The 55,768-nt window shown below is 55.8% G+C and carries 60 protein-coding genes and 1 riboswitch (2 of these 61 cut by a window edge); of the genes, 26 read left to right on the plus strand and 34 right to left on the minus strand.

Annotation, left to right across the window (positions count from 1 at the left end; all coding sequences use genetic code 11):
* The 3 genes from NP590_RS02550 to ppdK all read left to right on the plus strand — a co-directional run.
* Positions 1-868 carry the 3' portion of a M35 family metalloendopeptidase gene (locus NP590_RS02550; RefSeq protein ID WP_256600617.1) on the plus strand. 149 nt of this gene lie to the left of the window's left edge, so only the last 868 of its 1,017 coding nucleotides appear in the window; its start codon lies off the left edge, out of view; the stop codon is at positions 866-868.
* 35 nt (positions 869-903) lie between these two features.
* Positions 904-1,386, plus strand: a complete 483-nt coding sequence (locus NP590_RS02555; protein WP_256600618.1) for a hypothetical protein — start codon at positions 904-906, stop codon at positions 1,384-1,386.
* Positions 1,387-1,484: 98 nt separating this feature from the next.
* On the plus strand, positions 1,485-4,220 hold the full coding sequence (ppdK, locus tag NP590_RS02560; RefSeq protein ID WP_256600619.1) for a pyruvate, phosphate dikinase: 2,736 nt from the start codon (positions 1,485-1,487) through the stop codon (positions 4,218-4,220).
* A gap of 39 nt (positions 4,221-4,259) precedes the next feature.
* On the opposite strand, the gene NP590_RS02565 is transcribed toward ppdK, so the two are convergent.
* Complete coding sequence (locus NP590_RS02565) at positions 4,260-5,510, minus strand: diguanylate cyclase (protein ID WP_256600621.1); 1,251 nt, start codon at positions 5,508-5,510, stop codon at positions 4,260-4,262.
* Positions 5,511-5,746: 236 nt separating this feature from the next.
* On the opposite strand from NP590_RS02565, the gene NP590_RS02570 reads away from it, so the two are divergent.
* The 5 genes from NP590_RS02570 to NP590_RS02590 all read left to right on the plus strand — a co-directional run bounded on the left by NP590_RS02570 (position 5,747) and on the right by NP590_RS02590 (position 10,017).
* Complete coding sequence (locus tag NP590_RS02570; RefSeq protein WP_256600623.1) at positions 5,747-6,235, plus strand: transcriptional repressor; 489 nt, start codon at positions 5,747-5,749, stop codon at positions 6,233-6,235.
* Positions 6,236-6,388: 153 nt separating this feature from the next.
* Positions 6,389-8,395 (plus strand): BRCT domain-containing protein, encoded by a 2,007-nt coding sequence (locus tag NP590_RS02575; RefSeq protein ID WP_504222741.1) that lies wholly within the window; start codon positions 6,389-6,391, stop codon positions 8,393-8,395.
* Complete coding sequence (gene thiD / locus NP590_RS02580; protein WP_256600624.1) at positions 8,392-9,177, plus strand: bifunctional hydroxymethylpyrimidine kinase/phosphomethylpyrimidine kinase; 786 nt, start codon at positions 8,392-8,394, stop codon at positions 9,175-9,177. The genes NP590_RS02575 and thiD overlap by 4 nt, the downstream gene beginning before the upstream one ends.
* On the plus strand, positions 9,174-9,791 hold the full coding sequence (gene thiE, locus NP590_RS02585; protein ID WP_256600625.1) for a thiamine phosphate synthase: 618 nt from the start codon (positions 9,174-9,176) through the stop codon (positions 9,789-9,791). The genes thiD and thiE overlap by 4 nt, the downstream gene beginning before the upstream one ends.
* A gap of 16 nt (positions 9,792-9,807) precedes the next feature.
* Positions 9,808-10,017, plus strand: coding sequence for a dodecin (locus NP590_RS02590; RefSeq protein WP_256600626.1), 210 nt, complete (start codon positions 9,808-9,810; stop codon positions 10,015-10,017).
* A gap of 177 nt (positions 10,018-10,194) precedes the next feature.
* Here NP590_RS02590 and NP590_RS02595 read toward each other — a convergent pair whose 3' ends face one another.
* From NP590_RS02595 to NP590_RS02660, 14 genes are all read right to left on the minus strand, one after another.
* On the minus strand, positions 10,195-10,554 hold the full coding sequence (locus NP590_RS02595) for a (2Fe-2S) ferredoxin domain-containing protein (RefSeq protein WP_256600627.1): 360 nt from the start codon (positions 10,552-10,554) through the stop codon (positions 10,195-10,197).
* Positions 10,544-11,905, minus strand: a complete 1,362-nt coding sequence (gene cobJ, locus NP590_RS02600; RefSeq protein ID WP_256600629.1) for a precorrin-3B C(17)-methyltransferase — start codon at positions 11,903-11,905, stop codon at positions 10,544-10,546. Before cobJ ends, NP590_RS02595 begins: the two co-directional genes overlap by 11 nt.
* Entirely contained in the window at positions 11,902-12,294 is a 393-nt protein-coding gene (locus NP590_RS02605; RefSeq protein WP_256600630.1) for a cobalamin biosynthesis protein, read from the minus strand. The genes cobJ and NP590_RS02605 overlap by 4 nt, the downstream gene beginning before the upstream one ends.
* The gene (locus NP590_RS02610) at positions 12,291-13,025 is read right to left on the minus strand and encodes a cobalamin biosynthesis central domain-containing protein (RefSeq protein ID WP_256600633.1); all 735 of its coding nucleotides are present in this window, start codon (positions 13,023-13,025) and stop codon (positions 12,291-12,293) included. Before NP590_RS02610 ends, NP590_RS02605 begins: the two co-directional genes overlap by 4 nt.
* Positions 13,018-13,794, minus strand: coding sequence for a precorrin-2 C(20)-methyltransferase (gene cobI / locus NP590_RS02615; RefSeq protein ID WP_256600635.1), 777 nt, complete (start codon positions 13,792-13,794; stop codon positions 13,018-13,020). The genes NP590_RS02610 and cobI overlap by 8 nt, the downstream gene beginning before the upstream one ends.
* 347 nt (positions 13,795-14,141) lie before the next feature.
* A complete protein-coding gene (gene cbiE, locus NP590_RS02620) occupies positions 14,142-15,446 on the minus strand; it encodes a precorrin-6y C5,15-methyltransferase (decarboxylating) subunit CbiE (RefSeq protein ID WP_256600636.1) in 1,305 nt (434 codons plus the stop codon).
* A gap of 2 nt (positions 15,447-15,448) precedes the next feature.
* Positions 15,449-16,552, minus strand: coding sequence for a cobalt-precorrin-5B (C(1))-methyltransferase (locus NP590_RS02625; RefSeq protein WP_256600637.1), 1,104 nt, complete (start codon positions 16,550-16,552; stop codon positions 15,449-15,451).
* Positions 16,553-16,641: 89 nt separating this feature from the next.
* Positions 16,642-17,310 (minus strand): precorrin-8X methylmutase, encoded by a 669-nt coding sequence (locus NP590_RS02630; protein WP_256600638.1) that lies wholly within the window; start codon positions 17,308-17,310, stop codon positions 16,642-16,644.
* A gap of 6 nt (positions 17,311-17,316) precedes the next feature.
* Positions 17,317-18,138 carry a sirohydrochlorin chelatase gene (locus NP590_RS02635; RefSeq protein WP_256600639.1) on the minus strand — a complete coding sequence of 274 codons (822 nt, stop codon included), beginning with the start codon at positions 18,136-18,138 and terminating at the stop codon, positions 17,317-17,319.
* Between the two features lie 2 nt (positions 18,139-18,140).
* The gene (gene cobM / locus NP590_RS02640; protein ID WP_256600641.1) at positions 18,141-18,950 is read right to left on the minus strand and encodes a precorrin-4 C(11)-methyltransferase; all 810 of its coding nucleotides are present in this window, start codon (positions 18,948-18,950) and stop codon (positions 18,141-18,143) included.
* Positions 18,947-20,248 carry a cobyrinic acid a,c-diamide synthase CobB gene (locus NP590_RS02645; RefSeq protein WP_371927219.1) on the minus strand — a complete coding sequence of 434 codons (1,302 nt, stop codon included), beginning with the start codon at positions 20,246-20,248 and terminating at the stop codon, positions 18,947-18,949. Before NP590_RS02645 ends, cobM begins: the two co-directional genes overlap by 4 nt.
* Positions 20,245-20,895 carry a CbtA family protein gene (locus NP590_RS02650; protein WP_256600642.1) on the minus strand — a complete coding sequence of 217 codons (651 nt, stop codon included), beginning with the start codon at positions 20,893-20,895 and terminating at the stop codon, positions 20,245-20,247. Before NP590_RS02650 ends, NP590_RS02645 begins: the two co-directional genes overlap by 4 nt.
* Position 20,896: 1 nt before the next feature.
* Complete coding sequence (locus tag NP590_RS02655) at positions 20,897-21,073, minus strand: CbtB domain-containing protein (RefSeq protein ID WP_256600643.1); 177 nt, start codon at positions 21,071-21,073, stop codon at positions 20,897-20,899.
* A gap of 88 nt (positions 21,074-21,161) precedes the next feature.
* A riboswitch (cobalamin riboswitch) is annotated at positions 21,162-21,290 on the minus strand.
* A gap of 99 nt (positions 21,291-21,389) precedes the next feature.
* On the minus strand, positions 21,390-22,439 hold the full coding sequence (locus tag NP590_RS02660) for a hypothetical protein (protein WP_256600644.1): 1,050 nt from the start codon (positions 22,437-22,439) through the stop codon (positions 21,390-21,392).
* Between the two features lie 153 nt (positions 22,440-22,592).
* On the opposite strand from NP590_RS02660, the gene NP590_RS02665 reads away from it, so the two are divergent.
* Positions 22,593-23,015, plus strand: a complete 423-nt coding sequence (locus NP590_RS02665) for an HIT domain-containing protein (RefSeq protein WP_256600645.1) — start codon at positions 22,593-22,595, stop codon at positions 23,013-23,015.
* On the opposite strand, the gene NP590_RS02670 is transcribed toward NP590_RS02665, so the two are convergent.
* Positions 23,004-23,399, minus strand: coding sequence for a flagellar basal body-associated FliL family protein (locus NP590_RS02670; RefSeq protein ID WP_256600646.1), 396 nt, complete (start codon positions 23,397-23,399; stop codon positions 23,004-23,006). The genes NP590_RS02665 and NP590_RS02670 overlap by 12 nt on opposite strands.
* Before the next feature lie 94 nt (positions 23,400-23,493).
* Here NP590_RS02670 and nagZ point away from each other — a divergent pair, with 94 nt between their 5' ends.
* The 3 genes from nagZ to NP590_RS02685 are packed head-to-tail and all read left to right on the plus strand — an operon-like array spanning position 23,494 to position 25,770.
* Positions 23,494-24,483 carry a beta-N-acetylhexosaminidase gene (nagZ, locus tag NP590_RS02675; RefSeq protein ID WP_256600703.1) on the plus strand — a complete coding sequence of 330 codons (990 nt, stop codon included), beginning with the start codon at positions 23,494-23,496 and terminating at the stop codon, positions 24,481-24,483.
* Positions 24,476-25,021 (plus strand): hypoxanthine-guanine phosphoribosyltransferase, encoded by a 546-nt coding sequence (locus tag NP590_RS02680; RefSeq protein ID WP_256600647.1) that lies wholly within the window; start codon positions 24,476-24,478, stop codon positions 25,019-25,021. Before nagZ ends, NP590_RS02680 begins: the two co-directional genes overlap by 8 nt.
* Positions 25,018-25,770 carry an S-methyl-5'-thioinosine phosphorylase gene (locus tag NP590_RS02685; RefSeq protein ID WP_256600648.1) on the plus strand — a complete coding sequence of 251 codons (753 nt, stop codon included), beginning with the start codon at positions 25,018-25,020 and terminating at the stop codon, positions 25,768-25,770. The genes NP590_RS02680 and NP590_RS02685 overlap by 4 nt, the downstream gene beginning before the upstream one ends.
* 131 nt (positions 25,771-25,901) lie before the next feature.
* On the opposite strand, the gene NP590_RS02690 is transcribed toward NP590_RS02685, so the two are convergent.
* Positions 25,902-26,096, minus strand: a complete 195-nt coding sequence (locus tag NP590_RS02690; RefSeq protein ID WP_256600649.1) for a hypothetical protein — start codon at positions 26,094-26,096, stop codon at positions 25,902-25,904.
* Between the two features lie 117 nt (positions 26,097-26,213).
* On the opposite strand from NP590_RS02690, the gene soxY reads away from it, so the two are divergent.
* Complete coding sequence (soxY, locus tag NP590_RS02695) at positions 26,214-26,672, plus strand: thiosulfate oxidation carrier protein SoxY (protein ID WP_256600650.1); 459 nt, start codon at positions 26,214-26,216, stop codon at positions 26,670-26,672.
* Positions 26,672-26,986 carry a thiosulfate oxidation carrier complex protein SoxZ gene (soxZ, locus tag NP590_RS02700; RefSeq protein WP_256600651.1) on the plus strand — a complete coding sequence of 105 codons (315 nt, stop codon included), beginning with the start codon at positions 26,672-26,674 and terminating at the stop codon, positions 26,984-26,986. The genes soxY and soxZ overlap by 1 nt, the downstream gene beginning before the upstream one ends.
* Positions 26,987-26,993: 7 nt before the next feature.
* Here the strand turns inward: soxZ and NP590_RS02705 are convergent, their stop codons facing one another.
* From NP590_RS02705 to NP590_RS02720, 4 genes are read right to left on the minus strand one after another with little or no spacing between them, the layout of a single operon-like run.
* Complete coding sequence (locus NP590_RS02705; RefSeq protein ID WP_256600652.1) at positions 26,994-27,953, minus strand: beta-ribofuranosylaminobenzene 5'-phosphate synthase family protein; 960 nt, start codon at positions 27,951-27,953, stop codon at positions 26,994-26,996.
* A 32-nt stretch (positions 27,954-27,985) separates the two neighbouring features.
* Positions 27,986-28,663: an HAD family hydrolase gene (locus NP590_RS02710; protein WP_256600654.1), complete on the minus strand. Its 678-nt coding sequence runs from the start codon at positions 28,661-28,663 to the stop codon at positions 27,986-27,988.
* Positions 28,663-29,592 (minus strand): hypothetical protein, encoded by a 930-nt coding sequence (locus NP590_RS02715; protein WP_256600655.1) that lies wholly within the window; start codon positions 29,590-29,592, stop codon positions 28,663-28,665. Before NP590_RS02715 ends, NP590_RS02710 begins: the two co-directional genes overlap by 1 nt.
* On the minus strand, positions 29,589-30,521 hold the full coding sequence (locus NP590_RS02720; RefSeq protein WP_256600656.1) for a GGDEF domain-containing response regulator: 933 nt from the start codon (positions 30,519-30,521) through the stop codon (positions 29,589-29,591). Before NP590_RS02720 ends, NP590_RS02715 begins: the two co-directional genes overlap by 4 nt.
* Positions 30,522-30,731: 210 nt before the next feature.
* Here NP590_RS02720 and NP590_RS02725 point away from each other — a divergent pair, with 210 nt between their 5' ends.
* The 3 genes from NP590_RS02725 to NP590_RS02735 all read left to right on the plus strand — a co-directional run bounded on the left by NP590_RS02725 (position 30,732) and on the right by NP590_RS02735 (position 34,564).
* Positions 30,732-32,285 carry a Re/Si-specific NAD(P)(+) transhydrogenase subunit alpha gene (locus NP590_RS02725; protein ID WP_256600658.1) on the plus strand — a complete coding sequence of 518 codons (1,554 nt, stop codon included), beginning with the start codon at positions 30,732-30,734 and terminating at the stop codon, positions 32,283-32,285.
* 12 nt (positions 32,286-32,297) lie between these two features.
* The gene (gene pntB, locus NP590_RS02730; RefSeq protein ID WP_256600659.1) at positions 32,298-33,734 is read left to right on the plus strand and encodes a Re/Si-specific NAD(P)(+) transhydrogenase subunit beta; all 1,437 of its coding nucleotides are present in this window, start codon (positions 32,298-32,300) and stop codon (positions 33,732-33,734) included.
* 110 nt (positions 33,735-33,844) lie between these two features.
* On the plus strand, positions 33,845-34,564 hold the full coding sequence (locus NP590_RS02735) for a glycoside hydrolase family protein (protein ID WP_256600660.1): 720 nt from the start codon (positions 33,845-33,847) through the stop codon (positions 34,562-34,564).
* Between the two features lie 101 nt (positions 34,565-34,665).
* Here NP590_RS02735 and NP590_RS02740 read toward each other — a convergent pair whose 3' ends face one another.
* The 5 genes from NP590_RS02740 to NP590_RS02760 form a co-directional block, all read right to left on the minus strand.
* A complete protein-coding gene (locus tag NP590_RS02740; protein WP_256600661.1) occupies positions 34,666-34,857 on the minus strand; it encodes a hypothetical protein in 192 nt (63 codons plus the stop codon).
* A 54-nt stretch (positions 34,858-34,911) separates the two neighbouring features.
* Positions 34,912-35,508 carry a PilZ domain-containing protein gene (locus NP590_RS02745; protein WP_256600662.1) on the minus strand — a complete coding sequence of 199 codons (597 nt, stop codon included), beginning with the start codon at positions 35,506-35,508 and terminating at the stop codon, positions 34,912-34,914.
* Between the two features lie 18 nt (positions 35,509-35,526).
* Entirely contained in the window at positions 35,527-36,405 is an 879-nt protein-coding gene (locus tag NP590_RS02750) for a MotB family protein (RefSeq protein ID WP_256600664.1), read from the minus strand.
* Between the two features lie 2 nt (positions 36,406-36,407).
* On the minus strand, positions 36,408-37,160 hold the full coding sequence (locus NP590_RS02755) for a MotA/TolQ/ExbB proton channel family protein (protein WP_256600667.1): 753 nt from the start codon (positions 37,158-37,160) through the stop codon (positions 36,408-36,410).
* A 177-nt stretch (positions 37,161-37,337) separates the two neighbouring features.
* A complete protein-coding gene (locus NP590_RS02760) occupies positions 37,338-38,567 on the minus strand; it encodes a dicarboxylate/amino acid:cation symporter (protein WP_256600668.1) in 1,230 nt (409 codons plus the stop codon).
* Between the two features lie 103 nt (positions 38,568-38,670).
* On the opposite strand from NP590_RS02760, the gene NP590_RS02765 reads away from it, so the two are divergent.
* Positions 38,671-39,162 carry a YchJ family protein gene (locus NP590_RS02765; protein WP_256600669.1) on the plus strand — a complete coding sequence of 164 codons (492 nt, stop codon included), beginning with the start codon at positions 38,671-38,673 and terminating at the stop codon, positions 39,160-39,162.
* Between the two features lie 6 nt (positions 39,163-39,168).
* Here NP590_RS02765 and NP590_RS02770 read toward each other — a convergent pair whose 3' ends face one another.
* From NP590_RS02770 to NP590_RS02785, 4 genes are all read right to left on the minus strand, one after another.
* A complete protein-coding gene (locus tag NP590_RS02770) occupies positions 39,169-39,636 on the minus strand; it encodes a peroxiredoxin (protein ID WP_256600670.1) in 468 nt (155 codons plus the stop codon).
* 4 nt (positions 39,637-39,640) lie between these two features.
* Positions 39,641-40,177, minus strand: coding sequence for a glycine cleavage system transcriptional repressor (locus tag NP590_RS02775; protein ID WP_256600671.1), 537 nt, complete (start codon positions 40,175-40,177; stop codon positions 39,641-39,643).
* Positions 40,178-40,503: 326 nt separating this feature from the next.
* Positions 40,504-41,358, minus strand: coding sequence for a PHP domain-containing protein (locus NP590_RS02780; RefSeq protein WP_256600672.1), 855 nt, complete (start codon positions 41,356-41,358; stop codon positions 40,504-40,506).
* A complete protein-coding gene (locus NP590_RS02785) occupies positions 41,358-43,154 on the minus strand; it encodes an ABC transporter ATP-binding protein (RefSeq protein ID WP_256600673.1) in 1,797 nt (598 codons plus the stop codon). The genes NP590_RS02780 and NP590_RS02785 overlap by 1 nt, the downstream gene beginning before the upstream one ends.
* Before the next feature lie 90 nt (positions 43,155-43,244).
* Here NP590_RS02785 and NP590_RS02790 point away from each other — a divergent pair, with 90 nt between their 5' ends.
* The 6 genes from NP590_RS02790 (at position 43,245) to NP590_RS02815 (ending at position 49,800) form a co-directional block, all read left to right on the plus strand.
* Complete coding sequence (locus NP590_RS02790) at positions 43,245-45,161, plus strand: transglycosylase SLT domain-containing protein (protein ID WP_256600676.1); 1,917 nt, start codon at positions 43,245-43,247, stop codon at positions 45,159-45,161.
* 76 nt (positions 45,162-45,237) lie between these two features.
* Complete coding sequence (gene fabA, locus NP590_RS02795) at positions 45,238-45,753, plus strand: 3-hydroxyacyl-[acyl-carrier-protein] dehydratase FabA (RefSeq protein ID WP_256600677.1); 516 nt, start codon at positions 45,238-45,240, stop codon at positions 45,751-45,753.
* 9 nt (positions 45,754-45,762) lie between these two features.
* Positions 45,763-46,983, plus strand: coding sequence for a beta-ketoacyl-ACP synthase I (gene fabB / locus NP590_RS02800; RefSeq protein WP_256600678.1), 1,221 nt, complete (start codon positions 45,763-45,765; stop codon positions 46,981-46,983).
* Between the two features lie 48 nt (positions 46,984-47,031).
* Positions 47,032-47,913, plus strand: coding sequence for a tRNA 2-thiocytidine(32) synthetase TtcA (gene ttcA, locus NP590_RS02805; protein WP_256600679.1), 882 nt, complete (start codon positions 47,032-47,034; stop codon positions 47,911-47,913).
* Between the two features lie 18 nt (positions 47,914-47,931).
* On the plus strand, positions 47,932-48,978 hold the full coding sequence (gene galE / locus NP590_RS02810; RefSeq protein ID WP_256600680.1) for a UDP-glucose 4-epimerase GalE: 1,047 nt from the start codon (positions 47,932-47,934) through the stop codon (positions 48,976-48,978).
* 105 nt (positions 48,979-49,083) lie between these two features.
* On the plus strand, positions 49,084-49,800 hold the full coding sequence (locus NP590_RS02815) for a Crp/Fnr family transcriptional regulator (RefSeq protein ID WP_256600682.1): 717 nt from the start codon (positions 49,084-49,086) through the stop codon (positions 49,798-49,800).
* 67 nt (positions 49,801-49,867) lie between these two features.
* Here NP590_RS02815 and NP590_RS02820 read toward each other — a convergent pair whose 3' ends face one another.
* Positions 49,868-50,977 carry a S8 family peptidase gene (locus NP590_RS02820; RefSeq protein WP_256600683.1) on the minus strand — a complete coding sequence of 370 codons (1,110 nt, stop codon included), beginning with the start codon at positions 50,975-50,977 and terminating at the stop codon, positions 49,868-49,870.
* 288 nt (positions 50,978-51,265) lie between these two features.
* Here NP590_RS02820 and NP590_RS02825 point away from each other — a divergent pair, with 288 nt between their 5' ends.
* Complete coding sequence (locus NP590_RS02825; RefSeq protein WP_256600684.1) at positions 51,266-52,114, plus strand: hypothetical protein; 849 nt, start codon at positions 51,266-51,268, stop codon at positions 52,112-52,114.
* A gap of 157 nt (positions 52,115-52,271) precedes the next feature.
* Here NP590_RS02825 and NP590_RS02830 read toward each other — a convergent pair whose 3' ends face one another.
* A complete protein-coding gene (locus tag NP590_RS02830) occupies positions 52,272-52,805 on the minus strand; it encodes a DUF1097 domain-containing protein (protein ID WP_256600685.1) in 534 nt (177 codons plus the stop codon).
* A gap of 404 nt (positions 52,806-53,209) precedes the next feature.
* Between NP590_RS02830 and NP590_RS02835 the strand changes: the two genes are divergently transcribed.
* Positions 53,210-54,496 (plus strand): esterase, encoded by a 1,287-nt coding sequence (locus NP590_RS02835; RefSeq protein ID WP_256600686.1) that lies wholly within the window; start codon positions 53,210-53,212, stop codon positions 54,494-54,496.
* Between the two features lie 469 nt (positions 54,497-54,965).
* On the opposite strand, the gene NP590_RS02840 is transcribed toward NP590_RS02835, so the two are convergent.
* Both NP590_RS02840 and NP590_RS02845 read right to left on the minus strand, forming a co-directional pair.
* Complete coding sequence (locus NP590_RS02840; protein ID WP_256600687.1) at positions 54,966-55,547, minus strand: nitrogen fixation protein NifQ; 582 nt, start codon at positions 55,545-55,547, stop codon at positions 54,966-54,968.
* A gap of 80 nt (positions 55,548-55,627) precedes the next feature.
* Positions 55,628-55,768, minus strand: partial view of a 2Fe-2S iron-sulfur cluster-binding protein gene (locus NP590_RS02845; RefSeq protein ID WP_256600688.1) — the final stretch only. The gene runs 210 nt beyond the window's last position; the window shows 141 of its 351 coding nt (coding positions 211-351); the start codon falls outside the window, past its right edge; it ends in the stop codon at positions 55,628-55,630.

Raw genomic sequence — 55,768 nt, forward strand, 5'->3', positions numbered from 1 at the left:
GACCAAACTGCAAAACGACATCAAGTATCCGAAGGGCGGCGCCAAAACCAGCCGTAGCGTGGAAGCGGACGCCATTCTGGAGGCCGCCAGACAAGATGATGCCAACAAACTGCAGGACAGGGCCGCCGCGCTTAAATTTCTCAGGCATGTTTACTTCATCAGCAAGCGCGGCGGGCAAAGCATTTGGGTCTGTTCTCCGCCGAAACGCTACGCCAATTGGACTTATGACGAGTTCAACGGACTGAACAAGGTGGAACTAAAATCCCGCCTGGCCCACCAGACCGAAATTTTCAGCGCGGGCAACATGAACAAAATGTCGGCGGGCACCCAGGATGCGCTGGCATGGTGTCAAAAGGTCCTGATCAGCCTGGCCTCGGCCAAAAGCAAGGTTAAAAAAGACCGGGATCTGGTGAGCCGATGGTTCGCGGACGAGAATACCGACGATCCCAAGTTGGACGACTTGATCGAAAAGTTGACGGCGGGGTTCAAAAAAATTCGCGACGTCTGCAATTCCAACCAACTGGTATTTTCAGACGATACGGTGGACCGCAGCACTCAGCCCAATCTGTGGAAAACCACCTATGCCTTGGTACATGATGAAAAGCTGCACGTCATTTATGTGGAAAAAGTCTTGCTGGGCCGCTCCGGAACCAAGCTGGAATGGGCTATCACTATTGTGCACGAACTTTCGCACAGGGAAATCAAGACCAAGGATCACTTTTACAGCGAATCCGGCCTGAAACCCAACGCCGCCAGCTTTCCCTCCGACAAAGCGCTGGAGAATGCCGATAACTGGGGCTTTTATGCCGCCAATGTCAACGGCGCGCTTACCAAGGGCAAAATCCAGGCGGTTTTGAAAGAACCCTAGATTTTCGTCAACCCGCAACGAACCGGGAAACCGATATGCCGCGTTTCAATCGTTTTTTCCTTATTTATCTTTTGACTATTCCGGGCTCCGTATCCGCCTGTTCCGACAACCCTGTCGACACTGGCGAACCAAGGCAAGCGGCGGCCGGCGAAGCGGAACTCAAGCAAGCGGAGAGCAAGACCATGAATACAATCGGCAGCAGACGCCGGCGCCTACCGCCGGAACTAAAACCCATCACGGTCGACGGCGTGGTTTACCAGGAACTGCGCCAAGGCAATAAATTGGGTTACGAGCAAAAGAGCGGGTTTTTGATCGCGCTCGACCAGAAAACAGGGGAAATGCTCTGGCACGTGCGCGCCTACCCGATTCAGTACGTCGAGGGCAAGGAAACCGATGTACAGGAAGTATTCTTTACCCGCCTGGAGTTGTTGCCGGGTGGAAAGGAAATATTGATCGAGAACGAACTGGAAAAACAGTTTATCGTCAATCTGGCGGACCACTCGGTCACCTGTAAATAAGCCGGGTACCGGGGCGGGTAGCGCCAAACAAAATCAAACGCGCCGATTCGCTGGGTTTATAATCGGGCCACCTTTCCACAACATTCATAAGGTACGCAATGGACCCAAAATACAGCTTCTCATTTGATAAAGGCGACGGCAAAAACAAGGCGTTATTAGGCGGCAAGGGTGCCAACCTGTGCGAAATGACGCAAATGGGGCTAAACGTACCGCCGGGCTTCGTGATTACCACCGCCACCTGCCTGCAATACCTGGAGAACAAGCAGTTGCCGGCAGATTTGATGGACGAAGTCGCGCAGCAAATCAGCGCCATCGAGCAAACCACCGGCAAGCAATTCGGCGGCTCCGCCAATCCGCTATTGGTGTCGGTGCGCTCCGGTTCGGCCATCTCCATGCCCGGCATGATGGACACCATTCTTAACCTGGGCCTAAACAAGCAAACCCTGGCCGGCCTGATCGAAATGACCGACGACGCCCGCTTCGTTTACGATGCCTACCGGCGTTTTATCCAATTGTTCGGCAAGGTGGCGCTGGGCATAGAAGATGAAAAATTCGACGTGCATTTCCAAACCGTCAAACGCAACGCCGGCATCAAGGCCGATGTGGCGCTGAGCGCCGATCAGCTGCAGGAAATCAGCGAACTGTTCCTGCAAGTCGTCAAGGACGAAACCGGCCGGCCGTTTCCGGAGGACGTTTACGAACAACTGGAAATCGCCATCAAGGCGGTATTCAATTCCTGGCTGGGCCGTCGGGCGGTGGATTACCGGCGCGAATTCCATATCACTCCGGATATCGCCAATGGCACGGCGGTCAATATCGTCACCATGGTATTCGGCAATATGGGCGACGATTGCGCCACCGGCGTCGGCTTTACCCGCAACCCGGGTACCGGCGTCAACGAAATGTACGGTGAATATCTGGTCAACGCTCAGGGCGAAGACGTGGTGGCCGGCATACGCACGCCTAAACCGGTGCACGAAATGGCCGGGGAAATGCCCGAGCAATACCGGCAACTGGTGGAATTGCGCAACAAACTGGAAGCGCATTACCAGGAAGTGCAGGATTATGAATACACCATCGAGCGCGGCGTGCTGTATTGCCTGCAAACCCGCAACGGCAAAATGAATGCGGCGGCGATGGTAAAAACCTCGATCGACATGGTCAACGAAGGTTTAATCACTAAGGAACGCGCGTTGCTGCGCATCAACCCCGAATTACTGGAGCAATTGCTGCATCCGCAATTGGCGCCCGATCACGGTCAACTGGCCATCGCCCAGGGCCTACCCGCTTCTCCGGGCGCCGCCTGCGGCAAATGCGTGTTCGATGCCGATACCGCCGTGCGCCTGGGTAAAACCGGCGCCGATTTGATTTTATTGCGCGAGGAAACCAAACCCGAGGACATCCACGGCTTTTTTGCCGCCCAAGGTATTCTGACCAGCCGCGGCGGCAAAACCTCGCATGCGGCCGTGGTGGCGCGCGGCATGGGCAAGGCCTGCGTGGCCGGGGCGGAAGATATTCGGGTCGATGTGCGGGCCAGGCTGGCCATTGTCGGCGACATTCATATCAAGGAAGGCGATTTGATCACCATCGACGGCAGCACCGGCGATATCTTTTTGGGTCGCATTCCCACCATCAAACCCACTTTCTCGCAGGAGCTGAAAACCCTGTTGAGTTGGGCCGACGAAAACGCCCGCCTGCGCGTGCATGCCAACGCCGACACGCCGACAATGGCCAAACTGGCGGTGGAATACGGCGCCAAGGGTATAGGTTTGTGTCGCACCGAACGGATGTTCAACGCCGTCGACCGGCTGCCGCTGGTCATAGACATGATACTGGCCAACAGCACCGAGGAGCGCGAAACCGCGCTGGCAAAACTGTTCCCTATCCAGCGCGACGATTTCGAACAATTGTTCGAAGCCATGTCGCCCTATCCGGTCACCGTGCGTTTGCTCGACCCGCCCATGCACGAGTTCTTGCCCAACGAACACCAGTTGCTGGACGAACTGGATGCGCTGAAACATTACCTGACCATCGTCAAGGGCCAACGGGTTACCTTGGATACCCTGGCCGGCCACGCGGAGCTGCCGGCCCCGTTCAACATGCTGAACGAAGAAGTCATCGTGGAAGCGATTGCCAAAAAGCAAATGATGCTTGACAAGGTGCTGGAACTGTACGAGGTCAATCCCATGCTGGGCCATCGCGGCGTGCGCTTGGGCATGAGCTATCCGGAAATCTACAAGATGCAGATTCGCTCGATTCTGGAGGCCGCCGCCCGTTGCGTCAAACAGCGGATTCCGGTCGAACCTGAAATCATGGTGCCGCAAGTCATCACCGCGCAGGAACTGAAAAAGGTGAAACAATTCGTCGATCAAATTCAGGCCGAAGTGGAAGCGCAATACAAAATCAGCCTGAAATTCAAATTCGGCACCATGATAGAAACCGTGCGCGCCTGTACCCGCGCGGACAATCTGGCCGAGACCGCCGAATTTTTCTCCTTCGGCACCAACGATTTGACCCAGGCGACTTTCTCGTTCTCGCGCGAAGACGCCGAAAACAAGTTTTTACCGCTGTATGAAGACTCCGGCCTGCTGCAGGACAACCCGTTCGAAACCCTGGATATTCAAGGCCTGGGCAAACTGATGAAAATGGCGGTGGACTGGGGCCGGCAACAGCGTCCGGACTTGAAGGTGGGCATTTGCGGCGAACACGGCGGCCATCCCAAATCCATACAATTCGTCCACGGTTTGGGCTTGAATTACGTGTCTTGTTCTGCGCCGCGCATTCCGGTGGCGCGTTTGGCGGCGGCGCACGCAAAATTGCTGGAAAAACCCTGATCGACCCGCCCGCCGGCTTTAACACCGGCGGGCTTGGGTTCATTCCGCCGCTTGTCCCTGATATTTTTCCACCCGGTTTCTGCCGGAATGCTTGGCATCGTATAAGGCGCGGTCCGCGTGCAGCAGTAAATCGCCGAATTCGACGTTTTCGCGCGGTATCAGTGTCGCCACGCCCAGGCTGATGGTGACATATTGCGAGATTTTGGAGTCCGGATGCGGCAATTTCATGCCCTCGACAGCCATGCGTAAAATTTCGGCCAGTTGCATGATTTGCATGGAATCGCAGGCCGCCACCACGCAGAACTCTTCCCCCCCATAACGGGCTATCAAATCACCGGAGCGCCTGAAATAATGCCTCAGGGTACGAGCCACCTGCCGCAGGCACTGGTCGCCCTCCACATGCCCCAGATTATCGTTATAAGCCTTAAAAAAGTCGATATCGATCATGACCATCGACAAGGGGTAATGGTGGCGGGTGGCCCGCTTCCATTCCCGTCTAACAAAAGCATCGTAATAGCGCCGGTTCGGCAACAGAGTAAGTGCGTCCAGATAGGCCAGTTGCAAATGGCTGCGGGCCTTGGTCAAGCGTTTGCTGAGCCTGACTTGCGCCCAATAAGCCAGCAACAAGGCCATCAATCCGATAGCCGAGATTAAAAGATGGGATTGCCTCAACCATTGCAGGCGCAGGAAAATGATATCGTCGATAGTGGCACTCGGTATGCTGACACTGATGCCGCCCCTTATGTCACCGACTTTGTTTCCCGGCGCATCGTGGCATTTCATGCACGGCTCTTCCAAAATCAAGGGCCCCATGTAGCGATAAAAACGTTGGCCGCCGATATCGCTGACTTCCTGATAAGTTTTTTGCCCCTGATTAAACGCCTGGAGCGCCGTGATTTCCCAGTCATCGGCTTGATTATCCGGACGGATGGGCTCCAGGCTGGTGATATGAAAGCGTATGCCGCTATCGCCGCGCTCCATTTCAGCCAACTGCCGGGTCATCAGCGCGGGGTTGATCAGAGTCAGCTTTTGCCCTTCGCTGGTGATGATATCCCGCGCGGGCGTTTTCAAATAGGGATTGGGTTGGGTCCGCTCCGTGATGGGCACATAGACGCCGCCGTGCTCGCTGTTCCATTTTCTCATCAGCACGATATGTTGAAAAAACATCTCCGCTTGTTTATAGGCGATTTTTTGACCGAACTTTTTATCGTCTTCCGCCTGATAATAATAAGACAGGCCAATCAACATCAGCCAAACAACGCTAAACATTAGAAAGCTGGTCGCTTTCATGCAAGACTCCAATACCCTGGAAAAACGTAGCGGTTCACTCTATACATCAAACATTCCCTATTTCCGCAATTAAAATAGAGGGGACCTGGATAAGATTGATTATAATCAATATCAAGAATTTGCCCGAAATTTCACAAAACTCCCTCAGATTCGGCCTTGGCAACACCCTGACGAATGGTGTTGCAATATAAAGCGATTTGCCGGGGTCGTTGCTGAACTTGATCACTCTTTTTGACATGACAACCCGATTGACAACACCCGATCAAACCACCGAACACGATCACAATCAATGCATACGCAACGCCATCGCGACGGCCGAGCATTTATGTATCGATCGTGGCGTGCAATTAACGCCCATTCGGCACAAAATCCTGGAATTGATCTGGAACAGCCATAAAGCGATCAAGGCCTATGACCTGCTGGATTTGATTCGTCCTATCAATGATGCGGCCAAGCCAGCTACAGTCTATAGGGCTTTGGATTTTTTACTAGAGCAAGGCCTGATTCATCGGGTTGAAAGCCTGAATGCCTTTGTCGGTTGCCGTAGTTCAGGCACCCAACACGATCAATTGTTACTGATCTGCACAGCCTGCCACAACGTGGAGGAACGCTCGGCACCGCAGGTGTTTTTGGCACTGGCCGAAGAAACCAAAACGGCAAAATTCAGCGCGCGACGTAAAACCATTGAGATTCACGGCCTGTGCAACAGCTGCCGCAGCGAATAAAGTTTCGAAACCGGCTTAAACATTGACCCAAGTCAATATTGCCGCTGCGTTCCGCCCTAAAATACCCACCATGTCAATAGCTTTCCTACCGTTGGCATATCCTCTTGAAAGATAGGTCTCTGGGCGGATGATTTTTTCCATCCGCCCTTTTTTTTGCCGCAAATCCTCTATAATTCCGGCCTGACCGACTCCTCCCTGGCCGACATGCTGACTTCTCCGCAAAAAAAACTGATCGCGCAAGCCGCCCTGAACTTCGATGCGTTAAGCGAACAGCGTTTTTGCCAACTTTGCCAACAGCCCGACCTGGCTCAATCCGCCGACGACGATGAATTGGCGGCATTTTTACAAATCGCCAATGCGCTTTACCGTGGCGGCGAGCCGATTGTCAGCGACGCCGACTACGACTTCGTCTATCTGGCGGAATTGAGAAAACGCCATCCCGAGCATCCCTTGCTGCAAGCGGTGGAGCCCGAACCGACTTTTGCCGGCAAAACCGTGGACTTACCGGTCGTCATGCTGTCCACCGACAAAGCCTATACCATCGAGGACGTGGAACGCTGGGCCGGCCGCATCGAAAAAGCCGCGCAAGAATTGGGAAAAAATTTTGCCGAATTGAGCTTTAAAGTCACTCCGAAACTGGACGGCTACGCTGCCTACGACGACGGCGAAACGCTGTACACCCGAGGTGACGGCCGCAAGGGCCAGGACATAGGCCGGGTCTTCGAACGCGGCCTGCTGGTGGCCGATCGAGGCGACCGTGGCCTGGGCGCCGGCGAAATCGTGGTGTCGCGCAGTTATTTCGACGCGCATCTTGCCGGGCATTTCGATAACGCCCGAAACTTTCAGGCCAGCGTCATCAAGGAAAAAGAGCTGGACGAACACGCCGAGGCGGCCATCAGGGAGCGGGCGGCGGTGTTTTATCCCTTCGCCCTGTTGCCCTGCTGGGAAGGCCCGTGGCAAACCCTGATCGCCGACTTCGAAAACATCGTCAAAACCGTATGGCATCGGGTGGATTACGATGTCGACGGCGTGATTCTGGAAATCGTCGACGAAGAGCTGAAAATCCACTTGGGCGCCACCCGCCACCACCACCGCTGGCAATTAGCTTACAAGGAAAACCTGCAGACGGCGGAAGTCCAAGTGCTGAGGGTGACGCCGCAAACCTCCCGTTCCGGACGCATTACCCCGGTCGCCGAACTGGAACCGGTGCGTCTCAGCGGCGCCCTGCTCTCGCGGGCTACGGCTCATCATTACAAAATGGTACTCGAAAAAGGCATAGGCCCCGGCGCGCTTATCCGGCTGGCCCGCTCCGGCGAAGTGATTCCTAAAATCGAGCAGGTGATCCGGCCGGCCGAACCGCAAGTACCCGAGCACTGCCCCAGCTGCGGCCACGCATTGATCTGGGACAACGACTACCTGATCTGCCCCAATAATCTGGCCTGCCCGGCCCAGATCAGCAACAGCATGGAGCATTTTTTCCGGGTACTGAAAAACAACGACGGCTTCGGCGCCGCCAGCATCAAAAGACTGTATGAAAACGGCATTCGCCGGGTTGACGAAATTTATGCGCTGAGCGCCGAACAATTCGAAAGCATGGGTTTCGGCCCCAAGCAATCGCAAAATCTGCTGGAGCAACTGCTGCGCAGCCGCGGCGAAGCCGTGGAAGACTGGCGCTTTTTGGCTGCTTTCGGCGTGTTCAGAATGGGCTTGGGCAATTGCGAGCGCTTGTTGCAACACTATGCCTTGACGGATATCTTTTCGCTCGGCGAGGACGAAATCGTGGCGATAGAGGGCTTTGCCGAAAAAACCGCCGCCGTGATTACCGAAGGCTTTGCCAACATCAAACCCTTATTCGATAAGTTGATGGCGCTGGGATTTAACCTGCAAAGCACCCAACGTCAACCCAATGATGCATCCCATCCGTTGGCGGGCAAAACCCTGGTATTCACCGGCACCCTGCACAGCGGCAGCCGCGACGAACTTAGCAAACAGGCCAAGACTAAGGGCGCCAAGGTCGGCTCCTCGGTTTCGGCCAAAACCGATTATCTGGTGGCGGGCGACAATGTGGGCGCCAACAAACTGAATGCCGCCCGCGACAAAGGCGTCAACATCATCAACGAACAGGAGTTTCTGCGCTTGCTGAACGGGGCCGACGCATGAGTGTCCGCCCTCCCATCGTGCTGTGTTTTTCCGGCCACGACCCCAGCGGCGGCGCCGGCATACAGGCCGACATCGAAGCCATCGTCAGCCACCGTTGCCATGCCGCCAGCGTGATTACCGCCTTGACCGAACAAGACAGCCGCAACGTTAAAAAACTGCTGCCGCAAAATCCAGCCGACATTATCTGTCAAGCCGAAACTCTGCTGAACGATTTCAAGGTCTCGGCGATCAAAATCGGTTTGCTGGGTCATGCGGATACCGCGCTGGCCGTTCACGACATTGTGCGGCAATGTCCGGATATACCGGTGGTACTCGACCCGGTCTTGGCCGCCGGCGGCGGCACCGAGCTGGCCGGCGAACAACTGATAAGCGCCATCGTCGCCAAACTGCTGCCGTTGACCACTGTCTTGACGCCGAACAGCCAGGAAGCCCGTAAGCTGGCGGGCGTGAACGATTTGAACGCTTGCGCCAGCCTACTGCGGGCCAAGGGTGCCCAAAACGTGTTAATCACCGGCAGCCACGAAGATTCGCTGCTGGTGCATAACCGTTTGTTCATGCCCGACGGCTTGAATGAAACCTTCAACTGGGAAAGGCTGCCGCAACATTACCACGGCTCCGGCTGCACGCTGGCCAGCGCCATCGCCGCCCTGCTCGCTCAGGGTCTGGATGTGTTTACCGCCGTCAACGAAGCCCAGGAATTCACCTGGCAAAGTCTGGCGGCCGCCTATCTGCCCGGCAAGGGCCAGCACAATCCGCGGCGTTTATTCTGGATGGACGCATGAAATTTCCGCGACGCGGCCTGTATGCCATCACCCAACCCGAAGGCAAAAGCCTGGAACAAATCCTGCGCGACGTGGAAGCCGCTCTAAAAGGCGGCGCCGTGGCGATTCAATACCGGGATAAGCAGCCGCTCGACGCAGTCGGTTTGGCCCGGCAATTATTGACGCTGTGCCGTGCCTACCAAGCGCCGTTGCTGATTAACGATAGCGTCGAGCTGGCATTGAAAGTCGCTGCCGACGGCGTGCATTTGGGCAAGGATGACGGTAGCATCGCCGAAGCCCGGCGACGGCTGGGGGCCGAGGCGATTATCGGCGTATCCTGTTACAACGATGTACAAAAAGCCTGCGCGGCTGCCGGGCATGGCGCCGATTATGTAGCCTTCGGCCGCTTCTTTCCATCCGGCTCCAAGCCGCTGGCGGCGCCGGCCGAGTTATCCACCCTGATTCAGGCCAGACAGTTGCTAAGTCTGCCTATCGTGGCAATCGGCGGCATTCTGCCGGAAAACGGTGGACAGTTGCTTGCGGCGGGCGCAGACTTACTGGCGGTGATAGGCGGCGTCTTCGACCGCGAACCGCAAGCTTCCGCCCTCGCCTATCAGGCACTTTTTCATTCCTAAACCCAAGGAGATCGTCATGTCGGAACATGTCTATAAAAAAATCGAACTGACCGGCTCATCCAGCGCCGGCATTCAACACGCCATCGAAACCGCCATCGCCAAGGCCGGTCAAACCGTGAAAAACATGCGTTGGTTCGAGGTGGTGGAGACGCGCGGCCATATCGAAAACGGCAAGGTCGCCCATTGGCAAGTCACCATCAAGGTGGGTTTTACCGTTGAAGATTAAACTGCTTAAAGTTCCAACTCCAAAATACGCGGGAACCCGGTCTTACGGCTTCCCGCCATCTTACCCTTTCCGACAATGCAATTTTTCGCGCCGTGATTTCACCGGCACCTACCACCAAGCAGGTTTGGTCTTTACTTTTTAGAAAAGGGAAAATATTCCATAACGGTTTTTTTGCTGCTATGGAACGACGCAAACACTTTGATGATAAATCAACTCTTCGACAGGTCGACCGCCCACCAGATGTTCATCAATGATGCGCTGCAAATTGGCCTCGTTGACGTTGTAATACCAGATACCATCGGGTTGTACGCACATGATCGGGCCGGATTTGCAGGTGGCGAAACAGTGGGCGCGGGTGCGTTTGACCCGAAGTTCGCCTTTATCAATGCCGGCGGCCTTAAATTTCTCGCCCAGGGTTTCGAACAGGGCTTGTGCTTCACCATTTTCGGTGCAGCGCGGGCCGGTACATACCAACAGATGGCGTTTGTAATCGCCCATTTTGGGTTTTTCCGGCATGGGTTGTGAGTTATTGGTCATGATGGCTCGCTTGCAGAGGGGTGGTACTAAATTGTGCTCGATCGTCGTGGTAACGCTGCAAGGCAGTAGTGTCGAAGCCGGTTTCATCAGCGACTAGCCATAGATTGAACAAGGCCTCGCCTTGGCTATCCAGCACATGCAGGCCATAGGCTTGATCACTGCGGCTCACAAACCATATCTGCCGGGCCTGACGCCAGTCGATGTGTAAATGAAAGGCGGTGTTGACGATACTCAGCCAGCCATTCTTGGCTTGCAAGTCGGCGGCGTTGATCAGCAATTCCGCCACGGCGCCTGCCTCGCTGCGCACTACAGCGCGTAATTTGCCCCAACCGGGCAATGACGCCAACAAGCGTTCATGACTGTCGGGCACTGCCCGTTGCGCCTGGAACACCCCCGCCGCATCATCCGGTGTAGCCAGACTGACTGCATCGAGAATTTCCGCCAAGGGTTGGGCAAAGTAGTGCGCCGCTTGTGGTAAGGTCGCTTTAGGGGTGTCACGCAAATATTGCCGCACACCGCTTTTCCAACCCTCCAAACCCATGCTCAACGAACGACCCGCCTGTTCGCCTGCGCGGGTTTCACCGGTCATGGCATCATATTTGTTGGCATAGCCGCGTGGGGTGACCATCAATCCGGCGCGGACGAAGGTGCTACTGTTACCGACCAAGACCGTGGTCAACATGCCGATGTCGCAATCGGCCATCTCCGCCAAACGCACCAGCTGGATATTTTGTCGGGCGCGATAACCGGATTTGACGATGGCTACCGGCGTATCCGGGCTGCGATGGCGCAGCAATATGTTTTGCGCTTCAACGATATGCTGGGTGCGGCGACCGCTTTTCGGGTTGTACAAGGCCACCACGAAATCGCCGCGCGCCGCGCTTTCCAGGCGATTGGCAATCACCGGCCATGGCGTCAGCAAATCGGACAGCGAGATCGAACAAAAATCATGGGTCAACGGCGCGCCAACCAGCGATGCGCAACTGGACAGCGCGGTACTGCCGGGTACCACTTCCACTTGAATCGGATCGTCCGGCGTCCAGCCGCTGTCCAGCAGCAATTCATACGTGGGTCCGGCCATGCCGTAAACGCCGATGTCGCCGGATGAGACCATGGCGACGATCTTGCCCTGCTTGGCATGTTCGTAGGCTTCGATACTGCGATCCAGCTCTTCGGTCATGCCTTTTTTGATAACTTCCTTGCCGTCCAGCAAGTCCTGCACCAGTTTGATGTAGGTGCTGTAACCGATCACCACGTCGGCTTCGGCGATGGCTTGGCGCGCACGCTCTGTCATGTGTTCGTGCGCGCCGGGGCCGATGCCGACCAGTAAAATTTTGCCTGCTTTTGTCATTGGATTCTCGCTATCGACACGGTGGCGTTCTTGCCGTCCGCGCCGAGATATTTATGTTTTTCGATCAGTAAATGGTGCATATCGGTATTGGCCGCCATTAACGCAGCAGCCTCTGCGACAGCCGGTGTGCCCATGTATTTCATGACCACAGCGGATGGATTCGGAACCGGGATGGCGGCCAGCACCTCGGCCGGGTAAAAATGCAACGGCCAATCGTGTTGTTGGGCCAGTTGCAGCAAGGCGGCCTCGTCGTTTTTTTTATCGATGCTGGCTATGCCGGCGACCGCCCCACGCTCGATGCCAGCCAGCCACAAGGCCTGCGCCAAGGCTTGCCGCAAGGTCTCCAGGCTGGCGTTGCGGTCGCAGCCCATGCCGATCATCACGTTCATTGATCACTGGGCGGCCGATAGACCACCAATCTTTCTTCGAGCCGTTGCCAGATACCGGGGTCGATGTCGCGGTGGGTCACCCAAAGAATCGAGTTGAATTTCGCGGTATCAACGTCCTCAAAGCGCTGGAACAGATGAATATTACCCGGCAGCGGCGTGGGCCGGGTCCACCAGTTTTGGCTACCAGCTTCCTGCACAAAGGCTATCGGCAATTGGTTGACCACGTCCGCCGACACGCGCGTGATATTGATCTTGGGCGCTTCCACTTGCCAACCCAACTCACGGCCCAAAATGTCCACCGGGATGGTCTTGCCGACATCCGACGCCGTGGTCAGCACCGGCGTGGCATTCAACAAAGTGGCAACTTTTTCCGCATAGGCATTGGCGCCGCCGACATGGCCGGACAGCACCGGAATCACGAATTCGGCGGCATCATCGATCACCAGGATGCCGGGGTCTTCGTCCTTGGATTTGAGATACGGGGCAATCAGCCGTACCACCGCTCCCAGCGATACCAAAAAGATGATCTGGTCGTAACTCGAAAACAACTCGCCGATTTGCGCGCTCAATGCGCCTTGATACACCCGGCGCGGATTGGCAAAATCGCCCAAGTGCTCGGCCTGCTTTTCGGACACCACCACCTCGGCTTCCGGGAGTTGTGGTGCTAGCCGGGAGGCAATACCAGCGCCATGTTTGGTAATCGCCACCAGGGCGACACGTACTTCATTCATCGCTTGTGTCCTTTTTCTTGCGGCAACCGCGCTGCATTTCGCTGCGCTGACGGCCTGGGTTTTTAATAATCAGTAAAGACAGGTAATTGACCTTTTGCCCTTGCAGGCTGGCGAGGTCATGCACCATGCGTTCTTCCGGAGCGCCGGCTTTCTCGACGAACCAGCCGTGAGCCAGCAAATCGCGACGGCGCAGCAAATCGATCAGGTCGTCCAGCAGCGGTTTGACCTTGAGCAACACCAGGGTATCGAAGTCGTTCAACATGCGTTCGATCTGGGCGATGCCGTAACCGGCTGGCACGATGGCGATGGTGTCATCGACGTCGGCCAGGGGTTCGCCGGCACGCGCGGCGGCGGCATGAAACGATGACACGCCGGGCACCACTTCCACGCTTACATCAGGCTGCAAGGCGCGCACGCTGCGTTGCAGATGGCCAAATGTGGAATAGGTCGACGCGTCGCCTTCCACCAGAAACAACACGTCCTCGCCGCGTTGCAATAGAGCCAGCACGGTTTGTGCGGCTTCCAACCAATAGCGGGCCAGAATATCCGCATCGTGAGTCATCGGAAAATGCAAAGCGGTATGTTCTGGCGGCAGCTCAAGACCGGCGCGCAAAGCAATGTCCAGCGCATAACTGTCGCTGTTTTTCTTGCGTACCGGATAGGTCCAATGACCTTTGCCTGCCAGTAATGCCCAGGCGCGGCGGGTAATCAGGCCAGGGTCGCCGGGGCCGAGGGAGACGCCGTAGAGGGTGCCGAGGTTAGTGATCATGTCTCAAATTGGCTCGTTAATATGGCGTCGCTATCGCGACATGTTTATTTAAAGTCGGTTCTCGCACCGACAGGCGAGATACTTTTCTTTGCCTGTCCAAAGAAAAGTATCCAAAAGAAACGACACCCTGCACACTGCCTTGATCCTGCGCTTCTCGCTTTTGTCGAGGGTTTTCCGAAGGGGCTTCCCAGCCCCTCGGAAAACGCGCGGCATCCCTGCCACGCCCCTTCGGGCTGTTCTCGACAAAAGCTGCGATGCTCGGGGCGGTATGAAGGGACTTCAAAACCATGCCTTCGGCATTATTCCGCTGCGCGGGTATGGGCGTAATTCATTGCTCTGATCTCCTGTTAAAGATCGTTGTGATCGGACATGACCAATTTAGCCGGGCCAGCCGATACAATCCACACCGGATTTTCGGCCTGTAAGCGATGCATGTTTAAAATTGGGCTGCTACGCGAGGCTTGAATCTGACAGACGTCCCAGTCCGCGCCGAGTTGTTTCAGCGTTTCCACGGCGGTTGACAAGTTTTCCAGGGTGACGAAGTTCATCACCAGCCAGCCGCCGGGTTTGAGGCGACGCAGGCACAAGGCGATCAATTCCGCCAGTTCGCCACCGGAACCGCCGATGAATACCGCATCCGGGTCGGGCCAGCCATCCAGGTGTTGCGGAGCCTTGCCATGCACGAAGCTGTAATTGCTGATGCCCCAGGCGGCCTGATTCTGTTCGACATTGGCGATGTCGTCGGCGTTTTTTTCGATGGCGAATACATGGCCATCGGCACACAGCCGCGCCGCCTCCAGCCCCACCGAACCAGAACCCGCGCCGATGTCCCAGACGATGCTGTGCCGGGTCAATTGCAGCCTCGCCAACGACACCGCGCGCACTTCGCGTTTGGTGATCAGGCCTTTTTCCGGCTTGCGCTGCTGGAAATTGGCATCCTCGACGCCAAACAATATCGGCGTTGGCACTGGCTCTTTGCGCTTCAGAATCACCACATTGGGATCGGCAAAGATGCTTTGCGCCACTGCGCCGACCGGCAGCAAACCAGTGACCCGCTGTTGCGGCTGATTCAAACATTCGGCGACGGCGATGTCGAACTGATCGGCCATGGCTTCGATCTCCAGCATGCGGGCGATACGCGCCGGCGTGTTGTCCGGGCTGGTCAACACCGCCAGCAAATCGTGTTGGCGACAGCGCTGCGCCAATTGGTATAAACCGTGGCTTGATGTCGCTCCGCGCGTCCATTCGCCGGCATCCTGGCTATGCACCGAAACAATCACAGCGTTTTGCCAGGACAATTTCAGCTCGGCAAAAGCCAGTTGTATCGTGCTGAGATTGGGCAAGACGCGCACCCGACTCGGCGCCAGTTTGCCGGCCAGAAACCCGGCGATGCCGTGACACAGCGGGTCGCCGGTTGCCAGCACCGCCACGGCTTCATTGTCTGCCAACGCGGCATTGATCCAGTCCGGCACTTGTTTGAGTTGCCCGGTCAAGTCGTAGTGTCTGGCTTGACGAATGTCGTCAGCCAGCGTGGTCAGCAGACGGCTGCCGGCGATGACATGTTTGGCTTCGCGTAATACCTGCAAGGCCTCCTGGCTCAGGCTGGCTGCGCCGTTGTCGAGTACGCCGATAAAACTGCACATGGCTTGCATGATCAAATCCTTCCGGCTTCCGCCAGTTTGTTGCCGTCAAAATCACACACCAGAACGCTGATGTGAAAGCGGCCGGGATAGCGGTTTTCCAGTGTGGCGATCACCCGTTTGGCCAGTTCGACGTGAAATTCATATTCTAGGCCCAGTTCCGCCATGCACTCGCTGGCATAGCGGGCGGTTTCCTGTGCGACGATGGTGTCGCAGACATCACCCGGTGCGCCGATACTGCGGGCAATGTCCGCGACCAGTTCCACGTCTACAGGCGCCCGGCCGGCATGGGTGATGGTTTCACCCTGAGCCATTTTGGTCAGCTTGCCGACCATGCCGCCGATGATGATGTGTTGAATGCCGCAGCGGGCGGCGGCATCCAGTGCCGGCGTCAGGAAGTCGCCCATCTGCACGAAACAGCTGTCGTCCAGCTCGGGCAGTTCGCACATCACAAATTTCTCGGTGCGGCCGCCGGTGGTCAGTACCACGCTAGCCTGCCCCTGATTGGCTGCCACTTCCACGCCTTGCACCACGCTGGCCCGAAACGCTGCTGTGGAATAGGGGTGGACGATGCCGGTGGTACCCAGAATCGAAATACCGCCGATAATGCCCAAGCGGTAATTCAGGGTTTTTTTTGCCATCTCCGCGCCGCCCGGCACCGAGATCGTCACCGTGAGGCCGCAGTTTTGCAAGGCCTCGGCGGCGATCAGCCGGATGTTGTACTCGATGTTTTTGCGTGGCACCGGATTGATGGCGGGACCGCCGACTGCCAGCCCCAAACCGGGCCGGGTGATCAGGCCGACGCCGTCACCACCCAGCAGTTCGATCTGCCCTGGCGCCTCCAGCCAGCCGACTTCTGCGGTGAGATGGGCGCCGTTCGTGCAATCGGGGTCGTCGCCGGCGTCCTTTTCCACCACTGCCTGTGCCCGAAGGCCGTCGCTCCAGCCGTCCAGCACCGGGAATATCACCGTCTGGCCGTTGGGCAATACGCATTCGACCTGTTCCGGCACCCGGCCCTCCAGCAAACCCAACACGGCCGCCCGCGCCGCCGCCGCCGAACAGGCGCCGGTGGTATAACCCTTGCGGGTGCCTTTGGGTTTGCGTTCGGGCATGGCCATAGTATTAACGTGGGGTACGCGCCGCGTACCTTTTTTGCCATTGACCGCGTGAAAAGCCAATAGTAGGCAATGCGTACCCAACGAAATTGTTATCCATGTGTCTGCCGACTCTCAGCAAGACTTAGCAAAGCATGAATCGCCGCGACCACCAACGTTGATCCACCTTTGCGGCCACGGCTGATGAGCCACGGCACATCGGTCAATTCGGCCAATAAATCCTTGGATTCCGCTGCCGAGACAAAGCCGACCGGCATGCCGACGATCAGCGCCGGCTTGATGCCGTCTTCCTTGATCAGCCGCAGCACTTCCAGCAAGGCAGTCGGGGCGTTGCCGACCGCGACGATGCCGCCATCCAGCAAACCCAGCTTATGGGCTTTGCGCATGGCTTGCACCGCGCGGGTGCTGTTGACCTGTTTGGCGGCGGCGATGACATCGGCGTCGGCGATGAATTGATGGGCGCCAATGCCAAAATGCGCCAAACGCGGCAGGGACAGACCGACGCAAATCATTTCTACGTCGGCAACAATCGGCGCACCGTGCAAAATCGCCTGAATGCCGCCTTCGACTGCCTGCGCAGAAAACTCGGTCAGGCCGTTGAATTCAAAATCGGCGGTGGCGTGAATCATGCGCCGCACCACTTGCCATTCGCCGTCTGAATAATGGTGCTCGCCCACTTCGCGGTCGACGATGGCAAAAGAATCGTGCTCGATCTGTTGTCCGGCCTGGGTGAGTTGTTCGGTCTGGATATTTTGGCTCATGGCGGCTCAGTGATGATGGTGATGTTCGGCTTGCTCGCGGTATTGGCAGCCATCGCATTCCAGCATTTTCGGTGCGACCGGGTCGCTGGCTTCGGTAACGCGTTGATCCAGCAATTTAAAAATCGCCGGGTCGAAACCAAAATAACTGCCGGCACCGAAGGCAATCTGCGGATATTGGCTTTGCAGACGTTCGATTTGTTTGGCGATGCGCTCAATCAATAGGCCAGTAAACAGGTAATACGGCAAGATGGCAATCTGCGTCATGCCCAGGCGCACTTGGCGTTGCACGGCGGTTTCCAGGCGAGGATGGGTAATGCCGGTAAAGGCAATGTCGACCAACTCGTGCTCGGTAGTCTCGAACAGCCAACGCGCCAGTTTGGCCAGTTCGCCGTTGGCGACTTTGTCGGAGGAGCCACGGCCTAATATGATCACGCCGGTGGTTTTCGGGTCCGGCATCGCCAGGGATTTGAGTGCGGTTTTGAGCTGTTTTTGCAGTACGGCCAGCAGGGTTTCATTGCTGCCCAGATGTGGGGCGTAGATGAATTCGACGCCGGGGAATCGTTCGCGGGCTTCTTCGATATGCTCGGGAATCTCCATCTTCACATGCCCTGCGGCACTGATGATCAGCGGCACCACGATCACCCGTTTCGAACCCTGCGCCGCACGTTGCAGACCTTCGGGCAACAGTACATCGGCCAGTTCGATGTAGCACAATTCGATGCGCCAATCGGGGTGTTGGGCTTGCCACTGTTGTTGAAATGCTTGAATTTCATCGTTACCGGCTTGGTTACGGGAACCGTGGCCGACCAAAAGGACGGTGGTTGTCATACTTATTCCTGTGACTGAGGCCGCTCGGCACGGCGAAAACGATGCGTAAAACCGGCATCGTAGAGTTTGGATTTTTTCAACTCGGGCCAATGCCGCGCGCCCAGGGTGGGGCTGATGACGATCATGGCCTGACTGTTGATTTTGGCATCGCGGCAGCGTTGGCGAATGTCGGCCAAGGTGCCGCGGATGATTTGCTGCTCGTCCGGCCAACTGGCTTTGTGGACTACCAATACCGGAGCATCATCGGCCCAACCGGCGGCTTTTAATTCGCGTTCGATCGTGGGCAGCAAGGTAATCGATAAAAACAGACACAGCGTGGTGTGATGGCTGGCCAGTTCCTGCAGGGATTCACCCGCAGGCATCGGCGTGCGGCCTTCGACGCGGGTCAAAATCACGGTTTGCGTGACTTCCGGCAAGGTCAGGCTTTCCACCGCGCAGGCCATCGCAGCAAACGCCGACGAGACACCCGGCACCACTTCGACAGCAATATTGGCCGCATCCAGCGGCTGCACCATTTCTATCAACGCACCATACAAACCAGGGTCGCCGGTTTGCAAGCGAATCACGGTTTTGCCCGGTTGAGCCTGAGCTATCAACCAGTCGCAGATCTGCTCCAGGGTCATGTCTTTGGAATCTTTGATCTCGCAAGTGCTGGGTGCCCATTGCGTCGCAGCGGCCTGTACCAGCGAACCTGCGAACAAAATGGCGTCCGCTTTGGCGATTAGGTCGCGACCTTTGACGGTGATCAAATCCGGGTCGCCGGGACCAGCACCGACAAACCAGACTTTCGCTTGACTCGGATCACTGCTCATAGAAAAAATCCAGCCGCGACTTGCGGGTTGAACGGAAAATAAGTGTGCAGGTAGGAAGCCTGCAGCGAACCCACCCGGTAAAAGTTTTCGCTACGGCTACGATTGCGTTGCGGCTTGGATTCTGTAAATGGCTGTAGGGTCGTTTCCAGTTGCGAGTGATGAAAGCTGTGGCCGCGAATTTCGCCTTGTTCCAACTGCAAGCTGTGCATGCCCAGATTGACCAACCGTTTTTGCATCTGCGCGCTACCCGCTAACAGTCCGGCCATCGCGGCCGCATGGCCGTCTTTATCGGTCAAACGTTCCAGCAAATATAAAAAGCCGCCGCATTCGGCGTAAATCGGCTTACCGGCTTGATGATGCGCCTGCAAGGCTTGTTTCATGGCGGTATTGTCGGCCAAGGTTTGCAGATGCAGTTCCGGATAACCGCCGGGCAGATAGAGGCTATCGGCTTCGGGTAATCCCGAATCGGTCAGCGGCGAGAAAAACCTCAGTTCAGCGCCCATCGCCAACAAGCAATCCAGATTGGCCTGATAGATAAACGAAAACGCGGCGTCGCGAGCCACGGCGATGCGTTTGCCGGTTAGTAACGCTGGCGGCGCTGTGGTGGTGATCGGCGCGAAGCCGACGGGTTCCGGCAATCGGCACGGCGCAAGGTTGTTCAATAATTCGGCGGCGCGTGCCAAACGCAGATCGAGATCGCCGATTTCGTCGGCCTGCATTAAGCCTAAGTGCCGCGACGGCAAGCCTACGCCATCGTCTTTCGCCATCGCCGCCAATAAGGGCAGGTTTTCCGGCAAGGCTTCCTCCAGCAGTTTGGCATGACCGGGGCTGCCGACCTTGTTGGCGATAACGCCAGCGAACGGCAAGTTGGCTCGATAATGGGCTAATCCATACCCCACGGCGGCAAAGGTTTGCGCCATGCCGCCCGCATCGATAACGCAGGCTACCGGTACGCCCAGTGTTTGCGCCAGATCGGCGCTGCTGCTGTCGCCGTCGAACAGGCCCATCACCCCTTCAATCAAGATGATGTCCGCCTCGCTAGCTGCGCGATAAAGCATCTCGCGGCAATGCGCTTCGCCCATCATCCATAAATCCAGTTGATAGACCGGCTGTCCGCAGGCAAAACTGAGAATTTGTGGATCGATAAAATCCGGGCCCGTCTTGAAGACGCGCACCTTACGGTTTTGCTGGCGATGATGATAGGCCAGGGCCACGGTAATGGTGGTCTTGCCTTGCCCGGAGCCAGGGGCGCTGATCAATATCGCCGGACAATGACGTGTTGTAGCGGCACTCATCATTGAAATGTCACTTTGCGCAGCAATCGGCCCGATAAGGCACCCAAGGCCAGCCAGAAAATGGCGTTATTCATGGCTGTCAGTAGCACAAAATGCTGTTGCAATGCTTCGGGGGCTAAGGCGTGAGCGACTTCCGGATGCGGCGCGCCGACTAGTTGCGGTAAAGCCAGCAAGCAAGCGCCGCCGATTTGCAGCCCGCGTTGTTTAGTCAGCACCAGTCCAAACAAACCCATGGCTGTAGATGCCGCAGTAAACAGCCACCACGCTTGGCGACTATGCAGTTCGGCGCTGTCGGTGCCGGGCAATTCCGGCGGTAATCCCAGCGACGGCGCGACAAAAAACACCAGATAACCGGCCAAGCCCCAGCCGAGTCCAGGCAGATAATCGCGTTGATCCCGCCAGTACATCGATGCACTGATTAGCAAGGCAAAGCCAAAGCCGGTCAGGCCGTTGAACAGCCAGGTAAAACCATTGCGTTGCCAGCCATCCATGGGCTGCCAGTCATGCACATGCTCAGCCGACGGCGTTTCGAACTGTTCGGCAGCCAAAATCAACGGCAGGGTTTGATAATGTTGCAACACGCTGAGTAACAGGCCAGCCAATATCCCCGCCAGTAGCGAGATGGCGACCAGCTTACGAAAATCCGCCATGTTAATGGCAAGGAAAAGCGGCGCTGTGGCGTCCGTCGTGGACGGCGTTATGCAGGGTGTTATTGGCATCCTGCAAGAAACCCAGACCTAAAACGATGGTTAGACCCAATACGATGGCAGTGAAGCCGGTCAGGAATTTTGAAGTTGATATGGCGGTGGATGCAGCGAGTGTTTTCATGGTTTAGGTTCCCGAGTCTGATAAATGGAATAACAGCACGGGATGACAAACCAAAAAAACCGATTTGACAGATCGCCCTCCGCAATGCTGTTGACTAAAGTTTTAGGCCTGTCTCCGGGCTGGTGACGAATCACTTACCGTTGCGGGGGCAGCGTCGGCATTTAACCGACTTCCAGTTTCACCCGCCAAAGCGGGAACCTTAAAACCTGAGTGAGATTTTAGGCTGGCAAGTTCAATATGGCAAACGATATGTGATGAGACCAAGCCGGGCGCCATTGACAACAACAAGGATTCGGCACGAACGGATTCCGCATATTCAAATCCCGCTAAAGCGTATATAACGCCGTAACGGCGAACCCGCCGCCCAGATAAAGGCCTCGGTGTAGTAGTGCATCAAGGCCAGATAACCTATCAAGCCCAGCGTGACGGCTTTGTATACCTGGGTGGCAAACAGGGTTTGCAGGATGGCGTTGACCAAATCGTCGCCGTAAACCTGCAATAAATAAGTCAATAAAAACGACAGCAGCGGCAACACCACGGCCACGGGCAGGCGGCAAAGCGCGGCCAGCCTGAACAACAGCGTCTGCGGCCGGTCGCCGTGCCGATTGACATCGTGGCTGACGTAAAAACTGTAGGCGGTAATGTCGTGCACCAAGCGCGGCATCAGAATGGCCAAAAAATAATACTGCTGGCTATAAACATACCAGCTGGCCACCACCAATAAGGTATTGGCCCATAAAAAGCCCACGCCGAAGCGGCTGGGTACGTATTTTTGGCAGACCAGCGTGGAAAGCAGCAAAGCCGCTGTCAAAACGCCGGCTATCCGCAGGACCAACTCGGCCTGCTCGGGTGTCAGGCTATTTTTTAAAAATATCCCCATGTAAATGAAAATGCCCGCGCCGACACTCAGCCACAATTGCAGATAAAACGCCCAATTCGGTAAGCGGCACACCGCCTTGGCCACGCCGTGTTGCTGCTTCAACACGTGATACACCGTCCAGGCGGCGCTGATGAGATACAACACCCGGTAGGGAATAAATAAACTGCCCAAACCGAAGAACACGGCGATAAACACCGTCATGCCCAACAGTTTGTGTTTAAACGTAGCGACGTAATCCGAGTGCCCGAACAAAAGTAAATTACTGGCGATGATATGCGGTGTGCCGAACAGCACCTGAAACAACAGAAAATGACTGGGGCTTGAGGGCAGCATGTCGCGCAAGGCGTGTTGAAAGCCGTAGCGATCCAACCAAAGAACCAACACGCACAAGGGTACGATGGCGTAAAGGCTTAACAAGAAACGAAACGAAACGGAAAGCTTTAGCTCGCCGATCCGGTACGGAGCGAGAACACCCTGGGCCGACATGATGCCACCTTTTTATAGTTATGATTATGCGGGCTTATTATCCTTAATCCGCCTTATGTTTCAACTGCTTGCTCGCGGCATCGTCTTCACGCATGGTTAAATGCGCGGCGGTCCGGTAGAATTCCGGCTCCCTTATTCGCCGCTGCCTCTTTCATGAGCAATTTTCAGTTACACCCGCGTCTGCAAGAAGATTGTCTTCCCGTGGGCCGTTTTGCCTTATGCCGGATTTTATGGATGAACGACAGCCAATACCCGTGGGCCATTTTGGTGCCGCAACGGCCGGACATCACGGAAATTTATCAACTGGCGCTCGACGACAGGCAGCAATTGCTAAACGAATCGTGCTGGCTGGCGGAAGCGCTGGTTGCGCTTTACCAACCGGACAAACTCAATATTGCCGCTATCGGCAACTTGGTGCCGCAACTGCATGTTCATCACGTGGCGCGCTACCACGGCGACATGGCCTGGCCCGGCCCGGTCTGGGGCAAGTTTGCCGCCACCCCTTACCCGGTACATGAAGCCGAAAGCCGGATTACCCGCTTGCGCGAAAGTCTGCAACGCTACTTAATTGACTAAAAATTCCGAGAAAAACAAGTCTTTAAAACCCTCCTTGACCTCTACTTTAGCCAAGGAGGCAGCCATCAACTCCTTGGCTTTTACCCGCAAGGCCTCGCGCTGTTCCATGCTCTGCAAATCGGCCGAGCTAAGGCCGCTCAACATCATGATCAATTCATGCCGCAACATGGGCAGATGTTTTTTGACCTTTTCCTGGGCGTCCGCGCCCTCCACCAACAATTGCACATTCACCAACAGGTATTTTTTCGGTTCGGCCAGGTTGACGGTGAATTTGGGCTTCATCTCCACATACTCGATTACCGGCCCCTCGGCGTCTTTATCGTCGCCCGCGTAACCCGCAAGCGGTAGCAACAAAAGACCGGCCAATAAAATAACGTTCCGCATGGTATTTCCTCATATAATGTTCAAGCTGACTGCCTAGCAGTATATTCCATTTTTATCGATTACCACCATGAGAGCTCTCCCACCAGGCCCGGTCATGATAGACCTGGAAGGCCACGACCTGTCCGCCTTGGATAAGGAAAAAATCAATCACCCCAATACCGGCGCGGTGATTTTGTTCGCCAGAAACCATGACAATCCAGAGCAGACTCAAGCCTTGGTCAAGGCTATCCGCGCTGCCCGCCAGGGCGATATTTTAGTAGCCGTCGATCAGGAAGGCGGCCGTGTACAACGCTTTAAAGCCGGCTTTACCCGCCTGCCGCCGGCAGTTTGTTATGCCGGAAACCCGGTATTGACTGAAGCGGCCGGCTGGTTGATGGCCGCCGAAGTGTTGTCGGTAGACGTCGATTTCAGTTTTGCCCCGGTACTGGATGTCGATTGCGGGATCAGCCAAATTATCGGCGACCGCTCGTTTTCCAGCGACCCCGAGCAGGCAGCCCAATTGGCCGCCGCTTTTGTAAGCGGCATGCGCTCGGCCGGCATGGCCGCCACCGGCAAACACTTTCCCGGCCACGGCGCGGTGGCGGCGGATTCGCACTTGGCCCTGCCGGTAGACAGTCGCCCCTTGGCGGAGATTCGGGCCCGCGACCTGTTGCCGTTTCAGGTGCTGATTGAACAGGGCCTGGAAGGCATCATGCCGGCGCATGTGGTGTACAAGCAAGTCGATGAACTGCCGGCCGGTTTTTCCAGAATTTGGCTGCAACAAATTCTGCGGCAAGAACTGGGTTTTGACGGCGCCATTTTCAGCGACGACTTGAGCATGGAGGGCGCCGCCGGGGTCGGCGATTTCCTGGATAGGGCCCGACTGGCCCAAGAAGCCGGTTGCGATATGCTGTTGGTTTGTAATAACCCGGCCGCCGCCGAGCAGGTGCTGGATAAACTGCCGATCACGCAAAACAGCGAGCGGGAGCGCCGATTGCTGGCCATGCGGGGCCGACCGCGCCATGACCGGCGGAGCCTGCTAAATTCGGAAAAATGGCAACAAACCGCCGCGCAAATCCAACAAATTACCGAGGCTTATGCTTAAGGAAATCAATTTAGTCAAACAAAACGCGGTTTTGCTGCACGACGAAGCCAGTGTCGAAGCGGCAATAGACCGCATGGCCGTCGAGATCGGCCAACGACTGGCGGACAAGAATCCGCTGGTGCTATGCGTCATCAACGGCGGCATCATCGTCACCGGCAAATTGCTGCCCCGACTGGATTTTCCGCTGACATTGGACAGCCTACACGCCAGCCGTTACCGCAATAGAACCAGTGGCGACGACATACACTGGCTGTTCCAACCCACCACGCCGCTGCGCGACCGCAGCGTGCTGATCGTGGACGACATCCTGGACGAGGGCCATACCTTGAAAGCCATCGTGGACTGGTGCGCCGAGCAAGGCGCCGCTGAAATTTACAGCGCGGTGCTATTGGAAAAGGATCTGGCTTGCGACAAACCCATACACGCCGATTTCGTCGGGTTACGGGTCGCCAATCATTATCTGTTCGGCTACGGCATGGATTACAAGGGTTATCTCAGAAACGCGGCGGGTATTTATGCCTGCAAGGATATTTTATGACACTGGCAATTATCGGCGGCACCGGCCTGACCCAAATCAGCGGGCTGAGAATTACCGGCCAACAAAGTCTGGAAACCCCTTTCGGCGCCCCTTCGGCCGACTATGTGTTCGGCGAGATCAACGGCAAACAGCTGATATTTCTAGCCCGGCATGGCAATCCGCATCGGATTCCGCCGCATAAAATCAACTACCGTGCCAACATATGGGGCCTGAGAGAACTGGGAGCGACCGATATCATTGCCGTCGCCGCGGTTGGCGGCATAGGTCCGTTGATGGCTCCCGGCCATATCGCCATCCCCGATCAAATCATCGATTACAGTTACGGCCGCGAACATACGTTCTTTGCCGACGATTTGCAGCATGTCACCCATATCGACTTTAGCGAACCCTACTCCGCTACTCTGCGCAAACGCATCCTGCAGGCCGCGCACAACAGCGGTATCGCAATTACGGAAGTCGCCACTTATGGCTGCACCCAAGGTCCGCGACTGGAAACCATTATGGAGATCAAGCGCATGGCTCAGGACGGCTGCGATCTGGTCGGCATGACGGGCATGCCCGAAGCGGCACTGGCGCGGGAATTGGACTTGAATTATGCCAATATTTCGGTGGTCGCCAACTGGGCGGCGGGCATCGTGGCGGGCGAAATCACCATGGCGGAAATCGAAAAAAATCTGCAAGTAGGCATGGCTAAAGCCGTCGACCTGCTCAAAGCCATCAGCCTGTTACCGGAATTGACGCTGGTATAAACCGAAGTGGCGCAAAGCCAGTAACTCTGCTTATCTCGAATCGGCCCGCAATGATTCCGACGCTGGAATCGAATGAAGAGAAAGACGCTCAACACGGGAAAATAAATTTCCCCGTGTTGGCATAAGAAAGCTTATTTGGTATTGCCGCCGTTGTGCAATACGTCGTTACGATAGGCAGAATTGCTGGAATCCGCTGCTATGTTTTTGGCCGCCGTGGCATACTTTTCGTGTTCGGCATTTTTAACCATCAATACGGCGCCCGCTACCACTACTACTGCCAGCGCGATGTAGAGCCAGAAATTATCTTTTTCTTGAACTTCACTCATTTTCTGCCTTCCTGTTGTTAGTTGTTAAAATGGCGTTGATGAATCAACGGTAGTTAAGATATCAAAGCAACTTCCAATTTTTTTGATATACATCAACTTATTCAGGGTTTTTAAACCATGCTTCGTCGCCAATTTCTACGCGTCGCTTATCGAGCCGCCGCCGCCATTTCCAGCCACCTGTTAACCGCAAAAACCGCGTTAGCCGCCTGGCCCGCATCCCTGTTCGCCGCCGGCGATTTCACCAGCCAATTTCAACGGGTCCATGGCGAGCAAGCGATCAGAGATAGCGATGCCATCCGAATCTCTCTGCCCGAAATAGCGGAAAACGGCGCCGTGGTGCCGATCACCGTCAGCAGCGACTTATCCGATATTCAGCGGCTTTATCTGTGGGTGGAAAAAAATCCCACGCCGCTGGCGGCGGAAATCGAGCTGGATGCATCGTTGGCGGTTTATTTGACCGCGCGCATCAAAATGGCTGAAAGTAGTCATGTGACAGTCATTGCCCGGCAGGGCGAAAATTGGCTGCGCAATCGGCGTTGGGTCAAGGTCATGCAGGGCGGTTGCGGGACGGGCTGATGGAAGCGAGCATAAAAATCCGCGGCCGGCGGCTGGCGAACTGCACGGAAATTAAACTGTTGATCAGCCATCCCATGGAAAACGGCCGCAACCGCGACCCGGTCAGCGGCAACCTGATTCCGGCACACTTCATCCGCGAATTGGTGGTTCAGTTAAATGACAAAACCATTCTGACGGCCAATCTGGGCGGCAGCATGTCCATGAATCCGTTTTTCAGTCTGCGCCTGAAAAACCACCCGGTCGGCGGTCGGCTAACAGTGCGTTGGCTGGATAATCTCGATAACAGCGATAGCGCCGAGCTGCTGCTGGAATGAAAGCTAGTTATTGCCGGGTAAGTTCGGCACCCCGGTTACGGGCACTCACAACCTGAAAGTGCAAATGTTCCGAGGTAAAACGGCTTTGCAAATCGGCCGACAGGCTGTCGGCCAAGCCAGGACTTTCAACCGCGCAAAACCCCGTGGGTCCCCAGGATGTTTGTCCTATGGCTACCGCGCCCTGTTGTTGCAGCCAACTCATGGCCGCGGCCACTTCCGGACTGGTAAAGATGCCGCCTTGCACCGGGGCGAAATGCCGTCCAACGGCGGTCTGTAACTCGGTAATCACCTCGCCGAACAGGGTCAGATTACCCTCCGCCAGCGCCGGCAGCGCCCGCATCAGCAAGAGATAACAAAGCCGCTCGGCATCGGCACGGGGAAAAGGCGGCAGTTGGCCGAACGCGCTGACCTCCTGCTCGCCGTGCAAACCCTGCCCGCGGCGATCGAAAACCAGGATAAAGCGCCAGTTTTCCGGTACCGGCATTTGCGACAGTAGCGGCGGCGTCGCGGTATCCGGGCCGCGCCCGCCATCGACCACCAATCCCCCCTGTTCGAACACGCCGATACCGATACCGGAACGGGCGCCGCGCGCGCTGAGCCTGGCAATCTCCCGCACGCTCAGGCCCAAATCGTAAAAAGCGTTCAGGCCGGCGCCAATCGCCAGCGACATTTGGGTACCGGAACCCAAACCGATGTGTTCGGGAATGGCGGATGACAAATCGATTTGCATATTTTCCGGCAAATTTAAAAGCCGGCAAAGTTGCCGAGCGGCCTTAAATGCCCGCTCCGCGCAAGGCCCCTTTACACTCAGCCCATCGGCGGGCGACAAGGTCAGACGGGTATCGATATCGTTAAGCGCCACCCCAATGCTGCCGAAATGCCGACCGAGCGCACCGCTTAAATCGATAAACCCCATATGTAAGCGGGCCGGCGCCAGAACGGTGACTTTTTCGCAGTGCGGTTTCACGACCTCAATTCCGTATCAAAAAACAGCCGGCATTATAGCGGATCAACCATTGCCGCCGAGATAAAATCCGCCACCGCACACAAATCCGGCAATACGCGATGCGCCATGCCCGACGCATCTGGATCGGCGGGCAATACCGAAGGCACGAACAGGCAAGTACAACCCGCGCTGACGGCCGCCGCGACGCCTATCGGAGAGTCCTCAAGCACCAGACAGCATTGCGGGGAAATACCGATGGTTTCGGCGGCCTTGAGGAATATATCCGCGGCGGGCTTGGGGTTTTCGACATCCTCCCTGCAAATCAACTTGGCAAACACCCCCGCCAAACCGGCCCATGCCAGACATTGTTCCGCATCCCCTCGCCTACTGTTGGTGGCAAGGCAATACGGCATTTGTAAAGTTTCTATACATTGCAGGGTTTGGTAAAAGCCTTTTTTGACCGGTATGCCCGTCTGACCGACCCGCTCCCGCCAAATTTGATTGCTCAGCTCATGAAATTGCTCGAGTTCAAAATCCCGGCCGAAGCGCTCCGCCAAACGCTGGTTGATCCGCCGACCATGCGAGCCGGAAAGCGACTGGCAAAATGCCTGACTCAAGCGATAACCCATTTGCGCGGCCGCCTGTTGCCAAGCGGCGAAATAACCGCTCTCGCTATCCAGTACCAAGCCATCCAGGTCGAAAATAACCGCTTGAAAAGCAGGCTTTGTCATCAGCGCAAAACCCGAATGAACTCCCCTATCGCCTCCCGGGTGGAACCCACCACCACGCGGCGGCGGCCTTGTTCATCCACCTCCAACTGCCCCGAAACTTCAATCCGCTCTCCCGCCTTGGCTTGACCGACGTAGGTTGCGGTAAAGCACACCACGCTGGCAATTTCAAGATGATCGATAACGAATTCGGCCGGGTAATCGAAACCGAGGCTGTCATCGATAACTCCGGCCTGGATACGGACAAAACCGGCTTTTTGAAATTGGCGGCCGTCGTCGACAACGGCGGGCAGCTTCAAGGATAAATCGAATTTACGCTGGTTGAAGATGGCTTTGTTGTACTTACGCTGCTCATGCCAGATGTATTCGTCCAAGGCAAAATCGCAGGCGCGGCGTTGATAGGCGCCAAGCCAATCGTCATCGTTCAAGGCTTGAATTTGATCCTTGGCAATCAGAGCCTGAATGATATTCCTGGCCCGATGGAAGGTGGCTCTGTCGTAACAAACCAGATCCATGTCGGAAGCGTGGTTTTGCATGCCGACCAAGATGGAGCCGGTCACCCCGAATTGCCCGAGATCCAAATGATTTGCCTTCAGCAAACCGCATAAACGGCGTAAATCGTTGATGACCGGATCCGCGACCTCCAATTGCAGCAACTCTTGCAAAACCTTGCCCGGTTGAAAATGTTGGCTGACGGACGCCGTATCCACCGCATGCAGTTGCGTGTCCAGCATGCTCGAGTAATACAAGTATTCCGGGAAATATTCACGCAAAAATGCATTGGCCACCTCGGTGCCGACTTTTTGCCATTGGCCGTTTCGGTACATATAACGCAAAAAACACAAGACTTTGCCGGACTCCAGTCCATCGGCCACCACGGCAAACAACAATCCTTGGTCGGTTAATACAAAATCCTTGGCCTGATAATTCATACCGCCACCTCCACCCGATTACGCCCTAGTTGTTTGGCTTTATACAGCGCTTCGTCCGCGGCCTTGGTAATATCCGAGCCTTGCGGATATTGTCCGTTATAGGTAGCAACACCCAGACTCATACTGACCCAGTCGGCTATCGGGGAACCGGCATGGGGAATGTGCCGGTCGAAAACCGCTTGCCTGATCATTTCGGCAACTGCCCGCGCGCCTTGTAAATTGGTTTCCGGCAAAATCACCGTGAACTCCTCTCCGCCATAGCGGCAGGCCAAATCGATCGGGCGTTTTACCTGCGCGGCAATGCAGGAGGCAACTTGGCTCAGACAAGCGTCACCGGCCGGATGGCCGTATCTGTCGTTATAAATTTTAAAGTAATCGACATCGCAAATAATCACCGATAAGGGCGATTTAGCCCGCTTGGCCCAGGCAAACTGTCTGCTCAGGATGTTATCGAATTGCCGCCGGTTGGCTAGTCCGGTCAATTGATCGAACAGAGACAGTTTTTCCAATTCCAGGTTGGCTTGCTGGAGCTTTTGCTGGGCGGCGTACAACTTTTGCCGCATCAGATAAATACGCTCCATCGCAATCACGGTCAATTGAATCCGCAGCGGGTTGAGCGGTTTCAGCAGATAAGCATCTCCCCCCGCCAGAATGCCGTTGGCAAAAGCATCGTCGTCGCTGTGCGAGGTGAGGAAAATTATCGGAAACCAGTCGTCCTTCTTGATTTCCCTGATCGCCTTGGTGGCTTCGACACCGTTGATATGCGGCATTTCGACATCCATCAAAATCAGATCCACGTCGTTGTCGGCCACGAACTGCAGACAATCCGCCCCGTTTTCCGCGTAAGCCACTTCGTGGCCCAACGATTTAAGGCACTCGGCCACCAACATCCTGATGGATTTGCTGTCATCCACGACCAAAATTTTCATACCGGACAATTTTCCATTTCATCTATTCCAGCCCCCTGTTTTTCATGCCCGGGGAAGGTCGCAAGCGAACAACCGCGGAAAAGGGACAACTTTATACAGCCACGAAAACAATTTGATAAAAGCAGATCAATCCCCTATTCTCAAGTCCGATAAATAAAAGAAAGCATAGCAAACTATTCGACTCATGCCTGACCACCAAAGGAGCTATTCATGAAAATTGGCGTACCCAAAGAAATCCACGAAGGTGAAAAACGCGTAGCCACCACCCCCGAAGCCGCCGACAAAATCATCAAACTCGGCTTTGAGATGTGCATCGAAAGCGGCGCCGGATCATTGGCCAATATCAGCGACGAGGCCTATCGTGAAGCAGGGGTTACCATACTGCCGGATGCGAAAGCCGTCTGGAAGGAAGCCGATATCATTATGAAGGTTAGAGCGCCCGAGCGCCATCCGGAATTGGCCATCGACGAAGTGGAATTCATGCGGCCGGGCCAGCACCTGATCAGCTTTATCTGGCCGGCCCAAAACGAGCAGTTGATGCAGCAACTGGCCGCCAAAAACGCCACCGTACTGGCGATGGACAGCGTGCCGCGCATGTCGCGGGCGCAAAAAATGGACGCCCTAAGCTCCATGGCCAATATTGCCGGCTACCGGGCCGTAGTGGAGGCCGCCCAACATTTCGGCCGCTTCTTCACCGGCCAGATCACCGCCGCGGGCAAGGTGCCGCCGGCCAAGGTACTGGTGATAGGCGCGGGGGTGGCGGGTCTGGCGGCCATCGGCACAGCCAAAAGCCTGGGCGCCATCGTCCGCGCCTTCGATACCCGTCCGGAGGTGAAAGAACAAATCGAGAGCATGGACGCCGAATTCCTGATGCTGGATTTTCAGGAAGACGGCTCCGGCAGCGGCGGCTACGCCAAAACCATGTCCAAGGAATTCATCGAAGCCGAAATGGCCTTGTTCGCCCGCCAAGCCATGGAAGTGGACATCATCATCACCACCGCGTTGATTCCCGGCAAGCCGGCACCGGAACTGATTACCGCCGGCATGGTGAAATCGATGAAACCCGGCAGCGTTATCGTCGACTTGGCGGCGGAACAAGGCGGCAACTGCGCCTTGACCGAAAAAGATCGTATCGTGGTCAAGCACGATGTCACCATCATCGGCTACACCAACCTACCCAGCCGGCTGGCCAATCAATCCAGTCAGTTATACGCCACCAACCTGCGGCATTTGCTGAGCGACCTCTGCCCCGGCAAGGACGGCGTCCTCAACGTCAACATGGAAGATGAAGTGATACGCGGCGCCACCGTGATCAAGGAAGGCATGATTACCTGGCCGCCGCCGCCGCCCAAATTGACCGGCTCCCACAAACCGTTGACCGAGGCCCCGGCGGTGGAAGTCAAGGCGGAGAAACCCAAATCCCTGCTGTCGCAGCTGTTGCCGATATTGCTGGCCGGCGCGGCGATGTTCGGCATCGGCGCCGTGGCGCCGCATTCGTTTCTGGAGCATTTCACCGTATTCGTGCTGGCCTGCTTTATCGGCTATCAGGTGATCTGGAACGTTTCGGCTTCGCTGCATACCCCGTTGATGAGCGTCACCAACGCCATCAGCGGCATTATCGTCATCGGCGCGCTGCTGCAGGTATCGACACCCGACAATCTGGTGATTACCGTCCTGTCCGGAGTAGCCATCCTGATTGCCGCCATCAACATTGCCGGCGGCTTTCTGGTGACTCGCCGCATGCTCGAAATGTTCAGAAAATAAGGGGAAACACTCATGTCACAAGGTTTAGTCACCATGTCGTATATTGCGGCATCGATTCTGTTCATTTTGAGCCTCAGCGGCCTTAGCAATCAGGAAACGGCTCGCCGAGGCAACTATTACGGCATGCTGGGCATGGCGATTGCCATTGTCGCCACCGTGTTGGGCGCTCACGTTACGGCTTATGCCATACTGGCCGGCGCCTTGTTGATCGGCGGTTCGATCGGAGCCCTAGCCGCCTCCCGGGTGGAAATGACCCAAATGCCGGAATTGGTGGCGCTGATGCACAGCTTGGTCGGCATGGCGGCGGTATTGGTCGGTTACGCCAGCTTCATGGATCACGGTATCGTGCTGACCGGCGTCGAAGAAACCATCCACGAACTGGAAATCTACATCGGCATTTTTATCGGCGCCGTGACCTTTTCCGGCTCGGTGATCGCCTTCGGCAAGCTGTGCGGCAAAATCACCGGCAAACCGGTCTTGCTGCCCGCCCGCCATTGGTTGAACCTGCTGCTGCTGATTGCCACCGTAATTCTGGGGCAACAATTTTTAGTCAGCAACGAAACCGGCACGCCAATATTCGGCAATCACCTGTTCGACAATTCCATCTTCAACGGTCCGGTTTTGGCCTTGCTGCTGATGACGCTTATTGCCTTGGTCTTCGGCGTACACATGGTCATGGCCATCGGCGGCGCCGACATGCCCGTGGTGGTATCCATGCTGAACAGCTATTCCGGCTGGGCCGCCGCGGCAACCGGCTTCATGCTCAGTAACGACTTGCTGATCGTCACCGGCGCGCTGGTCGGAAGCAGCGGCGCGATCTTGAGTTACATCATGTGCCGCGCCATGAACCGGCATTTCCTCAGCGTGATTGCCGGCGGTTTCGGCAGCGTGGGCGGCGGCGCGGCGGCGGAAGTGGAAGGCGAAATCCAGCCCATCGAAGCCGAGGAAACCGCGCAATTGCTGCGCGAATCCAAAAACATCGTCATCATTCCCGGTTACGGCATGGCGGTGGCGCAAGCCCAGCACACCGTGAACGAAATCACCAAGTTATTGATCAGCCAGGGTAAAAAAGTCCGTTTTGCCATTCATCCCGTTGCCGGCCGCATGCCCGGCCATATGAATGTGTTACTGGCGGAAGCCAAGGTGCCTTACGACATCGTGCTGGAAATGGATGAAATCAACGCGGATTTTCCCGAAGTCGATGTGTCCATCGTCATCGGCGCCAACGACATCGTCAACCCTTCGGCACTGGACGACCCAAACAGTCCGATCGCCGGCATGCCGGTGTTGGAATGCTGGAAAAGCGGCACTACGATAGTCATGAAACGCAGCATGGCCTCCGGCTATGCCGGCGTGGGCAACCCATTGTTCGTGCACGAAAACACCCGCATGCTGTTTGGGGATGCCAACGACAGGTTGCAGGCCTTGCTGAAAGCGCTGCAAGAGTAGTCCGAGGCAAAAAAAGGGCGATATCCCCCGGCTATCGCCCTTTTTGAGCATGATTGCCGGGCGTTGAAATGCAAACAGCCCTGACCAATAAAAACACGGGAGCGATCATCATGGCGAGAAAGATAAATTCGGCCGGCATGGCACTGGTCCGGAATTTCGAAGGCTTGAAATTGGAAGCCTATCTGTGTCCGGCCGGGGTATGGACCATAGGTTACGGCCATACCAAGGGCGTCAAGAAAGGCGACAAAATTACCGAAGCCGAGGCCGACAAACTGCTGGAACAAGACTTGGGCCAATGCGGCGAACAAGTGGAAAAACATGTCCGGGTACCGTTGCACGACAACCAATTCGCGGCCCTGGCCAGCTTCGTGTTCAATGCCGGCGTCGGCAGCCTGATTTCCAGCACTTTGTTACGCCGCCTCAACAGCGGGGATTACGACTGCGTGCCCAGTGAGTTGGCTAAATGGGTAAAAGCCCTAAACCCCAAAACCGGTAAAAAGGTGGCTTTGCCGGGCTTGGTCAAGCGCAGGGCAGCGGAAGGTCAACTGTGGCTGGAAACCGATAACAACGACGAGTTTCTCAACAGCGACGCCATGCCGCAGATCGTCATGGCGGACGATGCGCGCACGGTATACAGCGTTGTGGCGCGCGACGGCCTGCGCGTGCGCGGCGGCGCGGGCACTGAATTCGACATTATCAGGGTACTACCCAAGGACAGCCGGGTTTATGTGCTGCGGGAGAAAGACGCTTGGGCCGCCATCGATACGGAAGGCGACGGGGCGATTGACGGCTGGGTAGCCATGGATTTTTTAAAGGTGCTGCAACCCTGATACCTGCCAGCGCTTAGCTTGGGATTCCCTCTCTATATCCCTCACCCTACCCTCCCGCGAGGAGAGGGAACTGTGTGCGGAAGTTATTGCGGGCGGAATCCTTAGCTTTTGGTTTTACGCCCAAGGAATCCGAATACGACCATGGCGGCGACCACTATGCCCGCATACACCATATCCTGCCTGCCGGCTCCCAACAAGTAGGCGCCGCCGGCCCCAACACCCATTCCCAGTCCGCTGAACGCCATGCTTCTCATGACCTTGCATAATGAACAATCTTCACTGTAACGTTTCATGGTTTTTCCGGATCAGGACTCAGGTAAAGAAAGACCGCCGCGCGCTTCTTGCGTTCAGAATTCAGGCTTGGCCTTGTTTTCCCGCAACTGTTGCCATTGCGCACGCACCACATGTTTGATCAATAACTCCTGGTCCTCCTCCCGCACATGGGTAAAGTCGACACTGACGGTATATTGTTCCGGCTCGCCCGCCTGGGTATCGCTGGCCCGGCAACTAACCACTCGCCCATATACCAAAATCAAGGCCAGGGAAGTCGGCAAGTAAATCTCGATGGCCAGATTTTGTCCGATGCCCAGCGGCTCGGCTTGATCGAAGGCGAATCCGGAAGCGCTTAGATTGACCACCCGGCAGTCATCGGCGTTGACATTGCTGCCGATAAACATGGTGGCCTGAGCCACGGCGGTCACTTTGGCATCCAGAATACGAAATAACTCCAGAAGCTCGGGACTTTGTTTTTCCAGTCGCGCCATAACACGCTGGGCTTCTTGCGACAATACGTCCAAGGTGGCGGACAGGGAAAACTCGCTGCTGATCAATCCGGTGGATTGCAAGCCCAGACTGGCTGTTGCTTCGTCGATTTGCCGATACGACAAACTGACCTTATCGTTTATTCTGAAAAATCGTCGTCTTTCGGCTGTTGCATTAAGCATAATGGTAATTCCTTGGCATTACGGTTTGATATCTGGAGTTGCGTCCATTTGCAGGGTTTCAACGGCCTGATTTCGGTCATTCAAAAATGCCTCGTCCCGCGCTAGCACGATTTCCACCCGCCGGTTCACGGCGCGGTTTTGCGGCGAATCGTTGGGCAGCAAGGGATGCGTATCGGCATGGCCTTCGATTAAAAACCGGTGCGGGTCGATGTGCTGTTTTTCCAGGATGTATTGCGCCACGGTGACGGCCCGCGAGGAAGACAACTCCCAATTCGACCGGTACATGACGGTTTTGATAGGGATATCGTCGGTATGTCCGGCCACGATGACCTTACCCTTCGATTCCATGACGGATTCGGTGATCTTATCCATCACCGGTTCAAACCCAGGTTTCAATACCGCGCTGGCGGACGAAAACGAACCTTTTTCATTGATGCGGATCACGATACGAAAGCCGTTGGTTTCCACCGTTACCAAGCCTTGCTCGATTTCGGCGTTCAATTTTTGCTTGATTTTTTCAGCCTCGTCGGCGATTTCCTTCAGGGTTGCCTCTATGACTTTTTGTTTCGCGATATCCATATCCTCCGGCGTGTCGATTTGCTCCTTTTCCTCCTCGGTGGATTGACGGATTTCTTCCAGCGGCGTCTGCTGTATCTGGCCGGGACTGAAATGCTGCTCGATCACGCTGGTACCCATCGGAATTTGCTCCACCTGGATCTCCCGCTGCACGCCGAAGGCTTCCTTGAGGGAGTCGGCGACCTTTTTGAATTTGACCACGTCCATGCTGGCCATCGAAAGCAGCAATATGAAAAAACACATCAACAGGGACATCAGGTCGGCAAAAGTCGCCAACCAGGCCGGCGCGCCGACCGGAGGACATTTCGGACAATCGGACATACTCACTCCTCCAGACGTTTTTTCTCGGACACGTAAGTATTCAGCAAGGTTTTAAGAACCTTGGGGTTGGTGCCTTCCTGCAGATTGGCTATGAAGTTCATCACCAACTCCTTGTTGGCTTTTTCGTAATTCTGCACGCTGGCCAGTTTATCGATCATGGGCAGGGCAAACACGTTGGCTATCATCGCGCCGTACAGGGTAGTCAACAAAGCCACCGCCATGGCCGGCCCGATGGCGGACGGGTCGGACATATTCGCCAACATCTGCACCAAGCCCACCAGGGTGCCTATCATGCCCATCGCCGGCGCCAGATCGGCCACCCCTTTCCACATACTCTGCCCGACCTCGTTGCGGCTGACCATCAAATCGATATCCTGCTGCAGCAAATTCTTGACGAATTCGGGATTGTAACCGTCCACGCACAACTGTATGCCTTTCTTCATGAAAGGATCGGACACCTCCGCCGATTCCAGCGCCAGCAAACCGTTTTTACGCGCCATATCGGCCAGGGCGACCGCTTCTTCGATCAATACATTGGGGTCGATTTTTTTATTCATGAACGCCCGGCCGGCCACGCCGAAGGAGCGCAGAAAATCGCTGATCGGCAAACGCATCAAGGACACACCGAAGGTACCGCCAAAAACGATCAATATCGACGGCACATCGATAAACAACATGATGCTGCCGCCGGTTACGATCGCGGCGCTGATAATCGCTACAGCAAGAATAAACCCCAGTAATGTTGCAATATCCACTTATTATCCTCTCTCTTGGAATACCGTTATTCAAAACCCTGTCAGCATAGCCGAAATAGCAACTTTCCGCAGCCCGGCATGTTTGGTTTTCGTCACTGTTCCGCAAGTCGCCACTCGGCCGCCATGCTGATCGAACAAGACCGGATCGCCCGACGAATCGATGATGTCTAAGGCCTGTCAGCGCGAGGAGGTTTCGTTTACCCAACGCTGCACCACCAAGCTACCAACCATGTCGCCCTCCACATTCACCATGGTGCGGAAGGTATCCAACAGCCGATCGACGGGCAACAGAATGGCGATGGCTTCGGCGGGCAAGCCGACCGATTGCAACACCATCACCATGGTCACCATGCCGGCACTGGGAATCCCCGGCGCGCCCATGGCGGCCAACATGGTGGTGAACACCACTATCAATTGCTGAGCCATATCCAGCTCTATGCCCGCCAAATTGGCTATGAACAATGCCGCCGCCGCTTCGTACAGGGCCGTGCCATCCATATTGACCGTGGCGCCCAGCGGAATCACAAAACCGGCAATGCCGCCCTTGACATGCAAATGCTGCTCGGTGCATCGCAGTGTTACCGGCAAGGTGGCGGAACTGGAACTGGTGGCGAAAGCGGTAATCATGGCCTCGCGGGCGCCGAGGAAAAATTTGATCGGCGAGACTTTGGCGATCAAAATCAGCAGCAAGGGCAAGACCACAAAACCGTGGAACAATTCCGTGCCCAGCACTACCGCCACGAAATGCGCCAGGCTGCCGAGTACCGCCATATCCTGCGTGGCCAGAAGCTTTGTCAGCAAGGCGAATATGCCGAAAGGCGCCAACCGCATGATCCAGCCCACCATGCGCAACATCAGCTCCAAAGCTTCCCGCAGCAGTTGCAGAATATTACGGTAACGTTCGCCGCCCATCACCAGCGCAATCCCCAACAGCAAGGCGAACATGACGATTGCCAATACGTTGCCTTGCGCCAGGGCCGCAAAGGGATTGACGAACAGACCGTGGAGAAAATTGGCGAAAAACTCAGCGAAACTCATATGCTGGGCGGCGATTTCATGCCGGGCGCCCGGGAACAAATCCAGATGCAAATCCTTGCCGGGCTCGAACCAGTTAGCGGCCGCCAGGGCCGATAAAATCGCCAACAGCATTGACAGCACAAAAAAACCCAGGGTGGATATCCAGACCCGATGCAACTGGCTGTGCTGGCGCAAATTGGCCACCCCTACCGCAATGGAAGTAAACACCAGCGGCACCAGTACCATTTTCAGCAAATCGATGAACAGGTTGCCGACCAAGCCGCAAAGATAAATACCTTGCCCAACGCCTTGCGCATCGGGGCCGACCCGCGCGAACAGCAAGCCCAGGGCAATTCCCGCTAGGGCACCGAGCAGAATTTGAGTGTTCAAGGCAATATGCACATTTCCCCCTTGGATACAACGATCATGTCAACGGCTCTCATGGTAGCGCGCCGATGCCCGCGCGGCGTCAATTATTCGGTAAAATCCGCTCATGACGAACAATACATCCGACACCGAAACCTGTTTATGCGGCACCGGTCAGGCTTATGCCGCCTGCTGCGGACCCTTTCACAAGCGCGAACGCCGACCGGCCACGGCGCTGGAATTGATGCGTTCGCGCTTTAGCGCATACGCCCTCCGCAATGCCGCTTATTTGCTGGACAGCTGGGATATCGGCAGCAGACCGGCGGACCTGGACTTTTCCAGGGAGACCGCCGATTGGCGAAGTTTGCAAATAGTGGCTTGTAAAAAAGGCGCGGCCCATGACGGCAAGGGGATTGTGGAATTCAAGGCGTTTTACCGGCAGGATGGCGAGGATTGCTGCTTGCACGAAATCAGCCGGTTCGTAAAAACCGGACAGGACTGGTTTTATCTGGATGGCGTAATCAAGGCGGCCGGCAAAGTCCAAACCGCCAACAGTGGCGGAAACGCGCCATGCGCTTGCGGCAGCGGTAAAAAGTTCAAACGCTGCTGCGGCCGCTGAAACTCATCACAGTTGCCGCAAGGCCAGCAAAACTTCCTCGACATGGGTTTTGACCTTGACCTTGCGCCATTCCCTTACCAGCACGCCATTTTCGTCGATTAAAAAGCTGCTGCGCTCTATGCCGCGCACTTGTTTGCCGTACATGTTCTTCATTTTGATCACATCGAACAACTGACATAGCTGTTCGTCCTGATCGGACAACAAATCAAACGGAAACGCCTGTTTGCATTTGAAACCTTCGTGCATCTTCACGCTATCGCGGGAAACCCCGAGAATTTCCGTGTTCAAGGCCTCAAATTGTTGGATATGGTCCCTGAATGCCTGCCCTTCCTGAGTGCAGCCGGGCGTATTGTCTTTCGGATAAAAATACAACAGCAGCTTTTTGCCGGCAAAATCCGCCAACGACAGCAATTTATCCCCGGTGGCGGGAAGTTGAAAATTGGGTACGGCTTGGCCAGGAGATACGGTAGTCATACAGTTAACGTTTGATGGGTTCAAGAATGGCGTCGATATTCAGGCTGTCGCAAAAATCCAGAAATTCCTCGCGTAACGACAAGATTCTCACATCGGGCGGCACCAGCAACGTGAAACGGGTGGAAAACACCGGGTTGCTGAACAACATGGCCGGATGCAGACTGGCGCTGATTTCATCGATGAATATACCGCGCGCCACCAAAAACGAAGTAATTTCGTACAGCAAGTCCTTTTTATCCATGGAGATGGTCTCCAGGGTATAGGGAACGCCTTCGGGCGGGGCGGCAAGTTCCGTCGCGTTCTCCTGCGGACGCAGCAGCATGATCTGCACTTGAAAACGCTGACGCAAACCTTCCAGCAAACCTTCCAATTTGGCGATGTGATTCCAGTTACCGTCAATCAGGCCGTAAATCGAGGTGATTTCAATCAGATTGGCGGTGCGCAATTCCGTAATCGTGCATTGACAGGCACTGACCGCCGAAAGGATTTCAGTGATCAAGCCATCGGTTTTGGTCCCTAACACGGTGATTGCTAACTGCATATTGATGTGCCCCTTGAGGTGATGCGAAAGTTTAGCATCATTATCATGAAACCAATATGCATTAAGCAATAAGTGAATGCGCGCGAATATCGCCGCAAACGCTTGCCCAAGCGCGGGCTCGCCAAAATCGTCGAGCCGCGCGGGGAAACCCGTCGCAAGGGTAAAAACCGAACAGCCCCGCGGTTTTCCGGGGATCCCGCCCAAAATTACTTCCGCGTTTTGTTCCCTATCCCTCCTGAAGGGTGCTTTCATGGGCCGGGGCGATGCACCGGCTTCATGATCGTTAGGGTCAGGGGACCAACCGGGAAGTTGTTAGGAATGGAATCCTAAGCTAAAAATTCCGCAGCGGTAGGAAACAGCGACCAGACAGGGGACGCCTCGGCCGGCAAGGGCGCCAATCGGCCCAATTCAACCCATGGATTTTCCGGGGTGTGGAAATCCGAACCGACCGACGCGAACAGTTTATGCTGTTGAACCATCTTCAGACTCAGCCGAATGTCATCGTCCGAGGCTCGCCCCGTCACCACTTCCACGCCCTGACCACCGAATTGTTTAAAGGCGGACAACGCCTTGTTCATCCATTTGAAACTCAGGTTATACCGCAGGGGATGGGCCAACACCGCGATACCGCCCGCCGCGCGTATCCAATCCACCACCTCGTCGAGTCCTGCCCATTGGGTGGGAACGAAGGCCGGCTTACCCTTGCTCAGGTAGCGGTCGAAGGCATCCTGCTGGCTGGCGACATAGCCTTGCGCAACCAGAAAATCGGCAAAATGCGAGCGGGTGATTTCACCCCTGCCCGCCGCTTGCGTCACGGCTTCATAAGCCCCGGCCATACCTTTTTTATGCAGTTTTTCGGCTATTTTCAACGCGCGTTGCTCGCGCAGGTTTTGTTGCCGGACCAGTCCCTCGACCAGTATGGGCTGCGCCGCATCGATATTCAGGCCGATGATGTGCAGGCATTGATGGGCATGGATAGCGGATAATTCGATGCCGGGTATGAAACGCATCCCGCAATCCGAGGCTGCTCGCGCGGCTTCTTGTAGACCCGCCGTGGTATCGTGATCGGTCAAGGCCAACGCCGTCACGCCTTGCAGATGGGCGCGCCTGACCACCTCGGCGGGTGCCAACGCGCCGTCGGACGCCGTGGAGTGGCAATGTAAATCGTATTTGTCCGGCATTATTGATATTCACCGTATAGTTTTGCATACAGGCCGTTTTGCTGAATCAGGGCTTCGTGCCGACCCTGCTCGCAGATTTGCCCTTCCTCGAACACGTAGACGTGCTCGGCCTGTTTGACCGCGCTGAGGCGATGGGCAATGATCAGAGTGGTTCTGCCATTCAAAAATTCACTCAGGGCCTGATGCAATTTGTACTCTGTTTCGCTATCCAGCGCCGAAGTGGCTTCATCCAAAATCACCACCGAAGGCTTGCTGACTATCATGCGCGCAATCGCCATGCGCTGCCGCTGGCCGCCCGACAGACGCATGCCCTGCCGCCCGACCACGGTATCCAGCCCGTGCGCCAGCTCGGCCACGGTGGCCTTCAGTTGCGCCAGTTCCAGCGCGTACCAGAGTTCGCTGTCGTCTATGTCGCGTCCCAGGGTCAAATTGGCCCGGATGGTATCGTTCAACAGCGCCGGATGCTGCAACACGGTTGCCACATGCTCGCGCACCACATCCAGGCCGATGCGGTTTATCGGCACGCCGTCGAAATAAATCATGCCCTGGCTGGGCGGATAAAGTCCGATCAAGGTCTGCGCCAGAGTGGATTTGCCGCCGCCGCTGGCGCCCACCAGGGCAATTTTTTCGCCGGCCCGGATGTGCAGATTGATGCCGTTCAATACCGGCTCGTCCTTGTAACTGAAATGCAAGTCCTTCACGGTAACGGATACGGTCTTGGCCGCCAAAAAGGGGTTTTCCAGATGCGGATAGTCCGGTTCCCGTTGCAACAAGGTCAGCTGGTTGACGCGGGCTAGCGCGGCCTTGGCGGCGTAAAAAGCCTGTTGTATGCCCAGTATCTCCTGCACCGGCGCCATCATGAACCACAGGTAACCGAACACGGCCAGCATTTCGCCTATGCTGAGATCCGAATACAGCACCATCAGCATGGCGGTGGCGCGAAAAATATCGAAGCCGAACAAAAAAGTCAGAAAACTCAGGCGGATTGCCGCATCGCTTTTCCAGGCGAAGACGGTGGAATGGTTTTTCACAGCCAGCGCGCTGGCGATCAATTGCCGGCAATAGTGTTCCTCGCGGTTACTGGCGCGAATCTGGTTGATGGCTTCCAGGGTTTCGCTCAAGGCCTGCTGAAACACGCTGTAGGCCTTGTTTTCGTTAGCTTTTAAATCCTTGATTTTCGACCCTATGGATTTGGCGAAATAAATCACCACCGGATTCAAAAAAATGATGAACAAGCCCAGCTGCCAATGCATCCACAGCAGGATCAAGGCCGTGCCGAGCACGGTCAAGCAGGCCACCAGCAATTTGCCGATGGTGGTGCCGATGAAATTATCCAGCGTGTCCAGATCGGTCACCATGTGCGCCGTCACGGTACCGCTGCCCAGGCTTTCGTATTCCGACATCGAGATATGCTGCAATTGATGCACCAGGCTCTGGCGGATCCGAAAGATCACGTCCTTGGCGATATTGGAAAACTGGCGGGTCTGGATGATATTCAGAACCAAGGCAAACAGGCGCAGCAACAAACTGAGCAGCAATACACCTGCAATATAGACGACGGGCTGCCGCCATTCGGCGGCCAGGAACGGATCGACCGTGCGCAACACCAAGCCAGGATGATGCAGCAACACCTCATCCACCAACAATGGCATCAGCAAGGGCACCGGCACGCTGGCAACGGTGGCCAGCACGGCAATGAGATGTCCCGCCAGCAGATGTTTTTTATGCTCCAGGGCTATGCGAAAAATGTAATGCCAGGAATAACGGAGGTCGCCGGGAGAGAATGGTTTTTTCAATGTTAGGCTGAATGGATTAAGCTGAGGTGATTATAATGGTTTATGTTCGTTGGCAGAAACCATTCCGGTTTGCGTTTATTGAGGAATTGCATGAAATTCGTGGCCCGCCTGTTTATGACGGCCTGTCTGGCCGCTTTCGGCATGTCGGCCGCGGCGAACGGCGAGCGCGGCCTGACCGCCCTGCGAAGCGCTTTCCTGCAGGCCGAACAATACATCAAGCAAGACAGGGAAGACGATTATTTTGCCCTGGCGAATACATTGAAGGCTTACCCGCTCTATCCCTATCTGCAATACCAATGGCTGACCAATCATCTGGACGACGAAAAATCCGTGCGGGCGTTTTTGCTGGATCACGCCGACACCCGCTATGCGTCCTTGCTGCACCGCAAGTGGATGGCCCATCTGGGCCGACAGCGGCAATGGCCCACCTTTATCGAGTACTTCAATCACAGCAAGGATACGGAATTACGCTGTTATTATGCCCAGGCCCAATATGCCGGCGGAGAAACGCAAGCCGCGTTGGAAAGCGCCAAGCAATTCTGGCTGAGCGGTAAAAGCCTGCCCCCGGCCTGCCAGACACTCTTCGAACTCCCGCAAACCTCGACATGGTTGACCCCCGATCTGATCCGGCAGCGCTTCCGCGCCGCCCTGAAACTGAACAACGCCGCTTTGGCCAAACAACTGCTGACGCTGTTCGACCAACGGGAGCGGGCCCTGGCCGACGCATGGCTAAAGTTGCATGAGCAACCGCAATTGCTTACCCAGCCAGAGATCTGGCGGCAAGACGATGCGCAAGCCGGCCCGCTGTTTGCGCACGCCATGGGCCGCTGGTTGGAAAGCGACCCGCTGGCCGCGTTATCGGCCTGGGATGCGCATGCCAAATCGTTGAATCTCCCCGCCGAAATCGTGGCCGATACTGAAAAGCGCCTGGGCATGGCTCTAGCCTTCCGCCGCGACAAACGCGCTTACGCCAAGTTGACCAGGTTTGCCGGCGATGACGAGTCCGCCCGGGAGTGGCGGGTAAGGGCCGCGCTGAACCAACAACAGTGGCACGAGGCGCGGGCGGCGATTGCTGATTTGCCGGAAACTGCCAGACAGGACGACAAATGGCAATATTGGCTAGCCAGGGCCCTGGACGCCACCGGCCAAGCGCAAGAAGCCGCCGCCATCTTTCAGACCCTTGCCACGCACCGGGGATTTTACGGCTTTCTGGCCGCCGAGCGTTTGGGACGGGACATACAGCTGAACCATCAACCGGTCGGCGTCTCGGCACGGGAAGTCGACGCCTTACAAAAATCCGCTCCGTTTCGGGTCGTCGATGAACTGTTGGCGATGGATCGCAAAACCGAAGCCGCCGGGCAATGGTGGCATGCCGTCGCCGACCTGGATAATCGTCAATTACAGGCAGCGGCCAAGCTGGCGCAAGATCGGCAATGGCCGTCCATGGCCATATTCACGCTGGCCAAGGCCCGGCAATGGGACGATTTGGAACTGCGCTTCCCCCTCTGGTTCAACAAGCAAATTCAAGACAACGCCGAACGCAACCGGCTCGATCCGGCGCTGGTTTTCGCCTTGATCAGGCAGGAAAGCGCATTCGACGAATTTGCCGGCTCCCCCGCCGGCGCCATCGGCTTGATGCAAGTGATGCCCAAAACCGCCCGGCAAATTGCCGGCGAGTTGGGGCAAGACTGGCGCAACGACTTCAATTTACTCAACCCCGACATCAATATTCGTTACGGCAGTTATTATTTCAACAAAGTACTGAGCCAATTCGACGGCCATTTCGTATTGGCGACGGCGGCCTATAACGCCGGCGCCAACCGCGTCAAACAATGGCTGCCCAAGGATCAAGCCTTGCCGGCCGACATCTGGATAGAAACCATACCCTACAAGGAGACTCGCGGCTATGTCTCGTCGGTACTAATGTACACTTTGATCTACCAGCGGCGCCTGAACCGGGACGGCTTAAAAATAGCGGATTTAATGCGGACAATCTCGCCCGGCTAAAAATTGAGCTGATTTTTTAACCCGACTATTGGATAATGGGAGGAGTTTTCAGCTTATTTACCAGGTAAAGATTTAAATGGAGAAACAGCACAGTTTCACGCGCGAAGAGTTATTGATGTCCGGTCGCGGCGAATTATACGGCCCCAAAAACGCGCAACTCCCCCTCCCTCCCATGCTGATGATGGATCGTATCACGCATATGTCCGAAGAAGGCGGCAAATACGGCAAGGGCGAAATCATAGCTGAACTCGATATTACACCCGATCTGTGGTTCTTCGACTGTCATTTCCAAGGCGACCCCGTCATGCCCGGCTGCCTGGGCCTGGATGCCATGTGGCAACTGGTGGGCTTTTATCTGTGCTGGCTGGGCGGCCCCGGCAAGGGCCGCGCCCTGGGTTGCGGCGAAGTCAAATTTACCGGCCAGGTACTGCCCACCGCCAAAAAAGTCACCTATAAAATAGACCTTAAACGGGTTATTTTGCGCAAACTGGTGATGGGTATAGCCGACGCCACCATGGAAGTGGATGGCAAGCAAATTTACGAAGCCACCGATTTGCGGGTCGGCTTGTTTACTTCCACTCAAGATTTTTAAGGATCCAGCATGAGACGCGCGGTCGTAACAGGTTTAGGCATAGTCTCCAGCATCGGCAATAACCGGGACGAAGTCGTCGCATCGCTCAGAGCCGGACGCTCGGGCGTGGTGCATGCGGACGTATACCAAGAACTGGGTTTCAGAAGTCATGTCCACGCGCCGGTCAATCTCGATCTGGACGAAGTCATCGACCGCAAAATCAAACGCTTCATGGGTGACGGCGCCGCTTACAACTACGTTGCCATGGCTCAGGCCATCGCCGACGCCGGTCTGGCGGAAGAAGAAGTTTCCAACGTCCGCACCGGCTTGGTAATGGGTTCCGGCGGTCCCTCCACTTCCAACGTGGTGGACGCGGCCGACATTCTGCGCTCCAAGGGCGTCAAAAAAGTCGGCCCCTACATGGTGCCGCGCGCCATGTCCAGTACCAATACCGCCTGTCTGGCCACGCCTTATAAAATCAAGGGCGTCAATTACAGCATCAGTTCCGCTTGCGCCACCAGCGCGCATTGCATAGGCCACGCCATGGAGCTGATCCAGTTGAACAAGCAAGATGTGGTGTTTGCCGGCGGCGGCGAAGAACTGCACTGGACCATGTCGGTACTGTTCGACGCCATGGGTGCATTGTCGTCCAAATACAACGACACTCCGGCCACCGCGTCCCGCCCCTACGACGCCACCCGCGACGGCTTCGTGATTTCCGGCGGCGGCGGCGTGCTGGTGATCGAAGAACTGGAACACGCCAAAGCCCGCGGCGCCAAAATCTACGCGGAGCTGGTTGGCTACGGCGCCACCTCCGACGGTTACGACATGGTGCAACCGTCCGGCGAAGGCGCGGTGCGCTGCATGCAGCAAGCCATGTCCACGGTGACCGATACCATCGACTACATCAACGCCCACGGTACCAGCACGCCGGTGGGCGACACCCGCGAGCTGGAAGCCTTGCGTAATGTATTTGGCGCCGACAAGGTACCGGCGGTCAGCTCGACCAAATCGCTGACCGGCCACGCCCTGGGCGCCGCCGGCGTCAACGAAGCGATTTATTCGCTGTTAATGATGCAGGAAAACTTCCTCAGCGCCTCCGCCAACATCAGCGAACTGGATCCGCAGGCGGCCGGCATACCCATCGTGCGCGAGTATCGGGACAATGTGACGCTAAACACCATCATGTCCAACAGCTTCGGCTTCGGCGGCACCAACGCCACGCTGATTTTCCAGCGTTATAACGGTTAAACCTCGACAGCCGGCGTTTTCGGCGCCGGCTGTCCGTATCATTACGCCATGTCCGACTTAGAGCAAAAATCCCGCACCCAATTCAACAAGCTGCAAAAGCGCTTGCGCCGCTGCGTCGGCGAAGCCATCGCCGATTTCAACATGATAGAAGACGGCGATAAAATCATGGTTTGTCTATCCGGCGGCAAGGATTCCTATACCATGCTGGACATTCTGCTGAACTTGCAAAAAACCGCACCGGTAGGCTTCGACATCATCGCCGTCAACCTGGATCAAAAACAGCCGGGCTTTCCCGAACACGTGCTGCCGGAATATTTGAAATCGATAGGCGTGCCCTACCACATTATAGAACACGACACCTACAGCATCGTCAAGCGCATCGTTCCGGAAGGCAAAACCACCTGCAGTTTGTGCTCGCGCTTGCGCCGAGGCACTTTGTACGGCTTTGCCAGGGAACATCATGTCACCAAAATCGCCCTGGGCCACCACCGCGAAGACATCATCGAAACCTTTTTTCTGAACCTGTTTCATGGCGGCAAGCTGAAAGCCATGCCGCCCAAACTGCTCAGCGACGACAAGCAAAACATCGTCATCCGCCCCCTGGCCTACTGCAGGGAAAAGGACATCAACCGCTTCGCGGCCTTTAAGAAATTCCCCATCATTCCCTGCAATTTGTGCGGTTCGCAGGAAAACCTGCAGCGCAAGGCCATGAAACAGATGCTGGCGGGCTGGGACAAACAATTTCCGGGCCGGCTGGAAACCATATTCGCCAGTTTGCAAAATATCGCCCCCTCGCAGATGGCCGACACCGGCCTGTTCGACTTTGCCGGTTTGCGGCGCGACCCCGCTGCCGCCATGACCGTGGACGCATCCCCGGATTGCGCAAACGCCTATGCCGGCGAAGCGGGGCTGGACATTCTTGAACGCTAACCCCCAGGAAACCCAATCATGCCACACACCATTCTGGTTACCGGCGGTGCCGGTTACATCGGTAGCCACACCTGCGTCGAACTGATTGACAACGGTTTCGAAGTCGTCATCGTCGACAACCTCGGCAACAGCAAAATAGAGTCCCTACGCAGAATAGAAAAAATCACCGGCCGCCGCATTCCGTTTTATCAGGCCGACATCCGCGATGCGGCGGCGTTGATCCGCATCTTCCAAAACCACGCCATCGATGCCGTCATCCACTTTGCAGGCCTGAAAGCCGTCGGCGAGTCTTGCCAGCAGCCGCTGACCTATTACCAAAACAACATTAGCGGTACCCTGGTCTTGCTGGAAACCATGGCCGAACATGGCGTAAAGCACTTGGTATTCAGCTCATCGGCCACCGTCTATGGCGACCCGCGCACGGTACCAATTACCGAAGATTTTCCGTTACAAGCCACCAACCCCTACGGCCGCACCAAATTATTCATCGAAGAAATTTTGCGCGATGCCGGCGCGGCGGATAAGCTCAATCAGGCGCGACACCGCTGGAAAATTGCCATTTTGCGCTATTTCAATCCCATCGGCGCTCACCATAGCGGCCTGATAGGCGAAGATCCCAACGGCATCCCAAACAACCTGATGCCTTATTTGTCCCAAGTCGCCATCGGCAAACTGCCGATGCTTTCGGTGTTCGGCAACGACTACCCGACTCATGACGGTACCGGCGTACGCGATTACATTCACGTGGTCGATCTGGCCCAAGGCCATATCAAGGCCTTGCGCTATCTGCTGAAACAAGACCACGACGCCATGCTTTGCGAGGCCTTCAATCTCGGCACCGGCAACGGCTACAGCGTATTGGACATGATCAACACCTTCAGCCGGGTCACCGGACAGTCGGTAGCCTACCAAATCGCGCCCAGACGACCCGGCGATGTCGCCGCCTGCTACGCCGACCCGACTTTGGCGTTAGAAAAACTGGACTGGAAGGCTGAACGGGATCTGCAACAAATGCTGACAGACCTCTGGCGCTGGCAAAACGCCAATCCCGACGGCTATAACTGATCGATAGACAAACCGCTTTCGAAAAACCGGCTTCTAATGCATGATTAGGTATCTCCGATCGATACTTGAATCCTTCGTCCGTCCACCGCTCCGGGAGGTCGTGCAATGCCGCAAACGGGACACACTCTCGCTCCACATCGCTGCCGCGACTGCGCAAAAGCAAAGCATTGTCTGGCGGACGAACTGATCGGCCAGCCGTCCATCCCACCCATTCCGATTCAAAACACCATACTGCCGAAGGGCCGCTATATTTATCATCAGGGCGACGGGGTAAAAAATCTGTTCTTCGTAAAATCCGGTTCCGTCAAAATCGCCTACAACAACGAACAGGGCGACCAACAGATTATTAACTTTTACTTCCCGGGCGATTTAATAGGGCTGGCGGTATTGAATCACGGCCAGCATTCCGCCTCCGCCGTAACCCTTGAAAAGTCGGTGATCTGCGCTTTTCCCATCGGCTTTATCAGGACACATTGCGAAAAACTGCCTAATTTACTCAGCGACATACTGAAACGATGCGACGCCGAGATCAAGCACCGGCATGAAACGCTGTTGAGCAGTCATCAATGCATCGCCAGCAAACGCCTGGGCGACTTCTTGCTTGAGCTGATAGTCCGGCTAGGCCTTAGCCGCAAACAGCCGGTGTTATTGCATTTACCCATGTCCCGCGCCGATATGGCCAATTACCTGGGATTGGCGCCGGAGACCGTCAGCAGGGTGTTATCCAAATACCAAAAGCACGGGCTTATTTTGGCCAAAAAGCAAAACATCCAAATCAACGACCTCGAGCAACTTACTGCCTTTGTAAGACAAGCCGTTTAAAAAGTCGCGAAATGCAAGACTTCAATTCAGCGAAAGATTGCTCTGCCGTCCGCCCGAGCCGCAAATTTCATTTGATACAGCGACACCGGCCACTAAGGCCGAGGGGCGGCCTGGGCATCCGCGGCCGTAACGTCAATAACCGAGCGAAAACCGAATTCAAGTCGCCGGCCAATAGCGACTTGATATCCGCCGCGCGCCAGTTCGGATTCCGCTGTAGCAACAGCGCCGCCAGACCCGCGACACGCGGGCTTGCAAAGGAACTGCCGGTCATGAAATCGTAGGCTTCATGCGGCACCGTGGTCAGAATATCCAGGCCGGGCGCGATAATTTCAGCCCTGTCGGTTTCGTCGCCCCTGCCGACAGCCAAAACGCCCGAGACATTCGCCGGAAAGCCATCCGCCCGCCCCCTGGCCGGCAGGGCCGCGACGATAATGATGTCTTTTGCCAGTGCGGCCGTTATCAACTGCCGCACCAAGGGATCTTCCGGACCGGCCAAGCTCAGATTGATAATGTGGCTATGCATGCGCATGGCCCGATTGAGCGCAACCGCCAATGTAAAGCTATTGCAGCGCGCCGAGATAATCCCGGCAACGGCGGTGCCGTGAACATCCGCCAGATCATGATCGGCGGGTTCCGGCGCCACATTCTCGAAATGTGTGATCTGGCCTTGCAAATCAGGGTGATCGAGATCGACCCCGCTGTCGAGCAACGCCACGCGTATGCCCCTGCCGGTAACCGCTTTATGCAGCTCGCTTATCCCAAGCGCCTTGAAACCCGACTGCAAGGACAAATAAGGATCGCCAGCGGGCCCGATGGCCGACTCCGCCCGCGTCTCGAAGGTTTGCATGCGTTGTACCAGGGCAACCTGGTCATCTTCCCGTAATCTGGACATCACCTGTTGCAGCGGATAGCGCACGGGAACTTCATACACCACGCAGCTGACGCAGAGTTCGGTCACCGGCCACTGGGCGATCAGTTGCAGGCGATGCCGATCCGCCAATTGTTCCGCCGCGCGCTCGCTCCAACCGGAGTTACCGTATCGACCGCGAACCCGGTAGCCATCCAGGGCATTGCCGGCCAGTGAGCGATTGATGGTTTTATCGACAAAAGCCACCACCAGCCAGCGGTTTTTCTTCGGCGACTTGATAACTATGGTCTCCGGGCCCCCCCGTAACAAAACCCCGCCTTCCGCAATTTAAGCTCCGCCAAAAATCCTTTGCCGCAATGGCCGCCGGCGCAGAATCGTTCGTCCCAAGTCAAACGGGACGAACGGAAAACCCTTGTCATCCGAAACACGGCAGTTTCTCCCAATCACTCCCCAGGCGACTGAACTTTCGCGTTTTGAATTGACATCGGTCATGTGCCGAAAAAATCCGTTTGCTACTTTAGTAACCGGAAACGCAAAACGCTTCCAATTCACGCCCCCCACCCCACCGTATTGCGAGCGATATAAGGAGATTCAGACATGAAAACCACTGACCAAACCTGCCTAATCTTAAGTTCACTAGCGCTGGCCGCCTTCTCAAATGCCCATGCGGCCGTTCAAACCATCAATTTCGACACCGACTCAGCGGGCAACCCCATTAACGCCCCAAGCCTGTTTTCGGCGGCCACGCCGTTAACCGATTTATATGCCGGTAAAGGCGTCAGCTTCTCCGCGCTGAGCCGCACAGCCCAAACCAGTCTAGTTACCCGCGACGGCATTGAAAGCACTCAATCCGTCAACGTGATAAACCCCAGTGCCAGCGGCATGGGTGCGATACTGAACGAAGGCGCGAACTTCGGTAACAACGCCAGGAGCGGCGATAACTTTTTGGCGTTCAATAGTCAATCGGCTGCTTCCAGTAACTTTTGGCGCATCAGTTTCGACGATCCTATCGGTTATTTCGGCATTTCCTACAGCAACGGCAGTACCTCGAATTACCAATATCTGAACTTCCAGGCTTATGACGTCAACGGCTCCTTGATCGGCAGCAGTTCCAACAACTATCTGGGAAACTACAGCTACTATCAAACGAACTATTTTACCAATGCCTTCAAAAGCGGCACCGAGATCAGTTATATCGATATAGGGCAGGGCTTGAATTGTTGCGGTAATAACCTGAATACCAGCCTGAAAGGCGACAATTGGGCGCTGAGCTTCGACGATTTGATTTTCGGCGACTATGCCGACGCACCCTACTATGTCTACAATTTATCCGGGAACGGTTACTACGTACCCTTACCCGGCGCCGTTTGGCTGATGCTGTCCGGCCTGCTAGGCGTGTTTTCCAATCAATTTCGCCGCTCGCGAGCTTTCCGTCTGCCTGGCTGATGAAAAGTAGCCTGGTCGGAGCGCGGTACTCCGACCGGGCCGAATCGGCGGACGCTATTCAATTCGAATGGTCGCGCCCACTGAATCTCCAGGCTTCTCAATGCCGCACCCGCTGTTTCGGCCCGGCATGACAGGTTTTTACCGATAACCGGGAGCGCTATTTTTTGATTTTGACCGTTTCCAACTTGGCGGCGAATTGTGCCGACCACACCCCAAAATAAGCGCCCAGGGCAATGGAGATGCAAACCAATACCAGGGGATTACCCGGAGATATCCCCAACAACACGTCGTGCGCCAAGGTATCCGGCGTTTGCAACAAATAGCCAAACACACAGGAATAGCCCAAAACACTGGCCGGAATCGCCGCAAACCTCGGAAAATGCGCCGCCATGCACATCACCCAGACAGTCTCAATCACAGCCAAGGCCGCCATCAAAGGCACGCCCAAGGCGGTATCCGGCGCGATATTGGCGATGATCAAGGCTCCAATCCAACCCATCAGCGCGCCAAAGCTACCGCAAACCAATATATTGGTCAGGGCTGCCTTGTCGGCGCCCAGCAGGAAAAATGCCGCCCAGGCAATGGTTGAAACCCAAATCAAAAACAGACCGCTGGCTGGACCCACGGCAAAAAACGCCATGACGCCGGCAAGCAGGGCAATGCTGGTGGAAAGTGCTGTCAATTTATCCATGGAACTCGTCTCCTAAATTACCTCATTAAAATTTGGCCGCTGGATTTTACGTTGAGGCGACCCGAACAAACCCAGCCGTTTGCCGGCCGGACCCGCCAAGCAAATCCGACCGAACCCGGATGTTACCAGATAATATTCCGGCCGGCCGATTTCCATCTCGCCGATAAACCCCGGCTGGCCGAGGCTTGGCGGGGAACGAATCCTGTGCACATTCAGCGCCGCGCGGGCGCGTTCGTCAAGTCCTATTGCGTATCTATACTATAGTTTTTACACGAAGCCGCCGACTCCAGCCCACCGAAATATCTATCCGATGTGGAACGCCTCAGACAAACAACAGTGGACGACCGGCGGTTTGAGCAATTTTTCCATTCAATATCGGGCATTTGCATGCCAAGGAGAGTTTCATGTCACTATTCAGGGCAATATCATGGCCGGCTTTTAGCCTTGCCGCCGGCTTGCTGAGCGGTTGCGCTTCCAACGAAATCTACCGCGGCGATTACACGCTTTGCAGCGTTACACCCGGCAATCCCTGCGAGCAAAACTCGCTACATCTTTATAACGACGGGGCCGCCAATGAATACACGCTCGGATTTGTCGAAATCGACGACCAGGGCCAAATGCGCGACCGTAAACAAATGCAGGCCCTACTGGATACGCTCTACCAAAAAGCCGCCAAGGAGAGCATTCTGTTGACGGTCTTCGTGCATGGCTGGCACCACAATGCCCGCCCTGGCGACTCCAATATCGAAAGTTTCAAGGAAAATCTGGCTAGAATCAGCCAAGTGGAAAGTCAACGCAGTAAGGAGTTGGGCCGTCCGCCGCGTAAAATCGCCGGGGTTTATGTCGGCTGGCGCGGCGAATCTATCGATCTGGCGCCGTTCAATTACCTGACCTTCTGGGACCGCAAAAGCACGGCGCAAGATGTGGGCTACCTCGGCATTACCGAGTTGCTGGTCAAACTGGAGGAAATCGCCAACGTGCGTAATTCCATGACGCCGCCCATTAAAAGCCGGCTGGTGGTGATAGGCCACAGTTTCGGCGGCGCGGTTGTCTTCAGCGCCACTTCGCAAATTCTGGCCAGCCGTTTCGTCGACAGCCGGGAAAACAAAAGTTATACCGATAGCGCCAAGGGTTTCGGCGATCTGGTGGTGCTGCTGAATCCGGCCTTCGAAGCGCTGCGCTATGCGCCGTTCTACGACTTGGCCCAGGCGCGTTGCAGTTACTTTCCGGACCAATTGCCGCGCTTGGCGATTTTGACTTCGGAAGCCGACGACGCTACCGGCATCCTGTTTCCGCTGGGCCGCATATTCTCAACCGTATTCGAAACCCACGGCGATATCGAACGCAACGATTGCAATCTGCCGCTGTCGCTGGATGAAGGCAAGGCCGACCGCGCCACGGTAGGCCATTACCCGCCCTTGATCAGCCACGCCTTAACGCCGGTGGCCGACGCGCAAAACTTGCAACGGGCCAGCTATGAAAACATGAAACACCTGTGGAGCACCCAAACCCCGGGCGGAAGCACCCAATACGGCTCAACCGTGCTGACGCACCTGAACAAAACCAGTCCGCGCAATCCCTATCTGAATATTCGGGTCGACGAAAGCATCATCGCCGATCATAACGACGTGTTTAACGAAAAGGTCATGGAATTCATTCGACTGTTGATAAGTCTTTCCACGGACGATTGATGCGTGGTGACCTTGGGGCGGCGCAAAACCCGGCAACACCGAAAGATTGCGCGCATAAAAAAGCCCACCGCTTGGTGGGCTTTCGTCCGTTTTTATTTTTATGTTTTGGGTGGACGCCCGCCAAAGGTATGACGGGTTAATAGCCAGCGCTTATTATTATTGCTATACCGGATAGCCGGTCGCTTTCCTTCCTCCTCATCTCGAAAGAAATCTTCTTTCAAGAACCTCTACCTTTTTTCAAGGTGGGCGTAGTGTATTTTAAAAAAACGCCTTTGTCCAGAAAAACCGCGACAATTTGTCGCACCGCTAATTCCACAAAAACCAACAACAACCGGGAACTTGCAGAGCGGTGCAATTTACCTGAAAACGCAGCTTGGTTAAAGCATTTTTGCCAATTTTTTTGGCATCGAAAACCGCTTGTACAAATAGTGCGCGGATGGTCGGGCCGAGCCTTAAAACGGCCGTCGGATTATTCCTCCGGCCCGAAACACCGAGGGTAATCCTGGCATACTTCGCAGGACGGCGCGCGGCAGACATAAAGGCCTTCGGCTTCGCAGAGTTGTTTGTATAAAAATTTCTTCCACTTCATATCCTTGTGGTTACGTTCCGCCAGACCTGGGAAGTTGTGCTTTAACAGGGCGGTCAGTTCCGGCCGGCTCCACAGACCCAGATCCTGCCAGAGATGATCGCTGCCCAAACACGCGGCCACGATGATGGCAATCAGCCATTCGGTTTCGGCGCACTCGGCCGCGGAAAATTGCCGCAGCAATTGTTCCAGATCCTGCTTTTCCAGCATGCGGCTAAAATCCGTGTTCCTCCCGGAAGGCGCACACTCGCTTAATTCATGGCCGGTAAAACGTTGGTCCAACAATTGCAGGAATTGGTCGGCATTCAAGCCCAGCCTGTCGGGCAAGACCCCCTCGCCCACCAGCCAACTGGCAATGATTTGCGCCAGCCAGACGCTATTGGCCGAACCATCGCTGGATGCCAGCAAATCGTCATAATGTTGTTGACGGGTAAGTGCCGGAGATAATTTGACTTGAGCTTGCATGGCCGCGCCCTCGCTGGTCAGACATGTCGCACCGGTTACGCATGGGTATGCTGCAAGGCCAGCGAGACATGCTGAAAGAATTAATACTCGACGCGTATATCTTCGTCGCGCACGATCATTTGACAAGCCAGACGCCACTCGGACGGCAGGTCATCCACGATCATTTGTTCCAATTCCGCCTGGGTTATCTTGCCCAATTGTTTCAGAACGGTTTTTTCCTT

This window comes from Methylomonas subterranea, assembly GCF_024505185.1.
GTDB lineage: Bacteria > Pseudomonadota > Gammaproteobacteria > Methylococcales > Methylomonadaceae > Methylomonas > Methylomonas subterranea.

Coding starts and splice junctions, on each gene's coding strand:
- NP590_RS02555 (WP_256600618.1), top strand. CDS start 904: ATGCCGCGTTTCAATCGTTTTTTCCTTATTTATCTTTTGACTATTCCG.
- ppdK (WP_256600619.1), top strand. CDS start 1,485: ATGGACCCAAAATACAGCTTCTCATTTGATAAAGGCGACGGCAAAAAC.
- NP590_RS02565 (WP_256600621.1), bottom strand. CDS start 5,510: ATGAAAGCGACCAGCTTTCTAATGTTTAGCGTTGTTTGGCTGATGTTG.
- NP590_RS02570 (WP_256600623.1), top strand. CDS start 5,747: ATGACAACCCGATTGACAACACCCGATCAAACCACCGAACACGATCAC.
- thiD (WP_256600624.1), top strand. CDS start 8,392: ATGAGTGTCCGCCCTCCCATCGTGCTGTGTTTTTCCGGCCACGACCCC.
- thiE (WP_256600625.1), top strand. CDS start 9,174: ATGAAATTTCCGCGACGCGGCCTGTATGCCATCACCCAACCCGAAGGC.
- NP590_RS02590 (WP_256600626.1), top strand. CDS start 9,808: ATGTCGGAACATGTCTATAAAAAAATCGAACTGACCGGCTCATCCAGC.
- NP590_RS02595 (WP_256600627.1), bottom strand. CDS start 10,554: ATGACCAATAACTCACAACCCATGCCGGAAAAACCCAAAATGGGCGAT.
- cobJ (WP_256600629.1), bottom strand. CDS start 11,905: ATGACAAAAGCAGGCAAAATTTTACTGGTCGGCATCGGCCCCGGCGCG.
- NP590_RS02605 (WP_256600630.1), bottom strand. CDS start 12,294: ATGAACGTGATGATCGGCATGGGCTGCGACCGCAACGCCAGCCTGGAG.
- NP590_RS02610 (WP_256600633.1), bottom strand. CDS start 13,025: ATGAATGAAGTACGTGTCGCCCTGGTGGCGATTACCAAACATGGCGCT.
- cobI (WP_256600635.1), bottom strand. CDS start 13,794: ATGATCACTAACCTCGGCACCCTCTACGGCGTCTCCCTCGGCCCCGGC.
- cbiE (WP_256600636.1), bottom strand. CDS start 15,446: ATGCAAGCCATGTGCAGTTTTATCGGCGTACTCGACAACGGCGCAGCC.
- NP590_RS02625 (WP_256600637.1), bottom strand. CDS start 16,552: ATGGCCATGCCCGAACGCAAACCCAAAGGCACCCGCAAGGGTTATACC.
- NP590_RS02630 (WP_256600638.1), bottom strand. CDS start 17,310: ATGAGCCAAAATATCCAGACCGAACAACTCACCCAGGCCGGACAACAG.
- NP590_RS02635 (WP_256600639.1), bottom strand. CDS start 18,138: ATGACAACCACCGTCCTTTTGGTCGGCCACGGTTCCCGTAACCAAGCC.
- cobM (WP_256600641.1), bottom strand. CDS start 18,950: ATGAGCAGTGATCCGAGTCAAGCGAAAGTCTGGTTTGTCGGTGCTGGT.
- NP590_RS02645 (WP_371927219.1), bottom strand. CDS start 20,248: ATGATGAGTGCCGCTACAACACGTCATTGTCCGGCGATATTGATCAGC.
- NP590_RS02650 (WP_256600642.1), bottom strand. CDS start 20,895: ATGGCGGATTTTCGTAAGCTGGTCGCCATCTCGCTACTGGCGGGGATA.
- NP590_RS02655 (WP_256600643.1), bottom strand. CDS start 21,073: ATGAAAACACTCGCTGCATCCACCGCCATATCAACTTCAAAATTCCTG.
- NP590_RS02660 (WP_256600644.1), bottom strand. CDS start 22,439: ATGTCGGCCCAGGGTGTTCTCGCTCCGTACCGGATCGGCGAGCTAAAG.
- NP590_RS02665 (WP_256600645.1), top strand. CDS start 22,593: ATGAGCAATTTTCAGTTACACCCGCGTCTGCAAGAAGATTGTCTTCCC.
- NP590_RS02670 (WP_256600646.1), bottom strand. CDS start 23,399: ATGCGGAACGTTATTTTATTGGCCGGTCTTTTGTTGCTACCGCTTGCG.
- nagZ (WP_256600703.1), top strand. CDS start 23,494: ATGATAGACCTGGAAGGCCACGACCTGTCCGCCTTGGATAAGGAAAAA.
- NP590_RS02680 (WP_256600647.1), top strand. CDS start 24,476: ATGCTTAAGGAAATCAATTTAGTCAAACAAAACGCGGTTTTGCTGCAC.
- NP590_RS02685 (WP_256600648.1), top strand. CDS start 25,018: ATGACACTGGCAATTATCGGCGGCACCGGCCTGACCCAAATCAGCGGG.
- NP590_RS02690 (WP_256600649.1), bottom strand. CDS start 26,096: ATGAGTGAAGTTCAAGAAAAAGATAATTTCTGGCTCTACATCGCGCTG.
- soxY (WP_256600650.1), top strand. CDS start 26,214: ATGCTTCGTCGCCAATTTCTACGCGTCGCTTATCGAGCCGCCGCCGCC.
- soxZ (WP_256600651.1), top strand. CDS start 26,672: ATGGAAGCGAGCATAAAAATCCGCGGCCGGCGGCTGGCGAACTGCACG.
- NP590_RS02710 (WP_256600654.1), bottom strand. CDS start 28,663: ATGACAAAGCCTGCTTTTCAAGCGGTTATTTTCGACCTGGATGGCTTG.
- NP590_RS02715 (WP_256600655.1), bottom strand. CDS start 29,592: ATGAATTATCAGGCCAAGGATTTTGTATTAACCGACCAAGGATTGTTG.
- NP590_RS02720 (WP_256600656.1), bottom strand. CDS start 30,521: ATGAAAATTTTGGTCGTGGATGACAGCAAATCCATCAGGATGTTGGTG.
- NP590_RS02725 (WP_256600658.1), top strand. CDS start 30,732: ATGAAAATTGGCGTACCCAAAGAAATCCACGAAGGTGAAAAACGCGTA.
- pntB (WP_256600659.1), top strand. CDS start 32,298: ATGTCACAAGGTTTAGTCACCATGTCGTATATTGCGGCATCGATTCTG.
- NP590_RS02735 (WP_256600660.1), top strand. CDS start 33,845: ATGGCGAGAAAGATAAATTCGGCCGGCATGGCACTGGTCCGGAATTTC.
- NP590_RS02740 (WP_256600661.1), bottom strand. CDS start 34,857: ATGAAACGTTACAGTGAAGATTGTTCATTATGCAAGGTCATGAGAAGC.
- NP590_RS02745 (WP_256600662.1), bottom strand. CDS start 35,508: ATGCTTAATGCAACAGCCGAAAGACGACGATTTTTCAGAATAAACGAT.
- NP590_RS02750 (WP_256600664.1), bottom strand. CDS start 36,405: ATGTCCGATTGTCCGAAATGTCCTCCGGTCGGCGCGCCGGCCTGGTTG.
- NP590_RS02765 (WP_256600669.1), top strand. CDS start 38,671: ATGACGAACAATACATCCGACACCGAAACCTGTTTATGCGGCACCGGT.
- NP590_RS02770 (WP_256600670.1), bottom strand. CDS start 39,636: ATGACTACCGTATCTCCTGGCCAAGCCGTACCCAATTTTCAACTTCCC.
- NP590_RS02775 (WP_256600671.1), bottom strand. CDS start 40,177: ATGCAGTTAGCAATCACCGTGTTAGGGACCAAAACCGATGGCTTGATC.
- NP590_RS02780 (WP_256600672.1), bottom strand. CDS start 41,358: ATGCCGGACAAATACGATTTACATTGCCACTCCACGGCGTCCGACGGC.
- NP590_RS02790 (WP_256600676.1), top strand. CDS start 43,245: ATGAAATTCGTGGCCCGCCTGTTTATGACGGCCTGTCTGGCCGCTTTC.
- fabA (WP_256600677.1), top strand. CDS start 45,238: ATGGAGAAACAGCACAGTTTCACGCGCGAAGAGTTATTGATGTCCGGT.
- fabB (WP_256600678.1), top strand. CDS start 45,763: ATGAGACGCGCGGTCGTAACAGGTTTAGGCATAGTCTCCAGCATCGGC.
- ttcA (WP_256600679.1), top strand. CDS start 47,032: ATGTCCGACTTAGAGCAAAAATCCCGCACCCAATTCAACAAGCTGCAA.
- galE (WP_256600680.1), top strand. CDS start 47,932: ATGCCACACACCATTCTGGTTACCGGCGGTGCCGGTTACATCGGTAGC.
- NP590_RS02815 (WP_256600682.1), top strand. CDS start 49,084: ATGCCGCAAACGGGACACACTCTCGCTCCACATCGCTGCCGCGACTGC.
- NP590_RS02825 (WP_256600684.1), top strand. CDS start 51,266: ATGAAAACCACTGACCAAACCTGCCTAATCTTAAGTTCACTAGCGCTG.
- NP590_RS02830 (WP_256600685.1), bottom strand. CDS start 52,805: ATGGATAAATTGACAGCACTTTCCACCAGCATTGCCCTGCTTGCCGGC.
- NP590_RS02835 (WP_256600686.1), top strand. CDS start 53,210: ATGTCACTATTCAGGGCAATATCATGGCCGGCTTTTAGCCTTGCCGCC.
- NP590_RS02840 (WP_256600687.1), bottom strand. CDS start 55,547: ATGCAAGCTCAAGTCAAATTATCTCCGGCACTTACCCGTCAACAACAT.